The sequence below is a fragment of the Eggerthella sp. BIOML-A4 genome, from assembly GCF_009875575.1.
Lineage (GTDB): Bacteria > Actinomycetota > Coriobacteriia > Coriobacteriales > Eggerthellaceae > Eggerthella > Eggerthella lenta.
Window position 1 is genome coordinate 100,914 of sequence record NZ_WWRX01000009.1, and the last position, 40,383, is coordinate 141,296.

At 67.3% G+C, this 40,383-nt stretch carries 34 protein-coding genes, 1 tRNA gene and 1 pseudogene (1 of these 36 cut by a window edge); 32 read left to right on the forward strand and 4 right to left on the reverse strand.

The genetic code is table 11. The features are described from left to right. From GT613_RS10705 to GT613_RS10720, 4 genes are all read left to right on the forward strand, one after another. A protein-coding gene (locus tag GT613_RS10705) for an SPFH domain-containing protein (protein ID WP_161172619.1) crosses the window boundary here: on the forward strand, positions 1 to 584 show its 3' portion. It extends 334 nt beyond the left edge of the window; 584 of the gene's 918 nt are visible here — the last part of the coding sequence; its start codon lies off the left edge, out of view; it ends in the stop codon at positions 582 to 584. A gap of 133 nt (positions 585 to 717) precedes the next feature. Continuing rightward, complete coding sequence (gene def, locus GT613_RS10710; protein ID WP_015760738.1) at positions 718 to 1,269, forward strand: peptide deformylase; 552 nt, start codon at positions 718 to 720, stop codon at positions 1,267 to 1,269. Between the two features lie 2 nt (positions 1,270 to 1,271). Further along, positions 1,272 to 2,228 (forward strand): methionyl-tRNA formyltransferase, encoded by a 957-nt coding sequence (gene fmt, locus GT613_RS10715; RefSeq protein ID WP_015760737.1) that lies wholly within the window; start codon positions 1,272 to 1,274, stop codon positions 2,226 to 2,228. After that, positions 2,221 to 3,642: a transcription antitermination factor NusB gene (locus GT613_RS10720; RefSeq protein WP_161172620.1), complete on the forward strand. Its 1,422-nt coding sequence runs from the start codon at positions 2,221 to 2,223 to the stop codon at positions 3,640 to 3,642. Before fmt ends, GT613_RS10720 begins: the two co-directional genes overlap by 8 nt. Before the next feature lie 85 nt (positions 3,643 to 3,727). Here GT613_RS10720 and GT613_RS10725 read toward each other — a convergent pair whose 3' ends face one another. Then, positions 3,728 to 5,503 (reverse strand): FAD-binding protein, encoded by a 1,776-nt coding sequence (locus tag GT613_RS10725; RefSeq protein ID WP_009307126.1) that lies wholly within the window; start codon positions 5,501 to 5,503, stop codon positions 3,728 to 3,730. Positions 5,504 to 5,745: 242 nt separating this feature from the next. Between GT613_RS10725 and GT613_RS10730 the strand changes: the two genes are divergently transcribed. The 17 genes and pseudogenes from GT613_RS10730 to GT613_RS10810 all read left to right on the forward strand — a co-directional run bounded on the left by GT613_RS10730 (position 5,746) and on the right by GT613_RS10810 (position 23,163). Continuing rightward, complete coding sequence (locus GT613_RS10730; RefSeq protein ID WP_009307124.1) at positions 5,746 to 7,140, forward strand: helix-turn-helix transcriptional regulator; 1,395 nt, start codon at positions 5,746 to 5,748, stop codon at positions 7,138 to 7,140. A 143-nt stretch (positions 7,141 to 7,283) separates the two neighbouring features. Further along, entirely contained in the window at positions 7,284 to 8,609 is a 1,326-nt protein-coding gene (locus GT613_RS10735; protein ID WP_009307123.1) for a coproporphyrinogen III oxidase family protein, read from the forward strand. A gap of 263 nt (positions 8,610 to 8,872) precedes the next feature. Beyond that, positions 8,873 to 9,454 (forward strand): helix-turn-helix domain-containing protein, encoded by a 582-nt coding sequence (locus GT613_RS10740; protein ID WP_009307122.1) that lies wholly within the window; start codon positions 8,873 to 8,875, stop codon positions 9,452 to 9,454. Positions 9,455 to 9,581: 127 nt separating this feature from the next. Then, positions 9,582 to 11,363, forward strand: a complete 1,782-nt coding sequence (locus GT613_RS10745; RefSeq protein WP_009307121.1) for an AMP-binding protein — start codon at positions 9,582 to 9,584, stop codon at positions 11,361 to 11,363. Then, positions 11,363 to 12,115: a hypothetical protein gene (locus GT613_RS10750; RefSeq protein ID WP_009307120.1), complete on the forward strand. Its 753-nt coding sequence runs from the start codon at positions 11,363 to 11,365 to the stop codon at positions 12,113 to 12,115. The genes GT613_RS10745 and GT613_RS10750 overlap by 1 nt, the downstream gene beginning before the upstream one ends. Positions 12,116 to 12,187: 72 nt before the next feature. Continuing rightward, positions 12,188 to 12,394: a 4Fe-4S binding protein gene (locus tag GT613_RS10755; protein WP_009307119.1), complete on the forward strand. Its 207-nt coding sequence runs from the start codon at positions 12,188 to 12,190 to the stop codon at positions 12,392 to 12,394. Positions 12,395 to 12,398: 4 nt separating this feature from the next. Continuing rightward, positions 12,399 to 13,481: a 3-methyl-2-oxobutanoate dehydrogenase subunit VorB gene (locus GT613_RS10760; RefSeq protein WP_009307118.1), complete on the forward strand. Its 1,083-nt coding sequence runs from the start codon at positions 12,399 to 12,401 to the stop codon at positions 13,479 to 13,481. A gap of 3 nt (positions 13,482 to 13,484) precedes the next feature. Then, positions 13,485 to 14,333, forward strand: coding sequence for a thiamine pyrophosphate-dependent enzyme (locus GT613_RS10765; protein ID WP_009307117.1), 849 nt, complete (start codon positions 13,485 to 13,487; stop codon positions 14,331 to 14,333). Next, entirely contained in the window at positions 14,330 to 14,866 is a 537-nt protein-coding gene (locus GT613_RS10770; RefSeq protein ID WP_009307116.1) for a 2-oxoacid:acceptor oxidoreductase family protein, read from the forward strand. The genes GT613_RS10765 and GT613_RS10770 overlap by 4 nt, the downstream gene beginning before the upstream one ends. 9 nt (positions 14,867 to 14,875) lie before the next feature. Further along, entirely contained in the window at positions 14,876 to 15,427 is a 552-nt protein-coding gene (locus GT613_RS10775) for a helix-turn-helix domain-containing protein (protein WP_009307115.1), read from the forward strand. A gap of 12 nt (positions 15,428 to 15,439) precedes the next feature. Next, entirely contained in the window at positions 15,440 to 17,113 is a 1,674-nt protein-coding gene (locus tag GT613_RS10780; RefSeq protein ID WP_009307114.1) for an AMP-binding protein, read from the forward strand. A gap of 223 nt (positions 17,114 to 17,336) precedes the next feature. Next, positions 17,337 to 17,624: pseudogene (locus tag GT613_RS10785) on the forward strand (peptide chain release factor-like protein); the annotation flags it as partial. A gap of 444 nt (positions 17,625 to 18,068) precedes the next feature. Further along, complete coding sequence (locus GT613_RS10790; protein WP_009307112.1) at positions 18,069 to 18,929, forward strand: aldo/keto reductase; 861 nt, start codon at positions 18,069 to 18,071, stop codon at positions 18,927 to 18,929. Positions 18,930 to 19,142: 213 nt separating this feature from the next. Then, positions 19,143 to 20,534 carry an APC family permease gene (locus tag GT613_RS10795; RefSeq protein WP_009307111.1) on the forward strand — a complete coding sequence of 464 codons (1,392 nt, stop codon included), beginning with the start codon at positions 19,143 to 19,145 and terminating at the stop codon, positions 20,532 to 20,534. Positions 20,535 to 20,720: 186 nt separating this feature from the next. After that, a complete protein-coding gene (gene amrA / locus GT613_RS10800) occupies positions 20,721 to 22,145 on the forward strand; it encodes an AmmeMemoRadiSam system protein A (RefSeq protein ID WP_009608697.1) in 1,425 nt (474 codons plus the stop codon). Further along, positions 22,138 to 22,980 carry an AmmeMemoRadiSam system radical SAM enzyme gene (gene amrS / locus GT613_RS10805; protein ID WP_009307108.1) on the forward strand — a complete coding sequence of 281 codons (843 nt, stop codon included), beginning with the start codon at positions 22,138 to 22,140 and terminating at the stop codon, positions 22,978 to 22,980. Before amrA ends, amrS begins: the two co-directional genes overlap by 8 nt. Before the next feature lie 86 nt (positions 22,981 to 23,066). Then, positions 23,067 to 23,163 (forward strand) — tRNA-Sec (locus tag GT613_RS10810). A gap of 62 nt (positions 23,164 to 23,225) precedes the next feature. On the opposite strand, the gene selB is transcribed toward GT613_RS10810, so the two are convergent. Together selB and selA are read right to left on the reverse strand one after the other, a co-directional pair. Then, the gene (gene selB / locus GT613_RS10815; protein WP_161172621.1) at positions 23,226 to 25,157 is read right to left on the reverse strand and encodes a selenocysteine-specific translation elongation factor; all 1,932 of its coding nucleotides are present in this window, start codon (positions 25,155 to 25,157) and stop codon (positions 23,226 to 23,228) included. Continuing rightward, positions 25,154 to 26,632, reverse strand: a complete 1,479-nt coding sequence (gene selA / locus GT613_RS10820; protein ID WP_009307105.1) for an L-seryl-tRNA(Sec) selenium transferase — start codon at positions 26,630 to 26,632, stop codon at positions 25,154 to 25,156. The genes selB and selA overlap by 4 nt, the downstream gene beginning before the upstream one ends. Before the next feature lie 264 nt (positions 26,633 to 26,896). Here selA and GT613_RS10825 point away from each other — a divergent pair, with 264 nt between their 5' ends. The 8 genes from GT613_RS10825 to GT613_RS10860 all read left to right on the forward strand — a co-directional run bounded on the left by GT613_RS10825 (position 26,897) and on the right by GT613_RS10860 (position 33,767). Further along, positions 26,897 to 27,724, forward strand: coding sequence for a formate/nitrite transporter family protein (locus tag GT613_RS10825; RefSeq protein WP_009307104.1), 828 nt, complete (start codon positions 26,897 to 26,899; stop codon positions 27,722 to 27,724). A gap of 264 nt (positions 27,725 to 27,988) precedes the next feature. Next, entirely contained in the window at positions 27,989 to 29,263 is a 1,275-nt protein-coding gene (locus GT613_RS10830; protein WP_009307103.1) for a double-cubane-cluster-containing anaerobic reductase, read from the forward strand. A gap of 4 nt (positions 29,264 to 29,267) precedes the next feature. Next, positions 29,268 to 29,564, forward strand: coding sequence for a DUF3343 domain-containing protein (locus GT613_RS10835; RefSeq protein ID WP_009307102.1), 297 nt, complete (start codon positions 29,268 to 29,270; stop codon positions 29,562 to 29,564). 196 nt (positions 29,565 to 29,760) lie between these two features. Beyond that, entirely contained in the window at positions 29,761 to 30,372 is a 612-nt protein-coding gene (gene yedF / locus GT613_RS10840) for a sulfurtransferase-like selenium metabolism protein YedF (RefSeq protein ID WP_009307101.1), read from the forward strand. 34 nt (positions 30,373 to 30,406) lie between these two features. Then, positions 30,407 to 31,546, forward strand: a complete 1,140-nt coding sequence (locus tag GT613_RS10845; RefSeq protein ID WP_009608617.1) for an aminotransferase class V-fold PLP-dependent enzyme — start codon at positions 30,407 to 30,409, stop codon at positions 31,544 to 31,546. 3 nt (positions 31,547 to 31,549) lie between these two features. Then, a complete protein-coding gene (locus tag GT613_RS10850; RefSeq protein ID WP_009307099.1) occupies positions 31,550 to 31,789 on the forward strand; it encodes a DUF3343 domain-containing protein in 240 nt (79 codons plus the stop codon). A 63-nt stretch (positions 31,790 to 31,852) separates the two neighbouring features. Next, positions 31,853 to 32,623, forward strand: coding sequence for an acyl-CoA dehydratase activase (locus tag GT613_RS10855; protein WP_009307098.1), 771 nt, complete (start codon positions 31,853 to 31,855; stop codon positions 32,621 to 32,623). Continuing rightward, complete coding sequence (locus GT613_RS10860) at positions 32,613 to 33,767, forward strand: double-cubane-cluster-containing anaerobic reductase (protein ID WP_009608673.1); 1,155 nt, start codon at positions 32,613 to 32,615, stop codon at positions 33,765 to 33,767. The genes GT613_RS10855 and GT613_RS10860 overlap by 11 nt, the downstream gene beginning before the upstream one ends. Before the next feature lie 240 nt (positions 33,768 to 34,007). On the opposite strand, the gene selD is transcribed toward GT613_RS10860, so the two are convergent. Further along, complete coding sequence (selD, locus tag GT613_RS10865; RefSeq protein ID WP_083803368.1) at positions 34,008 to 35,063, reverse strand: selenide, water dikinase SelD; 1,056 nt, start codon at positions 35,061 to 35,063, stop codon at positions 34,008 to 34,010. Between the two features lie 458 nt (positions 35,064 to 35,521). Between selD and GT613_RS10875 the strand changes: the two genes are divergently transcribed. From GT613_RS10875 to GT613_RS10885, 3 genes are read left to right on the forward strand one after another with little or no spacing between them, the layout of a single operon-like run. After that, positions 35,522 to 38,659, forward strand: coding sequence for a molybdopterin-dependent oxidoreductase (locus GT613_RS10875; protein WP_147271339.1), 3,138 nt, complete (start codon positions 35,522 to 35,524; stop codon positions 38,657 to 38,659). A gap of 12 nt (positions 38,660 to 38,671) precedes the next feature. After that, positions 38,672 to 39,595: a 4Fe-4S dicluster domain-containing protein gene (locus GT613_RS10880; protein ID WP_009307093.1), complete on the forward strand. Its 924-nt coding sequence runs from the start codon at positions 38,672 to 38,674 to the stop codon at positions 39,593 to 39,595. Next, complete coding sequence (locus GT613_RS10885) at positions 39,592 to 40,359, forward strand: cytochrome b/b6 domain-containing protein (protein ID WP_161172622.1); 768 nt, start codon at positions 39,592 to 39,594, stop codon at positions 40,357 to 40,359. The genes GT613_RS10880 and GT613_RS10885 overlap by 4 nt, the downstream gene beginning before the upstream one ends. Positions 40,360 to 40,383 lie beyond the last annotated feature (24 nt).

Sequence of the window (40,383 nt, forward strand, 5' to 3'; positions counted from 1 at the left end):
TCGCCATCGAGAACCTCTCGGCCACCACGCTGCGCAACATCATCGGCGACTTGGACCTGGACACCACGCTGACCTCGCGCGACACCATCAACGCGAAGATGCGCGCCATCCTCGACGAGGCCACGGACGCCTGGGGCATCAAGGTGAACCGCGTCGAGGTGAAGAACATCACGCCGCCCGCCGCCATCCAGCAGGCCATGGAGAAGCAGATGAAGGCCGAGCGCGAGAAGCGCGAGGCGGTGCTTCTGGCCGAGGGCGAGAAGCAGGCCGCCATCACCATCGCCGAGGGCAACAAGCAGGCGCAGATCCTGTCCGCCGAGGCCGCGAAGCAGCAGGTGATCCTCGCCGCCGAGGCCGAGGGCGAGGCCGAGGCCATCAAGAACGTGCAGCAGGCGACGGCCGACGGCATCCGCATGGTGCGCGAGGCCGGCGCCGACAACGCCGTGCTCACGCTGCAGGCCTTCGAGGCGCTCAAGGCGGTGGCCGACGGGCAGGCCACGAAGCTCATCATCCCCTCCGAGATCCAGGGCATGGCGGGACTGGCCGCCTCCCTCAAGGAGATCGTGGCGGACGACAAGCAATAGCCCTTCCCACCTCGCGTTTTGTGGAGCTTTCGGAAGTTCGCTGGACAAGGCGCGCCCGAAACCGGACAATACGAATCCGACGATAACCCGCGCCGCCCCGAATCGGGCGGCGCGTCCCATAATTCAGAAGGACGTGTTGACCGTGATTTCCATCGTGCAGTCCCCCAACCCTATCCTGAACCAGGTGTGCGATCCGTGCGACCTAGGCGATAAGAGCTTGAAGAAGCTGGCCAAGCAGATGGCGAAGGCCATGTACAAGAACGACGGTTGCGGCCTTGCTGCGCCGCAGCTCGGCGTGGCGAAGCGGCTCGTGGTGATCGACTGCGACCAGGAAGAAGGCGAGCAGAATCCCATCGTGCTGGTGAACCCCGTGCTGGTGGACACGCAGGGCGATCCGGTGGTGGCGGGCGAGGGGTGCCTGTCGTGCCCCGGCATCACGGTTCCCATCGCGCGCCCGCCGTTTGCGCGCGTGCGTTATTTCGACCTCGACGGCGAGGAGTGGGAGATCGAAGGCGACGATCTCCTCGGCCGCTGCCTGCAGCACGAGCTGGACCACCTCGACGGCATCACCATGTTCGAGCGCTGCGACCCGATGGCCCGCATCGAGGCGCTGCGCGACTACGAGATAGCGCTGGCCGCGGGCGCCCGCCCGGGGGAGACCTCGCTCGAAGCGCGGGTGCGCTAACCATGCGCGTCGTGTTCATGGGCACGCCCGCGTTCGCGGCGACCATCCTCGACGATTTGGCGGAGCAGCATGACGTGGCAGCGGTGTACACGCGTCCCGACGCGGTGCGCGGGCGCGGCAAGCGCTTAGAGCCCTCGCCGGTGAAGGCCGCGGCCGAGCGCCGCGGCTTGCGCGTGCTGACTCCGCGCACCCTGCGCGACGAGGCGGCGCAGCGCGAGCTGGCCTCGTTCGCCCCCGACGTGATCTGCGTCGCGGCCTACGGCGCCATCCTGCCGAAGGAGGTGCTCGACATCCCTCGCTTCGGCTGCCTCAACGTGCACGCGTCGCTGCTGCCGCGCTGGCGCGGCGCCGCGCCCATCGAGCGAGCCATCCTGGCGGGCGACGAGGAGGCGGGCGTGTGCATCATGCGCATGGAGGAGGGCCTGGACACAGGCGCCTACTGCGTGTGCCGCACCGCCATCGTCGACGGCAAAAGCGCCTCCGAGCTTACCGATGAGCTGGCCGACCTGGGCTCGCACGCCCTGCTCACCGCCCTCGTGCATGTCGAGCGCGACGCTGCCGAGTGGACGGAGCAGGACGAGGAGCAGGTCACCTACGCCTCGAAGATCGAGAAGCGCGAGCTGGACCTGTCGCCGAACGACGACGTTGCGCTCGCGGCGCGCAAAGTGCAGGCGTCGAGTGCGCCGCACCCGTCGCGCGCCGTCGTCGCCGGGCGCGGCGTCACCGTGCTCGAAGCGCACGCGCCCGAGGACGCGGCGGGTTGCGAGCTGGCGGCGGGCATCCGTCCGGGGGAGGTGCGCTTCGCGGGCAAGCGCCTGTTCCTCGGCATGGCGGACGGCGCGCTCGAGGTGGGCGCGCTCAAGCCCGACGGCAAGCAGACCATGGACGCGCGTTCGTTCGCCGCGGGCGTCCAGGGAATCAAGGACGGCGGCCTGACCTGGGAGGAACCCCATGCCTGAAGCACGTGAGACGCGAAAGCCCCAAGGCTACGCCGGACCTAAAAACCCTCCGAAGAAGCCGCGCTCGAAGGCGAGCCCCGCACGTTTGGCCGCGCTCGACGTGGTGCGCGCCGTGCGCGAGCGCGACGCGTTCGCGCAGGACGTCATCGGCACGCGCATCGACCGCTCCGACCTCTCGTCGGAGGATCGCGCGTTCGCTACGAAGCTGGCTCTCGGCGTGGTCAGCGCCACGGGCACGCTCGACGAGATCATCGATCGCGCGCTCAACGCGCCCAGCGACGTGAAACCCGACGTGCGCGATGCCTTGCGAGTGAGCACCTACGAGATCATCTTCCTCGGCAAGACGCCGCACGCGGCCGTCGACCAGGGCGTGGAGCTCGTGCGCTCCTTCGCGATGAGCGCGTCGGGTCTGGCGAACGCGGTGCTGCGCAAGATCGTGCTCATGCGTCAGGCGTTTCCCTTCGGCGATCCCATGCGCGACCCCGAGGCGCTCGCGCGCCTGCATGCGTTCCCCTTGTGGTTGGCGCGCAAGCTCATCGTCGACTTGGGGCCGCAGGAGGCTCTCGACTTCATGCGCGCCTCGAACGAGCAGGCGCCGCTGTTCATCGCCGTCAACGCGGCGAAAACCTCCGACGAGGCCCTGGTCAAAGCGTTCGACAAGCTGGACGAGGGGCTGGACCCGGTATCGGTGGACGGCGTGAGCGTTGCCGGCTGCTACCGTGTGCTCGACACACGCGCGCTGCTGCTTCCCGAGGTGAAGCGGATGTTCTCGCAGGGCAAGATCCTCGTGACGGACGCCGCTTCGCAGCTGGTGGCCGCCTCGGTGCTGCCTGAGCGGAAGCCCGCGTCGCTTCTGGAGGTGGGCGCCGGTCGCGCCACGAAGACGATCCTGCTGCAAAGCGATGCGACGCGCGCCTACGGCTCACAGCTGGTCCTGTCTACGCTTGACAACCATGCGTTCAAGACGCGGCTTCTGCTGGAGCGCGCCGAGCGCTACGGCGCGGAGGTGGCCGAGGCGTTCACGGGCGACGCGCTGGAGCTGGACGCCGTGGTGGGGGACCGCGCCTTCGACGAGGTGTTCATCGACGCCCCGTGCTCGGGGCTGGGCACGCTGCGCCGCCATCCCGAGATCCGCTGGCGCATCAAGCCGGCCGACATCGTTGAGTTCGCGCGCGTGCAGCTGGGCATGCTGCAGGCTGCCGCGCCGCACGTGGCCCCGGGCGGCGCGCTGGCCTACGCCACGTGCACGGTAACCCGCGAGGAGAACAACGGCGTGGTGAAGGCCTTCCTCGAAAGCGAGGCCGGCGCGGGCTTCAAGCTGGCACCCGTCAACGGCCGCTCCTGCGTGGCCACGCGCCTGTCTCCCGGCTCCTCGGACGCCCACTTCGCCGTCCGTTTCGAGCGCATCGCGTAAAGCCTCCTCGCGCGAGGTGCCGCCCGACCCTCTCAGAGGAGGTTCGGGCGGCGTATGGAGGGGAGGGTATGCGGTTTTGCGGCGCCTAGGCTCCGGCGACGGCGTTCTTGCCGGCCACGTAGCCGTAGTATAGCGCCATCGAATGGCTGACGCCCTTGAAAGCGATGGGGTACTGCACGGCGAAGCGGTTCCCCTGGACGTTGCCTGCCACGTAGAATCCAGGTATGACCCGCTTCTCTTCGTCGAACACGTGGCATTCCTCGTCGGAAACCAGACCGCCGATGCACACGAGCATGTCGCCCTGGCGACACGGCGTGGCGTAGAACGGTGCGGTCTCCACCGGGAACAGGCGCGAGGCGATCTTGCCGAAGTCCTCGTCCTTGCCGGCCTTGGCAAGCTCGTTGTAGCGCTCGATGGACGCTTTGGCGTTCTCGATGTCGAGCCCCTTTTCTTTGCACAGGGTAAGCAGCTCGTCGAGGGTATCGGCCTTCAAGAGCACGCCGGCTTCCACCGCTAGATCGATGTTCGTCTGCGATATGTAGTCGGAAGGCGATGCGGTGGCTTCGACGCGTCCGGTCGGGCTTTCCATCTGGTAGGTCGCTTTGCCGTGCTTGATCGGGAAGGAGGCCCACTGCTCGGCCCAGTTCCCGTCGAAGAACTGGAAGAGCATGCGACCGGGCTGGTTCTCGATCTGGTTCTGCATCTGCTGGCCCGGGATGTCTTCGTTCGTGAAGCGCTTGCCGTCCTTGTTCAGGTATAGAAACGGCGCGGTGCCGACCGGGGACATGTCCATGCCCGTGCCGCCGTAGGTGCCGCCCATCCAGTGGATCATCGGGGCATGGTGCTGCTGCACGGCGGCGCCCACCCAGTTGCCCAGCTTGAGGCCGTCGCCCTGGTTGACGGGCTTGCCTTCGACGTCCATGTCGGGCCACCACACTTGGATCTCGTTCTCTACCGTGGCCGGGCAGAAGAACTTGAGGAACTCGGGATTGGACGAGTACTCGCCCGTCGCGAGGATGACGCCCTTGCTCGCGGTCGCCTTGACGTACTTGCCGGTCTCGGCGTTGCGGGCGTACACCGTGCTCACGCGATCGCCGTCCTTCTCCAGCTTCTCGGCGAAATGGCCGAAGCGCGCGTCCATCAGCCCCGTCCCGACGACCATGTCCCAGTTGGCCTCGAAGATGAACTTCTGGTCGGGATAACAGGACACCGAGCTGGGATAGCAGGGGAACGCCTCCTTGGTGAAGTCGTAGCCGTCCGGCAGGGGCACGAAGTACGGGGTGATGTACTGCTCGACGCCATCGGGAATCTCCGCGATCGAGCTTTCGGCGTAGTAGATGTCGGGCACGGCTTCGAGGTACCAGTCGAAGGCCTCGCCGCTGTGCTTCGCCCACTTCGTGTAGATGGAGCGCTTCGGGAAATACGACCCCTCTTCAACCTCGTGGTCGCATGCCTCGTCGATGTCGACGATATTCTCGCGACCCCAGCGCTTCATGGTCTCGCCGCCCATGATGGCGAAGTCGCCGGAGCGGACATTAGGCTTCTCGGACTTCTCGAACGCGATGATGGACGCGCCCTCTTCGACGGCGGAGCGGGCGGCCGCCACGCCGGCGATGCCCAGCCCGACGATGATGATATCGGCCGAAACCTCTTCTTCCACGTCCTCGGCAGCGATCTCGGGCGGGTTGACGGGCCAAGGGTAGTCTCCATTGACCGTCGCGTCGTCGGCGGCGGCCGATGCACCGGCGCTCTTGCTCTCGGTCGTCTGGGGCGCGCAGGCCGTGAGCGCCCCCGCTCCAACGGCTCCGGCACCTGCCAGCAGCGCTCCCCTTAGAAAGGTCCTTCTTGATAGATCCTCCATCGTTCCTCCTTCGATGATCGAACTTCGCTTGCAGTCGTTGGTTCTTGGGATTTCGACCATGAACGAACCATAAGGCGTTCGGCTGTCCGTGTCTGTCGCTCGATCGCGTTAGCGACGTCGTTTTTGTCACTCACAATGGGTGATTCTCGCGTTTGACAGGGTATTGTCTTATAAAATGAAGGTTCGCAGACAGCGAGTGCCGTGACGATCGTCCGGCGCAAAGAGAGAAGGATGTGCGCTCGATGGCTTCAGGTGAAGTGCGGCTTTTCTTAGAACATGCAGGCGCGGTCGGGCTGGCCGTTTGCCTGGCAACCTTGCTTGACGGGGCCGCGCCTCAATCGGGGATATTCGGGATCGGGGCGGGTTCCGAGGAGTTTCTGCTATCCTCGCTGATCTCGTTTGCGTTTGTATGCCTGCTTGCGGCGGTTCGTTTCGCCCTGTCCGCCGACGACCCGAAGCGCTTGATGGCTTTTGGCGGTCTGCTTGCCTCGCTTGGTTTTGTCGCGTTCGAATTCGTGCGGGTGCCGGGGATCGAAATTCCGATGGGCGTCGGCTGCGGTGCCCTGTTTGGTTTCGGGCTGGGAACCTCGTGTGTGTACTGGGGCGCGTCGTTCGGGTCGTTGGGGCAACAGAAGGCCGTCGCCGTGCTAGCGCTCGTCTGCCTCTTCGCCGGGCTGTTTCGGGTTGCGCTCCTGCTTCTTCCCCAGCCGTGGCAGGGCGGCCTGTTCGGCGTGCTGCTCATGCTCTCTTTTCTTCAGATGAAGAGCCAGGACAAGGACCTGCCTGCGCCGACGTCCGCCGACGAAGAGAGCGCGCTCGTTCGCACGCGCGGCATGCTCGAGCGCAACTGGGTCGTCTTTGCGGCGCTCGTGCCGTGCATTCTTCTGGTTGCGTTCAGCTGGTCTGGCAACATGCGGGGCGCGGACATGGTCAACAATCCGCAAATCGAGACTTCATGGGGGCTTGTCGCGGGGATGATGCTGAGTGCGGTGCTGTTCCTGTTCCTTTCGCGGTGGAAGCAGGGGCGCTTGGTCGACGATGCTTTCGTGGTGGTGCCGGTGCTGGCCACGGCGGGAGTAATGGTCAGCTGGTTTCTTGGCGCCTGGGAGCAAGGCTTCGGGCAAGTGGCATCCAACATCCCTTTGGGATTCCTGCAGGCTTCGGTAGTGACTTTGCTGATAGCGGGATTCAGCAAGGAAGTGAGAAACGGGCTTGCCTCGGCGTTTGTTTCGGGACTGTGCTGCGCCGCCTTGGCGATCTTGTTCTTAGGCTTCTTCGTGGTCTGGCCGTTGTTAGGCGATCGGATTGCCAGCGGCGTCAGCCTGTCGTTCGAAGCGGTCTACCTGGCCGCCGTCGCCGTCCGGCTGGCCGTTCGTTCCCATGTCTCGGCGACGGCGCCGCTTCCGAGCGCGGAGAAGAACGCCGACGAGCGTTGCCTTGCCCTCGCGAGCCGCTACGGTCTTTCGAAGCGCGAGCTGGAAACGCTCGTCTACCTGGCTCAAGGCAGGAGCGCCCCTTACATCGCCGACGAGCAGTTCCTGTCGGTGAACACGGTGCGAACCCACATCAAGCGCATCTACGCCAAGATGGATGTCCATTCGAAAGAGGAGCTGCTCGACTTGTTCCATAAAAGCTGAAAATGCCGTTGCGGCGAGGATACGGGCCCGGGACATGCGCCCGGGCCCGTTTTTCTTTATGGACGAGGACGAATGGCGGGTGCAAATCTCCGGAAAAGCCTTACTATGGGAACCGAAATCTTTGAAGCGAATAGGAGACTCACATGCTTTCCGAGCGCATACTGTCGCGCCTGATCCACACCATGACCAAGCAGCATCTGGCGCTCAACCCCACGAGCGAGACCACGATGCCCCCGGCGACGCCGGGGCAGAAGTACATGCTGTACATGCACGTCCCCTTCTGCGAGCGCCTGTGCCCGTATTGCAGCTTCAACCGCTACCCGTTTCGCGAGGAGGTCGCCCGGCCCTACTTCGCGAACATGCGCAAAGAGATGCTGATGCTGAAGGACCTCGGCTACGACTTCGAGAGCATCTACGTGGGCGGCGGCACGCCCACCGTCATGATCGACGAGCTGTGCGAGACGCTCGATCTGGCGCGCGACGAGTTCAACATCAGGGAGGTGGCCTCCGAGACCAACCCGAACCACCTGACGCAGCCGTGGCTGGACAAGCTGCAGGGCCGCGTGCAGCGTCTGAGCGTGGGCGTGCAGAGCTTCGACGACGATCTGCTCAAGCAGATGGACCGCTACGAGAAGTACGGCAGCGGCGACGTCATCCTGGAGCGCATCGCCGAGGCGGAGCCGTACTTCGACTCGCTGAACGTTGACATGATCTTCAATTTCCCCTCGCAGACTGAGGACGTTCTCATGGCCGACCTCGAGAAGATCGCGCTGTCCGGTTGCCGCCAGACCACGTTCTCGCCGCTGTACGTGTCGTCGGCCACTACGCGCAAAATGGCCGCTACGTTAGGCGCGATGGACTACGACCGCGAGTACCGTTACTACCAGATCCTCGACGGCGTGCTGGCCGGCGGCGACGACCCGCTGTTCGACCGCACCACGCTGTGGACGTTCACGCGCCCCGACAAGGAAGGCAAGCCGGCCGACGCGCCTCAGATCGACGAGTACCAGGTGAACTACGACGAGTACCCGGCCATCGGCAGCGGCTCCATCACGCATCTGAACGGCTGTTTGTACGTGAACAACTTCAGCATCAAAGACTACAACGCGGCCATCGAGAGCGGGCGCATGTCCATCATGGGCAAGACCGAGATGAGCAAGCGCGACCTCATGCGCTACCGCTTCCTGCTCGATCTGTACAAGCTGCGCCTGGACAAGCGCGCCTTCGAGCGCGACTTCGGCTGCAGCATCGAGACGGGCCTTCCCATGGAGCTGGCGTTCATGCGCTTGAGCAGGGCGTTCGAAACCGACAACGCCGACGAGCTGACGCTGACGCCCATCGGGCGCTACCTGACCGTGGTCATGTACCGCCAGTTCCTCAGCGGCATGAACAACCTGCGCGACCAGGCGCGCGCCGCGCTGACCGGCCCGGAGCGCGAGCTCCTGTTCGGCGAGGGCGTCCCCGCCTAAGAGATTGTCATCCTGAGCGCAAGCCGAAGGCCGGAGTCGAAGGATCCCGCACGGCGTCAGTCGGGGCGCTTCCGGCTATCGCCGCGCGGGGTCCTTCGACTACGCAGCGTCGCTGCTCCGTTCAGGATGACAACTGGGTCGTCGTCACCCGCGGGCCGCTTTTTTGTTTCCAAATGGTTTCGTCTTCCCCTGAATCGAAGCGGTTTGCTATACAATAGATAGACTTTTATTCCGACGACATACCAGAAGGAGGTCAAGCGAGCATGGAGCCGAACATCGAAGAGGTGGCTGGGCGAATTCGGGCCCTGCGCGAAGACCTCGACATCACCATGCAGGAGATGGCCGACGCGACGGGACGCTCGACAGCCGAGTACGCCGCGCAGGAATCGGGGCAGCACGACCTGTCGTTCACGTTCCTCTACAAGTGCGCGCAGCGCCTGGGCGTCGACGTCATCGAGCTTCTGACCGGCGAGGATCCGCATCTGTCGGGCTATTCGCTGACGCGCGCCGCGGAAGGCCTGTCCATCAAGCGCCGCGCGGGCTTCGAGTACCTGCACAAGGCCCCCCATTTCAAGAACAAGCTGGCCGAGCCCTTCCTGGTGACGGCGCCGTACCTCGAGGAAGAGCAGGACGCGCCCATCCACCTGTCCTACCACAAGGGCCAGGAACTCGACTACATCATCTCGGGTCGCATGCGCTTCGCCTACGAGGACCATATCGAGGAGCTCGAGGCGGGCGATCTGCTCATGTACGATTCCGGCCGCGGCCACGGCATGATCGCCACGGGCGGCGAGCCGTGCACCTTCCTCGCGGTGGTCATGAAGCCGAACGGGGAGATTATCTAGGCGCAGCGCCCCGGGCAGGCGGCGAGAAGCCGAACGAAGCCCCGGCGCATGCGCCCCGCATCCGATGATCCCATCCGTCTCGCGGCGGATCCTTCCGCTGCATCGATCTTCCGAGAAAGACACCATCATGAGAAACATCAACCTCCGCTACGTGAACGAAGCCTACGACGAGGGCGGCGTGCTCGTCTCGTTCGACGTGAACTGCCCGGCAGACTTCAACTTCGGCTACGACGTGGTCGACGACATCGCCGCGAACGACCCCGACCGCCGCGCCATGGTGTGGTGCAACCCCGAGGGCGAGAACCACGTGTTCACGTTCGCCGACATGAAGCGCTGGTCGGACAAGACGGCGAACTTCCTGGCCGAGCAGGGCATCGGCCGCGGCGACATGGTCATGGTCATCCTGCGGCGCCACTACCAGTTCTGGTTCGTGGCCACCGCGCTGGCGAAGCTGGGCGCCGTCATGGTGCCCGCCACCTTCATGCTCAAGGAGCACGACCTGGAATACCGTCTGAACGGCGCGTCCGTCAAGGCCGTCATCGCCACGTCGCTCGGCGACATCGCGGAAGTGTGCGACCGCGTGGCCGACGCGTGCCCCACGCTCGAGCGCCGCATCCTCGTGAACGGCGCGGGCGGCGGCCTCACGCCCGAGGACGCCGACGGCAACCTCGTGTTCCCCGACGACGGCCTGCCGCTGGGCGAGGCGCTGTCGGGGCCGGAGGGCGTGTGCGCGGCGGGCGTCGAGCGCGCGGGCTGGCTCGACTTCAACACGTGCGTGCGCGCCGCGTCCGAGGACTTCGAGCGCCGCGAGACGGCGGCGGCCGACCCCATGCTCATGTACTTCTCGTCCGGCACGTCGGGCAACCCCAAGATGGTGCTGCACGACTCCGAGTACGCCATCGCGCACCTCGTCACCGCGAAGCACTGGCACAACGTGGATCCCGACGGCCTGCACTTCACCATCGCCGACACGGGCTGGGGCAAGGCCGTGTGGGGCAAGTACTACGGCCAGTGGCTCATGGAGGCGTGCGTGTTCACGTACGACTTCGACCGCTTCCACCCCTCCGAGATCCTGTCGCTCATCGGCGAGCACCGCATCACCACGCTGTGCTGCCCGCCCACGATGTACCGCATGATGATGACCGAGAACGTCGACGCCTACGACCTGAGCTCGCTTCGGTACTCCACGACGGCGGGGGAGGCCTTGAACCCCGATCTGTTCGATTTCTGGAAGGAGCACACGGGACTCGTCATCTACGAGGGCTTCGGGCAGACCGAGACGCCGCTGACCATCGCGAACCTGACGAACTCCGCCCCGCGCCCCGGCTCCATGGGCAAGCCGGTGCCGCTGTACAACGTGGAGATCCAGCGCGACGACGGCACCCGCTGCGCGGTGGGCGAGACGGGCGAGGTGTGCATCGACATCCACGAGAAGGCCGCCGGCATCATGCTGGAATACTACCGCGATCCCGAGAAGACCGCGGCCGCCATGCACGATGGCTGGTACCACACCGGCGATACCGCGTGGTGCGACGAGGACGGCTACTTCTGGTACGTCGGGCGCAACGACGACGTGATCAAGTCGAGCGGCTACCGCATCGGCCCCTTCGAGATCGAGAGCGTGCTTCTGGAGCACGAGGCGGTGCGCGAGTGCGCCGTCACCGGCGTGCCCGATCCCACGCGCGGCAAGGCCGTGAAGGCCACCGTCGTTTTGGCCGAGGGCTTCGAGGGCTCATCCGAGCTGACGCGCGAGCTGCAGACCTGGGTGAAGCGCAAGACCGCGCCGTACAAGTACCCCCGCATCGTGGAGTACGTGGACGCGCTGCCCAAGACCGTGAACGGCAAGATCCGCCGCGCGGCCATCCGCGAGTCGGACGAGGCGGCGAAGGCCCCGGAAGGCCTCGTGTGATGGCGGTAGAAGACGCAGCCCCGCCGCTTCCCCTCGATGCGCCTGTAGCCGTGGTGTGCGGGCACTACGGCGTGGGCAAGACGAACCTGACGCTCAACATCGCGCTCGACGCGGCTGCGGCGGGGCGCGCGGTCACGGTGATCGACCTCGACGTGGTGAACCCCTTCTTCCGCTCCAGCGACTACCGCGCGCTGCTCGACGAGCGCGGCATCCGCCTGGTCGCGCCCGTGTTCGCAGGCACGAACGTGGACGGGCCCAGCCTGTCGGGCACCATCGAACCGGCTATCGACACCGCGCAGCGCGCCTGGCGCGACGGCGACGAGCGCCCTCTCGTGCTCGTCGACGCGGGCGGCGACGACGCGGGCGCCACGGCGCTCGGGCGCTTCGCGCGCACGGTCGAGCAGGCTCCCTACGAGATGCTGTACGTGGTGAACCGCAGCCGCAACCTCACGCAGGAGCCCGCCGAGGCGGTGGAGGTGCTGCGCGAGATCGAGGCGAAGTCGCACCTGCGCGCCACGTGCGTCGTGAACAACACGCACCTGCAGCGCGACACCGACGCCCAGGTCGTGGAGCAGGGCGTGCCGTTCGCGCAAGCGGTCGCGCAGGCGGCCGGGCTGCCCCTGGCATGCACCACGGTGCCCGCCGCGGCGGCGCGCCAGGTCGCCGACCGGGAAACTACCCACCGCGCGCCGAATGAGGATCGGCAAACGTACTATCCTGTGCAAGTATATGTAAGAACTCCCTGGGAATAGACAAGAGAGCTGCGCGCCGGACGGTTCCAGTCCGGCCGTTTATGCATTCGGACGAGACGAGGAAGGCGAATCATGGCGAGAATCAGCGTAGACGACTCCTTCTGCAAGGGGTGCGGCCTGTGCGTCGACGCATGTCCCGAGCAGATCATGGCGCTCGACCACGACAAGATCACCGCGAAGGGCTACCACCCCGCGTACTGCACCGACCTGGACGCGTGCACGGGCTGCATGTCCTGCGCGGTCATGTGCCCTGACGTAGCGATCACGGTAGAGAGGTAGACCCATGGCAGAGAAAGTGCTCATGAAGGGTAACGAGGCTTTGGCGGAGAGCGCCCTGCGCGCCGGCTGCCGCTTCTTCTTCGGCTACCCCATCACGCCGCAGACCGAGCTCGCGGCCTACATGTCCAAGCGCATGGAGAAGGTCGGCGGCACGTTCTTGCAGGCCGAAAGCGAGATCGCGGCCATCAACATGGTGTACGGGGCGGCTGCGGCCGGCGCGCGCGTCATGACGTCGTCCTCGTCGCCGGGCATCTCGCTCAAGGGCGAGGGCATCTCCTACATGGCCGGCGCCGATCTGCCCGGCGTCATCATCAACGTGCAGCGCGGCGGCCCGGGCCTCGGCGGCATCCAGCCGTCGCAGGCCGACTACTGGCAGGCCACGCGCGCGCTCGGCCACGGCGACTTCCGCGTGGTGGTGTACGCGCCGTCCACTGTCCAGGAGATGGCCGACTACGTGTACTCGGCCTTCGACGTGGCCGACAAGTACCGCACGCCCGTCATGATCCTGGCCGACGGCATGCTGGGCCAGATGATGGAGCCCGTGGTCATGCCCGAGCCCATCGACTCGCTGCCCGAGAAGCCCTGGGCCACCAACGGTCACAAGCACCGGCGTCCCCACAACGTGGTGAACTCGCTGTACCTCACCGCCGAGGCCCTGGAGGACCTCAACGTGGAGCGCTACGAGCGCTACGCCGCCATCGAGCGCGACGAGCAGCGCGCCGAGTCGTTCATGACCGACGACGCCGACATCGTGGTGGTCGCGTTCGGCGCGAGCGCCCGCGTGGCGCGCAGCGCGGTGGTCGCGGCTCGCGAGAAGGGCGTCAAAGCCGGCCTCATCCGCCCCATCACCCTGTGGCCGTTCCCCGTGGACGCCATCGAGGCCACCATCCCTCAGGCGAAGGCCTACCTGTCGGTGGAGATGAACATGGGCCAGATGGTGGACGACGTGCGCCTGACCGTGGCCGGCCGCCGTCCGGTGGATTTCTACGGCCGCACCGGCGGCGTCATCCCGACGCCGGTGGAGGTGCTGGCCAAGCTCGAGGCTATGAACGAAGCAATCGCCGCATCCGCGAAAGGAGGGGAGTAGGCCATGGCCGACAAGGAAATGAAAGTCGTGTTCGAACGACCCCATGCGCTCCTGCCCGTCGTCACCAACTACTGCCCTGGGTGCGCCCACGGCATCGTCAACCGCCTCGTGGCCGAGTGCCTCGACGAGCTGGACGTGGAAGGCTCCACCGTGGGCATCGCCCCCGTCGGCTGCACCGTCACGTCCTACGACTTCTACGGCTGCGACATGATCGAGGCCGCGCACGGCCGCGCCCCGGCGGTGGCCACCGCGGTGAAGCGCGCGCTGCCCGACGGCGTGGTGTTCGCCTACCAGGGCGACGGCGACCTGGCGTCCATCGGCATGGCCGAGACGGTCCACGCGGCCACGCGCGGCGAGAACATCACCGTCATCTTCGTGAACAACGCCATCTACGGCATGACGGGCGGCCAGATGGCCCCCACGAGCCTGCCGAACCAGGTGACCCAGACGTCCCCCTACGGCCGCAACACCGAGACGGCCGGCTTCCCCATCCGCGTGTGCGAGCTTCTGAGCTCGTTGGACGGCGTGGCGTACCTCGAGCGCGTCACCGTCGACTGCCCGAAGAACGTGCGCAAGGCGAAGAAGGCCATCAGACGAGCGTTCCAGACGCAGATCGACGGCCGCGGCTACTCGCTCGTCGAGATCGTGGGCACGTGCCCGACGAACTGGGGCATGACGCCGCAGGACGCGTTCGCCTGGATGAACGAGAACATGCTGCCGTACTATCCGTTGGGCGTGTACAAGGACGTGGTGGCCGAGGGCTACGCGGACGCGGCCGAGGCGGCCTCGGCGCGCAACGCCGCATGCCCCATCGCGCACCCCGACTCGCAGGTGGAAGGAGGCGCGCGATGAGCCGCTCCGTCAACATGGTGCTGGCCGGCTTCGGCGGCCAAGGCGTGCTGTTCGCCGGCAAGCTGATCGCCTACGCCGGCTTGCTGGAAGACCGCGAGGTGTCGTGGCTGCCCTCCTACGGCCCCGAGATGCGCGGCGGCACCGCCAACTGCAGCGTGTGCCTCTCCGACGACCCCATCGGCAGCCCGCTCGTGCTCGCCCCCGACGTGCTCGTTGCCATGAACCAGCCGTCCCTCGACAAGTTCGAGGCAAGCGTGGCCGAAGGCGGCATCGTGGTGGCCGACTCCACGCTCGTCCAGCGCATCCCCGAGATCGAGGGCGTGCGCATGTGCGCCATCCCCGCGACGGCCATGGCCGAGGAGGCCGGCTTCAAGAAGCTGGCGAACATCATCCTTGCCGGCAAGCTGTTCGCCGAGACGCGCTTCTGCGAGGAGGAGACCCTCTGGAAGGCCATCGAGAAGTGCGTGCCCGCCAAGAAGACGGCGATGCTCGACATGAACAAACGGGCCCTGCAACTGGGAATCGACGCGTAAGGAGCGACCATGGTAGCTGAACTGGCCGAGATCGGCCTGCGCATCAAGGGCCTTCGCGAGGCGTGCGACGTCTCGCGCGAGGACATGGCGGCCGAGCTGGAGGTGCCGCTGGAAACGTACGCGCGCTGGGAGGAGACCGGCGACGACGTGCCCATCTCGGCCATCTACCACATGGCCCATCACTTCGGCGTGGAGTTCACCGAGATCCTCACGGGGACCGCGGCCAAGCTGGACACGTACCAGGTGGTGCGCTGGGGCGAAGGGCGCGAGGTCGACCGCTATCCGGGGTACCACTTCGAGGACCTCGCCTGGCGCTACACCGGCAAGATCATGCAGCCGCTGCTCGTGGTGCTCGACCCCTCCGACGAGCCGGCGAAGCTCGTCACGCACACCGGCCAGGAGTTCAACCTCGTCATCGAGGGCACCGTCGTGGTCACCTGGGCCGATAAGGAGTTCGAGCTCAACGCCGGCGACAGCATCTACTTCAACCCGGAGCACCCGCATGGCCAGCGCTGCGGCGGAGATGTCCCTGCAAAATTCGTGACGATCATCGCAGAGTAGGAAGCACAGCCCGTGAACCATATCCTGAAAAAATACTGCCCCCGCATCGAGTTCGATTCGTACGAGGACTTCTACGAGAACTTCAAGATCGACGTGCCCGAGGCGTTCAACTTCGGCTTCGACGTCGTGGACGAGTGGGCGCGCGTCGAGCCCGAGAAGCGCGCGCTCGTGTGGTGCGACGACCGCGACGAGGAGCGCACCTTCACGTTCGCCGACCTGTCGAGGCTGTCGAACCAGGCGGCCAACGCGTTCGCCAAGCTGGGCATCGGCAAGGGCGACGTGGTCATGATGATCCTGCGCCGCCGTTGGGAGTACTGGGTGTGCGCCGTCGCCCTGTGCAAGCTGGGCGCCACCATCATCCCGGCGTCGCTGCAGCTGACGAAGAAGGACATCGTCTACCGAGCCGACAGCGCGCGCGTGAAGGCGGTCGTCTGCGTGAACGACGAGTACGTGTGCGGCCAGATGGAGGAGGCGCTGCCCGAATCGCCGTCCATCGAGAACCGCATCATCGTGGCGGGCGAGCGCGACGGCTGGACGCCCTTCGACGAGCTGATCGAGGGCGAGTCCGGCGAGTTCGAGCGCCCGACGGGCGAAGGGGGCGTCACGAGCAAGGACATCATGCTCGTCTACTTCACGTCCGGCACCACGGGGCTCGCGAAGGCCGTGTGCCACAACTTCGCGCATCCGCTAGGCCACATCATCACCGCGAAGTACTGGCAGCAGGTGGAGGAGGACACGCTGCACATGAGCGTGACCGACAGCGGCTGGGCGAAGTTCGGCTGGGGCAAGATCTACGGCCAGTGGATCGCCGGCGCCACCATCTTCGCCTACGACATGGACAAGTTCGTGCCCACGAAGCTGCTGCAGAAGATCCAGGACTACAAGCTGACCACGTTCTGCGCGCCGCCCACCATGTACCGTTTCATGCTGCAGGAGGACGTGAGCGCCTACGACCTGTCGAGCGTGCACAACTTCGCCACGGCGGGCGAGCCGCTGAACGCCGAGGTCACGCTGGCTTGGGAGCGTCTGACGGGCAAGAGGATCCGCGAGGGCTTCGGCCAGACCGAAGGCCCGGTGCTGCTGGCGACGTTTCCCTGGGTCGACCCGCGCCCGGGCTCCATGGGCAAGCCCTCGCCGCTTTTGAACATCAAGCTGCTGGACGACGACGGCAACGAAGTGCCCGACGGCGAGGAGGGCGCCATCTGCGTGACGGGGCTCAAGGAGGCTTATCCGCCGGGCCTGTTCGTGGGGTACTACCGCGACGAGGACCGCACGCGCGAGGCCGTGGGCGGGGAGTACTACAACCTGCACGACATGGCGTGGCGCGACTCCGACGGCTACTGCTTCTTCGTGGGCCGCAACGACGACGTCATCAAGTGCTCGGGCTACCGCATCGGGCCCTTCGAGGTGGAGAGCGCCCTCGTGGAGCATCCTGCCGTGGTGGAATGCGCCGTCACGGCCGCGCCCGACCCCATCCGCGGCAAGGTGGTGAAGGCCACCATCGTGCTGGCGCGCGGCTACGAGCCCTCCGACGAGCTGGTGCGCGAGCTGCAGAACCACGTGAAGCACACGACGGCGCCCTACAAGTACCCGCGCATCGTGGAGTTCGTCGACGAGTTGCCCAAGACCATCGGCGGCAAGATCAAGCGCAAGCTGATCAGGAACAACGACGGCATCGAGGATTAAGGGGCCGGCCTGCCGGCCGCGTCGGCGGCCGACAGGCCCGGCTTTGCATCGTCGCCCGAAAAACACGCTTGCAGGAGCGATTCCGTGTTTTTCGGGCGACGACGTGCGTTCGCGGGCGTCGTGCTATGATGCGGCCATGGATCACGACGAGCCGACATACCGCGACTACGCCCGTTGGGCGCGCATGTCGCTCGAAGACATCGCTCGCGACTGCGACGTGCAGGCGTTCCGCGCGAGCGGGCCGGGCGGGCAGTGCGTGAACACCACCGACTCGGCGGTGCGCATGACGCACGTGCCCAGCGGCATGACAGCGACGTCCCGCGAATCGCGCAGCCAGTTCCGCAACCGCCAGCTGTGCCTGCAGAAGCTGCGCGACCGGTTCGCGCGCGAGGCCGTGCCGCCGAAGGCGCGCCGCGCCACGAAGGCGACCCGCGCTTCCAAGGAGCGCCGTCTCGCCCAGAAGCGCCGCCGCTCCCAAACGAAGGCGCAGCGCGGCCGCGTCGACGAGTGACGCGGAGCGTCCGAGACGGGACGGCGCGACGCCGTGACCGGGCATTACGGGAAGCGCTGCGGAAGCCGAGGGGCGAGGGCGGCCTTCGGAACCTCCAGGGACGCATCATATGGCGAGAAAGTGTGCGATTCGAGGCCGACCGGAGGGCAGGAAGCAGGCGGGCGGGCCGCACGGTGGGCGAGCGACCTGCTTCCCGCGAGCCGTCCTGCGCGAGCCGCCCTGCGAGCCGCGTCGAGAAAGGCGAGCCCTTCGGGGGCGCGCTTGCGCGTCGACGGCGGATGCGCTTTTCCGCTGTCGAACCGGGCATGTGCGTAACGGTTTCGCTCCTTTCCTTCTACGAACGCGCTACGGTTCGGCGACTGCGCGTTGCGCGGGCGTATCGTGGGACGCGTAACGACGGTTGCGCGGCCTGCGGGCGGCGTATAAGTGATAAGGAGCACGCGCATGGCGGATTTGCAAAGTCCGAAGGACCGGATCACCCTGCGAAACGGCTACGGCATCCCGTGTTTGGGGTTCGGCACGTGGAAGATGCCCGACGGCGAAGTGGGGATCGACGCCGTCCATCAGGCGCTTCACGACGGGTATCGCCACATCGACACGGCTGCGGCCTACGACAACGAGGGCACGGTGGGCAAGGCGCTCGCCTCGGGCGGCGTGTCGCGCGAGGACGTGTTCGTCACCACGAAGGTGTGGAACACCGATCGCGGCTACGACGCCACGCTCAAGGCTTTCGAGGAGTCACGCGCCAAGCTGCACCTCGACTACGTCGATCTGTACCTCATCCACTGGCCCGCTGCGAAGGGGGCCGAAGCCGACTGGCAGCGTACGAACCAGGAGACGTGGCGTGCGCTCGAGACGCTCTACCTCGACGGGCTCGTGCGCGCCATCGGCGTGAGCAACTTCAAGCCCCATCATCTCGAGCCGCTCATGGATGCGGCCGACATCCTGCCGATGGTCGACCAGATCGAGCTGCATCCCGGCTGCAACCAGGAGGTTACGCGCGACTTCTGCAACCGCCACGACATCGTGGTGGAGGCGTGGTCGCCGCTGGGCTCGGGCCGCGTGCTGGAGAACCAGCTGCTCATCGACATCGCGGCCAGCTACGGCTGCACGGTGGCGCAGCTGTGCCTGCGCTGGTGCCTCCAGCGCCGGGCCATCCCGCTGCCGAAGTCCACGGACCCGTCGCGCATCGCCGAGAACGCACGCATCTTCTGGTTCAACATCACCGACGAGGACCTGCAGCGCATCGACGAGCTGGATCCCCTCGGCCAAAGCGGCCTCGATCCCGACGCCATCGACTTCTAAAGCCCGTTCGGAAAGCCCGCGAAAGCGGGCTTTCCGCTTGTGCGCCCGCCCGCGCCTCCCGCAGCGAAACGCCCGGCCGACAACGGGTCAACGCGTTGGCAAGGGCGGCGCTGCCCCGCCGTGCTCCTTCCGGGCTCTGCCGTATCGTGGACAGGGTACGCCTCGGCGCCTGCGCGCTGGGCATCCGAGCGGTCTGACGAAAGGAGCGGTTGCATGGCGGACGAAGCTCACGACGGCGCGAAGCGCGCCCCATCCGAGGCGAGCGGAGGCGGGCAGCCGGGCAAGCAGCAGCTCAAGCGCGTGCTCACCGTGCCCGACATGATCGTGTACGGGCTCATCTTCATGGTTCCCATCGCGCCGATGGGGATCTACGGCGGCGTGTTCTCGGATTCGGGCGGCATGCCCGCGCTCGTGTACCTCGTGGGGACGCTGGCCATGGTGTTCACGGCGCTGTCCTACAGCATGCTCATACGCGAGTGGCCGGTGGCGGGCTCGGTGTACGCCTACACCTCGCGCGGCCTGGGCAAGGGCATCGGCTTCGTGACGGGCTGGACGCTGCTGCTCGACTACCTGCTGATCCCCGTGCTCATGTACGTGGTGGCCTCCACGGCGTTGTCCGGCCTCGTGCCCGAGATCCCGCCTTGGGCGTTCGCCGTGGTGTTCGTGGTGGCGAACACGTTCGTGAACGTGCGCGGCATCGGCCTCACCGACATCGTGAACCGCGTGGCGCTCGTGCTGGAGATCCTCGTTCTTTTGGTCTTCGTCGTGCTGGGCGTCCGGTGGCTGCTCGCCGACCCCGCATCGCGCGGTTTCTCGCTGGACCCGTTCTTCAACCCCTCCACGTTCGATCCGAACCTCGTCATGAGCGCCGTGTCGCTGGGCGTGCTGTCGTTTCTGGGCTTCGACGGCATCGCCACGCTGTCGGAGGAGGCGAAGGACGGCCGGCGCGGCCCGGGGCGCGCCATGATGGCGTCGCTGGCCATCGTGGGCGCGCTGTTCGTGCTGCAGACCTACATCGCGGGCTGCATCAGCCCCGACGGAGCCGCGTTCGCGGGCGACTCGGGCAACGCCTTCTACCTGGTGGCGCAGGTGGTGGGCGGCAGGTGGCTGTACGTCGTGTGCGCTGTCGCCACGGCGCTGGCCTGGGGCATCTTCACAGCGCTGGCCGCGCAGACGGCGGTGTCGCGCATTCTCTTCGCCATGGGGCGCGCGGGCGGGCTGCCCAGCCCGCTGGCGAGGATCCATCCGAAGTACCACACGCCCTACGTCGCGTCGCTGTTCGTGGGGACCCTCACGCTCGTGCTGGTGCTGACGTTCGGGCGGCTGGGCACCGACACCATCTCGCTGTTCGTGAACTTCGGCGCGCTCACCGCCTTCCTCATGCTGCACGTCACCGTCATCGGGTACTTCTTCGTCAAGAAGCGCGACGGCCGCTGGGCGGCGCATCTGCTGTCGCCTTTGTGCGGCATCGCGGTGATCGGCTACACGTGGTGGAGCCTCGACGTGCCGGCGAAGGTGCTCGGCCTCATCTGGATGGCGGCGGGCATCGTGTACTACCTCGTGCTGCACTACGGGCTGAAACGCGACGTCAAGCTGGACGGGTAGCGCGCTCGCCCTTCTGCGGACGCCGTGCGCCGACGGCGGCGCGCATCCGTCAACGCTTGCGTGCCGAATAGGCACAAGCGGGGGAGGCGGGCGCCAAGGGCGCTTCGCGCGGTGTACAATCGAGCCACCGAAGGGCGCGCGCGTGCTCGAGGCGCGCCCGGTCAACGCTTCCAGGAAGGAGCTCTCATGGGAATCGTCGCCGCGTACGCCGTGCCGCATCCGCCCCTCGCCATGCCCGAGGTAGGCCGGGGCCAGGAGCGCGCCATCCAGGACACCCTCGACGCGTATCGCGAGGTGGCGCGCCGCATCGCCGCGCACGCGCCCGAGACCATCGTCGTGGTGTCGCCCCACGCCCCGCTGTTCCGCGATTGCTTCCATCTGTCCACCGGCGACTTCGACCGCGGCGACATGGGGCGCTTCGGCGCATGGGACTCTTCCATGACCGTGCAATACGACGGCGAGATGACGGCCGCCATAGCCGCGTGCGCGCGCAAGCACACGGTGCCGCTGTGCGGCAGCGGCATGGGCGGGAAGGATCTCGACCATGCCACCATCGTGCCGCTGCATTTCGTGAACGAGGCATATTCGACGTACCAGGTGGTGCGCATCGGGCTGTCGGGCCTCTCGCCCCAGACGCACCTCGCGCTGGGGCGCTGCATCGCCGAGGCGGCCGCCGATCTGGATCGCAGCTGCGTCCTCATCGCCAGCGGCGACTTGTCCCATAAGCTTGCGAGCGACGGCCCGTACGGCTACGCTCCGCAGGGCCCCGTGTTCGACCGTATGGTCACCGCGCTGTTCGATGCGGGCGATTTGAGCGGTCTGCTGGAGATAGACGAGACGTTCGGCGAGGAGGCGGCGGAATGCGGCCTGCGCTCGTTCTGGATCATGGCGGGCGCGTTGGAAGGCCTTCCCATCTCGCACGAGCTGCTCAGCTACGAAGGCCCCTTCGGCGTGGGTTACGCGGTGGCCGCGTTCGAGGTGCAGGGCTCGGCCGGCGACGGCGCCGTGCGGACCGCGGTTGACCGCGATGAGGATCGCAGCGGTGCGCGCGACGCAGCCGCGAACGATGCGCCGGTCGACCCGTACGTTGCGCTTGCCCGCGCCAGCGTCGAAGGGTTCGTGCGCACGGGCAACCCCATAGCGGTGCCCGACGGCCTGCCGCCCGAGCTGTCGGACAAGCGCGCCGGCGTGTTCGTGTCGCTGCACGAACACGGCGAGCTGCGCGGCTGTATCGGCACCATCTCGCCGGTGACGGGCAGCACGGCCGCCGAGATCGTGCGCAACGGCGTGGCGGCGGCTTCGGAGGATCCGCGCTTCCCGCCCGTGCGCCCCGACGAGTTGGACGCGCTGTCGTATTCGGTGGATGTGCTGTTCACGCCCATGCCCGTCGAGTCGATCGACCAGCTGGACCCGGCCCGCTACGGTGTGATCGTGACGAAAGGCTGGAAGCGGGGGCTGCTGCTGCCGAACCTCGACGGCGTGGACTCGGCGCAGCAGCAGGTGGACATCGCGAAGCGAAAGGCCGGCATCGACCTGTTCGACGACGACGTGGAGCTGGAGCGCTTCGAGGTGGTGCGCCACGAACGCGGGGGAGAGCCGCGCCGTGGCTGACGGGCGCGCCGTGTGCGGCGTGTGCCCGCACGCCTGCGCGCTTTCCGAAGGACGGCGCGGGCTGTGCAGGGCGCGCGTTGCCTACGGTGGACGGGTCGTCGACGAGAATTACGGGCGCGTGACCTCGATCGCGCTCGATCCGGTGGAGAAGAAGCCGCTCGCGCGGTTCCGCCCGGGCTCGACCGTGCTGTCGCTGGGAAGCTACGGGTGCAACCTGCGCTGTCCGTTCTGCCAGAACGCGGATATCGCCTGCGCGGGCGCGGAGGATGCGGCATGGCGCTACGTGGCGCCCGAAGAGGCGGTCGGCCTGGCGCTGCGGGCCCGCGATCGCGGATGCGTAGGCGTCGCGTACACGTACAACGAACCGCTCGTGGGTTACGAGTACGTGCGGGACGTCGGACGGCTCGCGAGCGAGGCGGGGCTTGCGAACGTGCTGGTGAGCAACGGGATGGTGAACGAAGAGCCGCTTACCGAGCTCCTCGGCATCGTGGACGCGGCAAACATCGACCTCAAGGGGTTCACGCAGGGATTCTACGATACGGCGGGCGGCGACCTGTCCGCGGTCAAGCGCACCATCGAAACGCTGGCGGCCGATCCGACGTGCCACCTCGAGGTGACGACGCTCGTCATCCCCGGGCTCAACGACGATCCCGACGAAATCGATGCGGCAGCGGCTTGGCTGGCATCGCTCGATCCCGCCATCCCGTACCATCTCACGCGCTTCTTCCCGTGCCATCGGATGCTCGACCGGCCTCCAACCCCCGTGTCCGCGCTCCATGCGCTGGCGGATGTGGCGCGTCGCCACCTGAGCGACGTACTTTTGGGGAATTGCTGAACGATACGCAACATTTCGGAACGCGCGTCCTCGTCGCGGACAAATGCGCTATCATATCTACGGTGCCGAAACGGCACCTTCTTATTGGAGATGGATGGGTCCTGGTGGGCTCCACGGCCTTCAAAGCCGCTGTGAGGCGTGCAGAACGTCTCGGGTGTGTTCGATTCGCACACATCTCCGCCAGAAACGCAAGCGCCCCGATCGGGGCGCTTTTCGTATTCCCGGATAGAACCTCCCTCGGGGCGTCATCTTCCTCCCGGCACCCTCGTGTCGCCTTCGCGGCGAGTGACGGCTTGGGAGTCGAAGTACTCGAGCAGGGGGATGGCGTACTTCCTGCTGGTGCCCATCGCGTCCTTGAGCTCGGCTGCGGTGGCGGGGCCGTCAACCAGACGGGCGCGCACGGCTTGCTCGAAGGCGGCCAGCGCCGATACGTCGAAGTAGAAGTCGGCTCCGATGCGCCGTACGAGGCCCTGCTTCTCCAGACTTCCCAGCGCGCGGTGGACGAGCGAGGAGTCTAGGCCGCTCGATGCGATGAGCTCGCCTGTGGACGGCGGCGCCCCGGCTGCGGCGGCCAGCGTCTCGCGCAGCTGCTCGGCGGCCTGCTCCTCCAGCTTGCGCGCGCCTGCTCCGGCTTTGGGATGGCTCACCTCGCCCCCGTCCGTCACCGCGGCGCCGCGCGCGACCGCGTCGTCCAGCAGCGCGTCGAAGCAGCCCGCGTCCGCGCGCGGCAGGCAGCGCCGGCGCAGCGCGTCCTTCGCGATGCCGGTGGCGGCCGGGTTCTCGGCATGGAACTTCAGCAGGGCGTTCTCGATGGCGGCGCGCTGCTTCTGCAGCACGGAGGGGGCGGCGTAGCGCAGCGCGCGCTCGCCGCCGAGGCGCACCGCAGCGCCGTGCGCGGCAAGGGCCTCGAGCTCGCGGGCGGCCGCGTCCTCCTCGAGCCCGGAAAGCGTCGCCAGCTCGGTGGCCGTTACGGGCGCGGCGGTCAGCGCGAACGCGGCGTGCGCCACGGCGGCCTCGTCGCCTTCGCGCAGCGCGTCCAGCAGCTCGAGCGCGCCCGGTGCCAGCGTGGTGGTGCGGCGGGGGCGGGCGCGCAGCACCTCGCCGCCGCCGACGACGTGCACGGGCGAGTACGAGCGCACGACGAAGCGGTCGCGCCATGCTACGGGCAGCGGCTCGTCGAGGCGGATCTGCGCGTAGGCGCGCTCGCCGACGCCGAGCGACGGCCGTCCGTCCATGAGCAGCACGCGGCCGGTGACCTCGCGCGTGCCGTGCGCCACGTGCACGCGCGCGCCGCTGACGAGCGGCTTGCCCTTGCCTGGCACGCCGAGGAACGCAAGGTGGGCGTCGAAGCGGTCGGTGGCGCTCGCCGCACCGGGCGCGGCCAGGAAATCGCCCGGTCGAACCTCGTCGGTGGACACGGCGTTCAGGTTGAGGGCGACGCGGTGCCCGGCGTCGGCGCGATCGACGGGCTCGCCGTGCACCTGCACGCTGCGCACGCGCGTGCGCAGGCCGGAGGGCAGCACCTCCACCTCGTCGCCCATCCGGGCCGACCCGCTCCACAGGGTGCCCGTGACCACGGTCCCGGCGCCTTTGATGCTGAACACGCGGTCGACGGGCAGGCGCAGGCGCGAGCCCGCCTTCGCGCGCCGCGTGGTGCGCGCCGCGCGTGTCAGAGCCTCTTGCAGCTCGGGAAGCCCGGCGCCCGTGCGGCTGGACACGGGGACGATATCGGCATCCGCGAAAGGCGTGCCGGCCAGGCGGCCCCGCACCTCATCGGCCATGAACAGCGCCCATTCCTCGTCCACGAGGTCGGTTTTCGTGAGCGCCGCCACACAGGTGCGTATGCCCAGAAGCTCCAGCACGGCCAGGTGCTCCTCGGTCTGCGGCATGATGCCGGCGTCGGCGGCGATGCAAAGAAGCGCCAGGTCGATGCCCGTCGATCCCGCGATCATCTGGCGCACGAAGCGCTCGTGGCCCGGCACGTCCACCACGCCGAGCACGGTGCCGTCGGGAAGCGCCAGGCGCGCGAAGCCCAGCTCGATGGTGATGCCGCGCTGCTTCTCCTCTGCCAGACGGTCGGGGTCGGTTCCGGTCAAGGCCAGCACGAGCGACGACTTGCCGTGGTCGATATGGCCGGCCGTGCCCAGCACGAGGTCGGTCTGCGTGCGCCCGCTCATGCGCGGCTCCCCTCGGCTCCGGCGTCGAGCGCGTCGAAGTAGGCGCGCACGGCCTCGGCGACCTCGGCTAGCTCGTCCTCGGCCACGGTGCGCGCGTCCAGCAGCACGGCGTCGTGCTTGATGCGCCCGATCACGGGCACGTCGCGCCGCGCAATGAGGAACGTCTCGCACCCCTGCGCGTCCCCGCGCGAAAACTCGATGCGCACCGCATGCGAGTCGATGTCGCACAACGGCAGCGCGCCGCCGCCGGCCCGCGCGGTATCCGGTACCACGTCGATGCGCGCCGCCCCTGCGGGAAGCGCTTCCTCCAAGGTGCGCGCCAGCCGCTCGGCGCGCCCGCGCACGGCTTCGGCCGGCTCGGACAGCATGCGCAGCGCAGGGATGCGCTCGAGCGCGATCGCGGGGTCGAGGTAGAGGCGCAGCGTGGCCTCCAGCGCGGCCAGCGTCATCTTGTCGAGGCGCATCGCGCGGGCGTAAGGGTTCTTCTTCAGCCGGTCGATGAACCGTTTCGCTCCCACGATGATGCCCGCCTGCGGGCCGCCCAGCAGCTTGTCGCCCGAGAACGACACGAGGTCGCAGCCCGCCTGCAGCGACTCGGCCACGGTGGGCTCGGCGTACGCGCCGAACGCATCGAGGTTCAGGAAGGCGCCCGATCCCTGGTCCTCGTACACCAGAAGCTCGCCCGCGCCCGGCTCGCCGGATGCCGTGCGCCGTGCGTTCTCGGCATCGGCCAGCGGGCGCAGGTCGCGCGCCGACACGCTCTCGGCGAAGCCCACCACGCGGTAGTTCGAAGGATGCACCTTCAACAGCATCGAGGTGTCGGCGCCGATGGCGCGCTCGTAGTCGACGGCATGCGTCTTGTTCGTGGTGCCCACCTCCACCATGCGCGCCTGCGACAGCTCCATGATGTCGGGCACGCGGAACGATCCGCCGATCTCCACCAGCTCGCCGCGCGACACCACGGCTTCGTGCCCGCGCGCGAACTCGTGGAGCACCATCATGACCGCCGCCGCGTTGTTGTTCACGGCCAGCGCCGCCTCGGCGCCGGTGAGCGTGCAGATGAGGCGCTCCACATGGTCGTGGCGGCTGCCGCGCGCCATGGCATCGGTGTCGTACTCCAGCGTGGAGTAGCCGCGCGCCACGTCGCTCACGGCGCTCACGGCCTCGTCGGCAAGCGGGCTGCGCCCGAGGTTCGTGTGCACGACGATGCCCGTGGCGTTGATCACGCGGCGCAGCGACGGGCGCGCCCGGGCGAACGCCCGGGCGCGCGTCGATTCGGCGAGCGCCGGAACGTCGACCCGTTCGCATGCTCCTGCAAGCACGGCTCGACGCGTCTCGTCGACGGCCTCGCGCACGCAATCGGCCAGCACGCTGCGGGGGAGGAGCGACAGAAGCGCGCTCACCTCGGGCAGCTGGAGCATCTCCTCCACCTGCGGGAGCGCGCGGAGCAGATCGGTGCGTGACGGATTCGCCATGGAAACGCCTTTCTCGAACACGGGTGCGGGGATGCGCGGCCGACGCGGCCGCTCGCCAAAGTATACCAGTGTTGCGCGCGCCGATGCACCGACGGCCGGGTATCGATTCGGCGATGCGACGAGCAGGACGACGAGATGGGGAAATTGTCGAGGAAAACGCTTTTGTTTCTCCCTGCGCCCGCGAGTTGCGGTACCATACCGTGCGGCTTCGCAGGGGACGCGCGAAGAAGCCGCGACCAGGCAAGGAAGGAACCAGATGCGATCATGATGCAGGACGAGATCCAAACGCTCAGGCCGGATGCGCTGTCGCCGGCTGAAATCGCGGAGAAGGCCGAGAAGGTCGGCGAGGCCAAGGCGGCCATGCCGAAGGCGAAGTGCTTCGCGTCCGCGATGCTGGCCGGGGCGTTCATCGCGTTCGGGGCGCTGTACTTCTGCGTGTTCCTGGGCGACCCCTCCATGCCGTTCGCGGTGCAGCGCGCGGTGGGCGGACTCTGCTTCTGCCTCGGGCTGGTGCTCGTGCTGTGCTGCGGCGCGGAGCTGTTCACCGGCAACGTGCTTCTGGTGTGCGCGAAAGCGTCGGGCCGTATCGGCTGGAGGTCCCTGTTCGGCAACTGGCTGCTCGTGTGGCTCGGCAACCTCGCCGGCGCGCTCGTCGCGCTCGCGCTCGTCCACTTTGCGAACGTCGCCGCCATGAACGGAGGCGCGGTGGGCGAGGCCTTCGTCAGCGTGGCCGCGGGCAAGGTGGCGCCCGATTGGACGACGCTGTTCTTCAAGGGCGTCATGTGCAACATCCTCGTGTGCCTGGCCGTGTGGATCGGGTTCTCGGCGCGCACCGTCGCCGACAAGGTGCTCGGCATCCTGCTGCCCATCTCTGCGTTCGTTGCGTGCGGGTTCGAGCACTGCGTGGCGAACATGTTCTTCCTCCCCATGGGGCTGTTGCTCAACTCGATGGGGGTGGGTGCGCCCGACGCGGTGACGCTGGCCGGCATCGCGACGAACCTGTCGGCCGCCACGCTGGGCAACGTCGCCGGCGGCGTCGCCGTCGGCATGGCGTACTGGTTCGTGTACCGGAAGAAGGACGTCGATCGGTAGGGGCTTTTCCGCCGGCCTTTCGCCGATAAGCTGCCCTGCGATTGCGGCGGGCGGCTGCGATACGGTATCATTACCTCGTCGCCTCGCATTGGCACGATTCTGCGCGGGTGCCATTTCTGCATGCAAGGCGACGCTTCATCATCGCGCACCTCATCGCGTCCCGCATGCGCATGCGCGCATCCGGCGACGCTGCACCGTCATTTCTGCAACGACAACCGAATAACATCGCAACTTTGCTATCGACTGGTATCGAAGGGGGCCTTCATGGCTGACTATCAGGCAATGTGGAAAGACTTGGGCATGGATCTGGAGACGCACGACCAGCTGTGCGCCGTGCTGCCGATGGCGTTCGGCGACACGTACCTCACGCAGGAGAACCGCCCTGAGAACATGGCGTTCTACGACTTCGTGGTGTCGGAGATCCACGGCGTGCGCCCCGCGGAGCTCATCGAGCTGCAAAAGCAGGGCGGCAAGGTGTTCGGCACGTTCTGCGTGTTCGTGCCCGACGAGGTGGTCGTCGCCTGCGGCGGCGCCGTCACGGGGCTGTGCGGCGGCTCGCAGTTCTGGGTGCCCGAAGGCGAGAAGGTGCTGCCCAGCGGCATCTGCCCGCTGATCAAGGCGTCGCTCGGCGCGCACTTCGGCAAGACGTGTCCGTACTTCAGCGTGGCCGACATGTATGTGGGCGAGACCACGTGCGACGGCAAGAAGAAGGCCTACGAGATCCTGGGGGCCGACAAGAAGACCTACGTCATGGACGTGCCGCAGATGAAGCGCGAGAAGGACATCGCGGCGTGGAAAGACGAGATCGCGCTGTTCGCCAAGGAGGTGGAGGCCGAGACGGGCAACGAACTGACGGCCGAGAACCTTGCCCGTGCCATTCGCACCATCAACGAGAAGCGTCGCGCGCTGGCCCGCGTGTTCGAGGCGCGCAAGGCAGACCCGGTGCCCATCAGCGGCAAGGACGCCCTGCTCATGATGCAGATCGCGTTCTTCGACGACCCGGTGCGCTGCGCCGAGACGGCGAACAAGCTGGCCGACGAGCTGGAAGCGCGCATCGAGCGCGGCGAGGGCGTGGTGCCCGCCGGCACGAAGCGCATCCTGATCACGGGCACGCCGCTGGCCATCCCGAACTGGAAGCTGCACCATATCGTCGAGACGAGCGGCGCCGTGGTGGTGTGCGAGGAGATGTGCACGGGCACGCGCTACTTCGAGAACGAGGTGGACGAGGGCGAGGGCACGCTCGACGGCATGTTCCAGGCGTTGGCGCAGCGCTATATGAAGAACAACTGCGCGTGCTTCACGCCGAACCCGGGTCGCGTCGCGGACGTGGTGCGCATGGCGAAGGAGTACAAGGTCGACGGCGTGATCGACGCGAACCTCAAGTTCTGCACGCTCTACGACGTGGAAAAGGCGCCGCTGGCGGACGCGCTTGCCGAGGAGGGCATCCCGTGCCTGGGCCTCGAGACCGACTACGCCGACAACGACGCCGAGCAGCTGCGCACGCGCATCGGCGCGTTCATCGAGATGCTGGACGCGTAAGGCCATGCAACAAGACGCTGCCGATACCGTGAACAAGGACGCACGTCCCGAGGATTGCTATATCCTGTTCTCGAGCCATACCGACGGCTGGCGTCTGTACGAGCTGGCGCGCGACGCGGGGGCCAAGGCGAGGATCTCGCCCACGCCCCGCGCCGCGCGCGCTTCCTGCGGGGTGTCGTTGCTCGCGTCGTGCGACGACGTGGAGCTGCTGGAGCGCCTTGCGCAGGAGGAGGGCGTCCCGATCGAGGGCGTAGCCCGGCTGCCGCGCCAGCTGAACGCGCGGCGGGACACGTTTTGCTGAGCGGATGCCCTGCAGGGATTGTCATCCTGAGCGGAACGCCGCAGGCGCGGAGTCGAAGGATCCCGTGCGGCGCCAGCAGGGAGCGCCACGGTTATCGCCGCACGTGATCCAACGAACCCGCTCCGCTCGCTCGGGATGACGACCGGGGCGCTGCATTCGGGACGACAGGTGATAACGATGAGAAAGAAGGAAGACGATGGAGCAGATCGACGCACGGGGTCAGGCGTGCCCGCTTCCCGTGGTGCGCGCCAAGAAGGCGCTCTCGGCCATGGGGGAGGGCGTGCTCGAAGTGCTCGTTGACAACGAGACCGCGGTGCACAACCTGGAGGCGTTGGCGAAGACGCTCAAGGTGGGAGCCGTCGGCGAGGAGCGCGGCGAAGGCGTGTTCGCAGTGACCTTCGCGAAGGGCGCGGCGTCAGACGGCGAAGCGGGAAGCGCCGCGAGCTGCCCGGCGGTCGAGCAATCGCCTGCGGGCGGCCGGGTGGCGGTGATCCCGTCCGAGTTCATGGGCTCGGGGGACGACGAGCTGGGAGCCGTGCTGATGAAGGGCTTCGTGTTCGCCCTGACGCAGCTCGACGAGCTGCCCGAGACGGTGCTCATGTACAACGGCGGCGTGAAGCTCGCCTGCACGGGATCCTCGTCGCTCGACGACCTGCGCGCGCTCGCCGAGGCCGGCGTTGAGATCATGAGCTGCGGCACGTGCCTGAACCATTACGGCCTGGCCGAGCGGCTGGAAGTGGGCGAGGCCACGAACATGTACGTGATCGTGGAGAAGCAGGCGAACGCGCGCGGCATCATCCGTCCGTAGGGTCGGGCGCGCGAGACTTAAGGACCGTGGAGCTATGATCTACTTCGACAACGCGGCGACAACCGCCGTCAAGCCGCCCGAGGTGGCCGAGGCGGTGGCGCGCGCCGTCAACAGCTTCGGCGGCGCAGGGCGCGGCGTGCACGAGGCGTCGCTCGATGCGGGCTACGCCGTGTTCCGGGCACGCCAGCAGCTCGCGCGTCTGCTGGGCGCCGGCGACCCGTCGCGCGTGGCCTTCGCGAGCAACGCCACCGAGGCGCTGAACACCGCCATCGTCGGGCTCGCGCGGCCGGGAGACAAGCTGGTGACCACGGCCGCCTCGCACAACTCGGTGCTGCGCCCGCTGTACCGCCTGGCTGACGAGCGCGGCTGCGAGGTGGTCGTGGTTCCCCACGATGCGCGCGGCGCGCTGGACTACGACGCGCTGGAGGCGGCGCTTCCGGGGGCGCGGCTGGCGGCGGTCACCCACGCCTCCAACCTCACGGGCGACGTGTACGACATCGCCCGCATCGCGCGCCTGTGCCGCGAGCACGGCGCGCTGCTGGTGGCGGACGCGGCCCAGACGGCGGGCGTCGTGCCCATCGACATGGGGCGCGATGGGCTGGACGTCGTGGCGTTCACCGGGCACAAGAGCCTGTACGGCCCCCAGGGCACGGGCGGCCTCGCCGTGGCGGAAGGCGTGGAGATCGAGCCGCTGAAGGTGGGCGGCTCAGGGACGCAAAGCTACGACCGGCGCCATCCCGCGCGCATGCCCGAGCGCCTGGAGGCAGGCACGCTGAACGCCCACGGCATCGCCGGCTTGAGCGCGGGGCTCGCCTATATCGAGGAGCGCGGCGTGGAGGAGCTGGGCGCGCAGGTGCGCGCGCTGGCCGAGCGCTTCGAGCGCGGCGTGCGCGGCATCGACGGCGTGCGCGTGCTGGGCGGAGGCGGGGACGCGGGGCGCTGCGGCATCGTGGCGCTCGACGTGGGCGATGCGGACTCTGCGGCAGTTGGCGACGCGCTCAACGCCGAGTTCGGCATCTGCACGCGCGCCGGCGCCCATTGCGCGCCGCTCATGCACGAGGCGCTGGGCACGCAGCGCCAGGGCGCCGTGCGGTTCAGCTTCAGCAGCTTCAACACCGAGGACGAGGTGGACGCCGGCATCGCCGCCGTGGCCGCCATCGCCGAGGAGGCCTGAGCCGTGCGGAAGAAGACGCCGAAAGCCGTGGTGACGTTCGCGTCCACGAGCGATGCGATGGCCGTTGAGGCCGCCGCCCGCGAGACGGGCCTCCCGGGCAGGATGATACCCATCCCGTCGGAGGTTTCCGCCGGCTGCGGCCTGGCCTGGTGCGTCCCCGCCGAGGAGCGCGGCGCGCTGCTGGACGCCCTCGAGAGCGGCGGCCTGGCGTACGAGGCCGTGCACGAGGTGGAATTGTACTAAGGAAAGAACGCACGGCCTGCCACGTTCTCCCCCGCGCCGAGAAAAGATGAAAGGACCTCGCCCATGCCCTCGATCGGCATCGACATAGGAAGCACGGCCGCGAAGGCGGCGGTGCTCGAAGACGGCCGGCTCGCCGAGACGCTCGTGTGCCCCACGGGGTTCAGCAGCGTCGATGCGGCCGAGCGCCTGGCCCAGCAGCTGCTCGCGCGCGGCTTCGACCCGCGCGGGCTTCCCTGCGTCGCGACGGGCTACGGGCGCGTCGCGGTCCCCTATGCGGACCGCGTGGTCACCGAGATCACCTGCCACGGCAAGGGCGCCGCTTTCCTGTTCGGCGGCGGGGGCACCGTGGTCGACGTGGGCGGCCAGGACACGAAGGTCATCGTGCTGCGCGGCGGCAAGGTGGTCAAGTTCGCGATGAACGACAAGTGCTCGGCCGGCACGGGGAAGTTCCTCGAAGTCATGGCGAACCGCCTCGGCGTCAGCCAGGAGGAGCTCGCGCGCCTCGCCCGGATGGGCGCGCCCACGTCCATCTCGTCCATGTGCACGGTGTTCGCGGAGTCCGAGGTCATCAGCCTCATCGGCAAGGGAACGCCGCGCGAGGACATCGCGTACGCCGTGATCGAATCGGTGGTGGAGCGGGTGTCGGTGCTCGTGGCGCAGGGCAAGGGCGCACCCTACTTCCTGACGGGCGGCCTGTGCGACAACGGGTACTTCGTCGAGCGCCTCGGCGCGCGCCTGGGCGAGCTTGTGGCCACCGAGCCCCGCGCGCGCTTCGCCGGCGCCGTGGGAGCCGCGCTGCTGGCCGAGGAAGGGGAGGGGCGCCATGCCGGATAACGCGTTGCCGCGCTCGTTCGAGGATTTCAACGAAGCTCGCAAGCTGGGCTTTCTGGCGGCCAAGGAGTATAAGGAGCGGGGCGGCAAGCTGGCGGGGTGTTTGTGCTCGTACACGCCGCTCGAGGTGATCGATGCGGCCGGCATGGCAGCCATCGGCCTGTGCGGCATGAGCGACGAGGCCATTCCCGACGCCGAGACCGTGCTGCCGAAGAACCTGTGCCCGCTCATCAAGGGCACCTACGGCTTCGCCTTGACCGAGAAATGCCCCTATACCTACTTCTCCGACATCATCGTGGGCGAGACTACCTGCGATGGCAAGAAGAAGATGTACGAGCTGCTCGCCGACCTCAAGGACGTGCACGTGCTGCATCTGCCCCAGAGCCAGGCGCGCTCCTACGCCGCCGATATCTGGCACGAAGAGGTGAAGCTGTTCGCGAGCGAGCTCGAACGCCGCTTCGGCGTGCGCATCGACGACGGGAAGCTGCGCGATGCGGCGCGACTGCGCAACCGCTACCGGCGCGCGCTCGTGCGACTCTACGAGCTGCAGAGGAGCGAGCCGCCCGCCATGCGCGGCGTGGAGCTCATGAGCACGCTGTTGGCCAGCACGTTCAGCTTCGATGTGGAGACGTTCGTCGGGAAGCTGGAGGCTCTGGCGGACGAGCGCGAGCGCGCCTACGCTGCGGGCGAGCGCCCTGTCGCCGCCACGGCGAAGCGCATCCTGCTCACCGGGTGCCCTTCGGGCGGCGTCATCAACAAGGTGGGCAAGGTGATCGAGGAGCACGGAGGCGTGATCGTGTGCCTGGACGATTGCTCGGGCGAGAGAGCGAACCGCCTGCTCGTGGACGAGGACGCCGACGATATCCTGCGCGCCATCTCCGATCGCTACCTTGCGGTCAACTGCTCGGTCATGACGCCGAACGACGCCCGCATCGACAATACGGCGGCAATGGCCCGCGCCTACCGCGCCGACGGCGTGGTGGAGGTGGTGCTGCAAGCCTGCCACACGTTCAACGTGGAATCGTCCCGTGTGCAGCGGCGCATGGAGGAAGAGGGCATCCCGTACCTCAAGCTGGAAACCGACTACTCTGCAGGGGACGGCGGCCAGGTGGGAACCCGGTTGGCCGCGTTCATCGAGATGCTGTAGCGACTGCCGCTTGGTGGGCGCGAATGGGGACCCATGGCAATTTTTAGAGCGTATTCCGCTGCGGTTCCTCGCTTGAAACGGAGAAAGGCCAGGTGGCGTTTTCAACGTCGCCCGCAGGGGCATCAGGGCTCCTCGATTTTTGCCAGGGCTGCCGATTTGCGCCCAACGCTTTCGAGATCGGACGAAGGCAGCATGCAGATCGCCCGGCGGCCGCATCGCCCCTTCCGGGGCGATACGGCCCTACTTCATGCTGATCTCGCCCGCCGCGCCGTCGCGAACATGGCCGATCAGCGCGGGCGGGCGACCGGCGGCCGCCTCGAACGCGCGCGCGAACGCGTCGGCCTCGTCGGGCGCCACGGCCACCAGCAGGCCGCCGGACGTCTGCGGGTCGCACAGCACGCCCATGCGGTTCTCGAACTCCTCGTCTTCGAGGCCGCCCTGCCTCACGAAGGCGCGCGCCCAGTCGATAATGCCGAACGTCTTGGCAGGGCGGCAGAAGTCGCAGGAATACCGGTAGACGCCCTTGAACAGCGGCAGGTCGTCCCAGACGAGCTCGGCCGACGCGTCCGAGGCCTCCAGCATCTCGTGGAGGTGGCCGGCCAGCCCGAAGCCCGTCACGTCGGTGGCGGCGTGCGCGTGCACGGCCGCCATCGCCTCGGCGCCCGCACGGTTGAGCTCCATCATGGACTCGATGACGGGGCGCATGCCCTCGTCGTCCTCGAACCCGGCCCGGAACGCCGAGTTCATGATCCCCGAGCCGAGGACCTTCGTGTAGAACAGCGCGTCGCCCGGCTGCGCGCCTCCGTTGCGCACGATGCGGTCAGGGTGCACGGTGCCGAACACCGACAGGCCGTACTTCGGCTCGTCGTCCTCGATGGAGTGGCCGCCCACCACGAACGCGCCCGCCTCGCGCACCTTGTCGGCCCCGCCGCGCAGCACCTCGCCCACCACGTCGGTGCCCAGACTGCACGGGAACGCGAGGATGTTGAGCGCCGTCAGAGGCTTCGCCCCCATGGCGAACACGTCGGACAGCGCGTTCGCCGCGGCGATGGCGCCGAACTCGTAGGGGTCGTCCGCCACCGGCGTGAAGAAGTCGAGCGTCAGCACCGCGGCCGTGTCGTCGTTCAGGCGGTAGACGGCGGCGTCGTCGGACGTGTCGAAGCCCAGCAGCAGATCGGCGTCGGGCGGCGGCGCGATGTCCTTCAGTATCTCTTCGAGGTCTCCCGGACCCCACTTCGCCGCTCAACCGCCCTTCTCGGTGAGGCGGGTGAGCCGTATGCGCTCGGTCTCGCTCATGGGATTCCTTTCGCGTAAGCCGGATCGGTCGTCATCAGCAGTATAGCAGTCCCGTCCGCGTCCTGAGCAACCTGCCGCCTGCGCGTTATCCGCGCCGCTCGTCGATACCGCACCGCCGCCGTAAACGTACCGCCTACCGGAACCGTATCCCCGCCCATCGGCGGAAACAGGCCGTTCGCCCTGCGGCGTTCGGCGCGGAATGACGTTTACCGAATATTCCACGAAGGAATCTTGAGAGTTTGCGCATAAAAACACCCATATCATCAGAAACTAATTACGCCGCGTCGCAAGGCGCTTGCTAAGATCGCGGCGGTCGGGCGGTGGAGGGCTGCCGGCTCGGCCAAGGCATGCGCGTACCGGTACCACGAGCAGGACGACGTCTCCCATGCCCTCGGCGACGTCCCCCGCTGGTTTCGGCGCATGATTCTCAACGGACGAGAAGGAAGGAGAACGAGGACATGAACCTGTCACGCAGGGGCTTCTTCAAAGCCGCCGGCGCAGCGTTCGCCACCACCATGGCGTTCGAGCTGTCCTCACAGTCGGAGGCGCTGGCCGTCGAGCCCGCAGCCGACTGGAAGCTCGTGAACACGGAGGAGTACACGAACATCTGCTGCTACTGCTCCGGCGGTTGCGGCGTGATCTGCTCCACCCGCGAAGGCGAGCTGGTGAACATCGAAGGCGATCCCGACCACCCGGTCAACCAGGGCGGCCTGTGCCCGAAGGGCGCCACGATGTTCCAGCTGCGCAACGTGGTGGATCCCTCCACGCGCGAGGTGATCAAGAACCCGAACCGCAGGACCCGTCCGATGGTTCGACGCCCCGGCGCCTCCGAGTGGGAGGATATCACCTGGGACGACGCCGTCGCCGAGATCGCGCGTTGGGTCAAGGACACGCGCGACGCCACGTTCGAGACGGTGTCCAACGGCATCACGGTCAACCGTTGCCACGGCATCGCCAGCTTGGGCGGCAGCCAGCAGAACTCCGAGGAAGAGTACCTCATCAACAAGATGATGCGGTCGCTAGGGGTGATAGCCATCGACAACCAGGCTCGTGTTTGACACAGCCCCACGGTTGCCGGTCTGGCAGCAACATTCGGTCGCGGTTCGATGACGAACCACTATTGCGACATGCAGAACGCCGACGTCATCTTGACGATCGGCTCCAACAACGTCGAGAACCACCCCGTTTCGTCGAAGTGGGTGCAGAGGGCGCTCGACAACGGCGCGACGTGGATCGTCGTCGACCCGCGCTACACGCGCTCGGCCGAGATGGCGGACATCTACTGTCCTATCCGCTCGGGCACCGACATCGCCTTCTACGGCGGTCTGTTCAACTACATTCTCGAGCACGACCTGTGGCAGCACGAGTACGTGCTGAACTACACGAACGCGTCCTACCTGTTGGACGAGGAGTACTCCTTCGATGTGGAGACGGGCATCTTCTCGGGCTTCGACAAGGACAGCGCCACCTACGACGCGAAGACCTGGCACTACCAGGTAGAGTCCACGAAGGAGTGGGACACCTCGGAGGGCGGCGCCTACGCCTGGGCCAAGGCCGAGGGCGTGCCCGAGTTCACGCCTCCCACCGTCGAAGTGCCGAAGCGCGACATGACCCTGCAGGACCCGATGTGCGTGTTCCAGCAGATGAAGAAGCACTATTCACGCTACGACCTGGACACCGTGTCCGCCACGTGCGGCATGGACAAGGAGCTTTTGGAGAAGGTGTACGCCACCTACGCGGCCACCGGCGCTCCCGACAAGTCCGGCACCATCCTGTACGCGCTCGGTCAGACGCAGCACACCTACGGCGCGCAGAACTGCCGCTCCATGGGCATCCTGCAGCTTCTGCTGGGCAACGTCGGCGTGGCCGGCGGCGGCGTGAACGCGCTGCGCGGCGAGCCGAACGTGCAGGGCGCCACCGACATGGGCATGCTCGTGGCGAACCAGCCCGGCTACCTGAACTGGCCCACCGAGTACGGCACGCCGTCTCTGCGCAAATGGTGCGAGAAGGAGACGTACGCGGACGGTTACTACACCAACAAGCCGAAGTTCATCGTCTCCGCGCTGAAGGAATGGTTCGGCGACGCGGCCACCGTGGAGAACGACTACGGCTACGACTGGTGGCCGAAGGTGCCGAAGAGCCCCGACTACTCCATCATCGGCTCGTTCGAGCTGATGAGCCAGGGTATCATCAAGGGCTACTTCAACTGGGGCATGAACCCCTGCCACTCGGCGCCGAACGCGAGCAACGTGCGCCGCGCCATGGCGAACCTCGACTGGCTCGTGGTGGCCGACTGGGTGGAGACGGAGTCCGCCACCTTCTGGAAGGCCCCCGACATGAACGCCGCCGACATCGACACCACGGTGTACTTCCTGCCCGCGGCGCTGATCTACGAGAAGCCGGGCACCATCCTGAACTCCGGCCGCTGGCTGCAGTGGCGCTACCAGGCCGTCGAGCCGTGGGAAGACGCCAAGCCCGACTACGAGATCTGCGACGTGCTGTGGAAGGCCATCGTCGACCTGTACAAGAAGGAAGACGGCGTGGCTCCCGAGCCCGTCGTCAACACGAAGTGGGACTACTACGTTGACGGCAAGATCGACCCGCGCCCCGTGGCCTGGGCCCTCAACGGCTACAACTACGCCGAGGGCGGCTTCGAGAACGGCGCGCCCGATTTGCTGAGCACGTTCGCGAACCTCAAGGCCGATGGCTCCACGGCCTGCGGCATGTGGATCTACACCGGCTTCTGGGCCAACAACGACGCTCCGCTCGACCCGGCCGAGCAGGCCATCGGCAGCCGCGTCGCCGACGACCCGACGGGGCTGGGGCTGCATCCCAAGTGGTCGTTCGCCTGGCCGCTCAACCGTCGCATCATCTACAACCGCGCCTCGGCGGACCTGGAAGGCAAGCCTTGGAACCCGAACCGGGTGCTGGTCGAATGGACGGGCGAGAAGTGGGTGCAGAACGACGTCGGCGACTTCGTGGCCGTGTCGAACGGCACGCCCGTGCCGCCCAACAACAAGGCGTTCATGATGCTGTGGGAGCAGAACGCGCGCCTGGAGAGCTACGGCATGGGCGACGGTCCTTTGCCCGAGCACTACGAGCCCTTCGAGAGCCCGGCGGACAACAAGCTGAACGGACGGCAGAACTCGCCGTGCGTGCGCTTCGCCGAGTTCGAGTCGGTCAAGCGCGGCGACCGCAGCCAGTACCCCATCGCGGTGACCACCTATTCGGTCACCGAGCATTGGCAGACCGGCGGCCAGACCCGCACGTGCCCGGCCCTCAACGAGGCCATGCCCGAGCAGTTCGTCGAGATGTCGGTGGAACTGGCGGCCGAAAAGGGCATCGAGAACGGCGAGCGCGTCCGCGTGTTCAACAACCGCGGGTCGGTCGAGGTCATGGCGCTGGTCACGCCTCGCTTTAAGCCGTTCAAGGTGAACGGCGAGACCGTGCACCAGGTGGGCATGACGCACCACTTCGGCTGGGCGGGCGACTTCGCCACCGGAGACATCGTCAACGACCTGCCGCCGAACGTGGGCGACCCGAACTGCTGGGTGCCCGAGTACAAGGCGTTCCTCGTCGACATCGAGAAGGCATAGGAGGGGTGAGCTATGAGTGAGAAAGCCATATTGTTCGACTCCTCCCGCTGCACCGCGTGCCGCGGCTGCCAGGTGGCCTGCAAGTGCTGGAACGGCCTGCCGTCCACCCTCGAGAAGAACGGGAACCCTTCCACGGGCTCGTACCAAAGCCCGATGGATTTGAACGGCGACACGCGCCTGCTGATCAGCTTCCATGAGGAGGCCGGCGGCGACAAGGGCGTGAAGTGGGCCTTCGGGCGCCGCTCGTGCCAGCACTGCACCGACGCCCCCTGCGCCACCATCTGCCCTGGCGGGGCGCTGAAGAAGGACGAGGCCACCGGTTTCGTCAGCGTGGACGAGTCCAAGTGCATCGGCTGCAGGTACTGCTCCACGGCCTGCCCGTTCGACGTGCCGCAATACCACGGCGACACGAGCAAGATCAACAAGTGCACCGGATGCCTCGACCGCGTCGAGCAGGGCCTGGCTCCGGCGTGCGTGACCACCTGCCAACCGCAGGCGCTCATGTTCGGCGATCGCGAGGAGATGCTTTCCATCGCCCGGGAACGCGTGGACTACCTGCACGGCAAGGGCTATGCGGACGCCGCCTTGTACGGTGAGGACGAGGTGGGCGGCCTTCACGTGATCCAGGTGCTGAAGCACGGCGTGGAAGCGCACGGCCAGGTCGTCGACCCGCAGGTCAACCCGATGGTCGGCCTGACCCAGATCATGAAGCCGGTCACGGGCGCCGTCACGGGCCTCACGGTTGCCGGCTTGGCGGCCATGTTCGTGCTGGGCATCGGCTACAAGCGCGACAAGCTGGCGTACAACCCCGAGACGGACGACACGATCTCCGTCGACACCGGAGAGGTCGTCAAGCACGGTGACGGCCAGGACGAGGAGACGGTGATGGAGCATATCACCGAGAACCTTCCGGGCAAGAAGGGAGGCAACCGATGAGCAAGGGACCCGTCAAGGTTTCCGCTGAGGAAGCCGCCAAGAACCAGGCGTTCTTGGCAAGCATGGCAGCCAGTGGCAAGGAACGCTACATCAAGCGCCACTCGCTGCAGGCGCGCTTGACGCACGGCATCACCATCGCGGCGTGCATCCTGCTGTGCATCTCCGGCCTGTTCGTGTTCGTTCCGGCCCTCGCGGCCGCTGTCGGCGCGGACACGGTGTTCGCCATTCGCATGTCGCATCGCATCATCGGCGTCGTGTTCGTCGCGGTGCCGCTGATCAGCGCCCTGCTGGCTCCGAAGGGCGTGGCGCACATCTTCAAGAACCTGTTCGATCGTTGGGATTCCGACGACAAGAAGTGGATGATGCTGTTCTTCCCGTACCTGTTCATGGCCAAGTGGATCCACATGCCCGACCAGCGCGAGGTCAAGAGCGGCCAGCGTTTCGCCGACGGCATGCTGTGGTTCGCCGGAGTGCTCTTGGGCATCACGGGCATCATCCTTCTGCTGGGCACGACGCTGTTCGATTTCGGTGCGGGCGTGCACGGCGTGACCCTGTTCCTGCACGACATAGGCTTTCTGCTGATCGCGGTGTTCGGCCTGGCGCACATCTTCCTGGGCGCCGGCATCTTCCAGCCGTACCGCGGCACGGCGAAGCTCATGTTCGGCGACGGCACGGTGTCCGAGTCCGACGCCCTGTACCACTGGGGTCACTGGGCCCGCAAGGAGATCGCCACGGGCGAGAACGTGGTGGAGAAGACGAAGTAAAAGCGCGGCGACCCGTTCGTGGGG

Coding starts and splice junctions, on each gene's coding strand:
- fmt (WP_015760737.1), top strand. CDS start 1,272: ATGCGCGTCGTGTTCATGGGCACGCCCGCGTTCGCGGCGACCATCCTC.
- GT613_RS10720 (WP_161172620.1), top strand. CDS start 2,221: ATGCCTGAAGCACGTGAGACGCGAAAGCCCCAAGGCTACGCCGGACCT.
- GT613_RS10725 (WP_009307126.1), bottom strand. CDS start 5,503: ATGGAGGATCTATCAAGAAGGACCTTTCTAAGGGGAGCGCTGCTGGCA.
- GT613_RS10730 (WP_009307124.1), top strand. CDS start 5,746: ATGGCTTCAGGTGAAGTGCGGCTTTTCTTAGAACATGCAGGCGCGGTC.
- GT613_RS10735 (WP_009307123.1), top strand. CDS start 7,284: ATGCTTTCCGAGCGCATACTGTCGCGCCTGATCCACACCATGACCAAG.
- GT613_RS10740 (WP_009307122.1), top strand. CDS start 8,873: ATGGAGCCGAACATCGAAGAGGTGGCTGGGCGAATTCGGGCCCTGCGC.
- GT613_RS10745 (WP_009307121.1), top strand. CDS start 9,582: ATGAGAAACATCAACCTCCGCTACGTGAACGAAGCCTACGACGAGGGC.
- GT613_RS10750 (WP_009307120.1), top strand. CDS start 11,363: ATGGCGGTAGAAGACGCAGCCCCGCCGCTTCCCCTCGATGCGCCTGTA.
- GT613_RS10755 (WP_009307119.1), top strand. CDS start 12,188: ATGGCGAGAATCAGCGTAGACGACTCCTTCTGCAAGGGGTGCGGCCTG.
- GT613_RS10760 (WP_009307118.1), top strand. CDS start 12,399: ATGGCAGAGAAAGTGCTCATGAAGGGTAACGAGGCTTTGGCGGAGAGC.
- GT613_RS10765 (WP_009307117.1), top strand. CDS start 13,485: ATGGCCGACAAGGAAATGAAAGTCGTGTTCGAACGACCCCATGCGCTC.
- GT613_RS10770 (WP_009307116.1), top strand. CDS start 14,330: ATGAGCCGCTCCGTCAACATGGTGCTGGCCGGCTTCGGCGGCCAAGGC.
- GT613_RS10775 (WP_009307115.1), top strand. CDS start 14,876: ATGGTAGCTGAACTGGCCGAGATCGGCCTGCGCATCAAGGGCCTTCGC.
- GT613_RS10790 (WP_009307112.1), top strand. CDS start 18,069: ATGGCGGATTTGCAAAGTCCGAAGGACCGGATCACCCTGCGAAACGGC.
- GT613_RS10795 (WP_009307111.1), top strand. CDS start 19,143: ATGGCGGACGAAGCTCACGACGGCGCGAAGCGCGCCCCATCCGAGGCG.
- amrA (WP_009608697.1), top strand. CDS start 20,721: ATGGGAATCGTCGCCGCGTACGCCGTGCCGCATCCGCCCCTCGCCATG.
- selB (WP_161172621.1), bottom strand. CDS start 25,157: ATGAGCGGGCGCACGCAGACCGACCTCGTGCTGGGCACGGCCGGCCAT.
- selA (WP_009307105.1), bottom strand. CDS start 26,632: ATGGCGAATCCGTCACGCACCGATCTGCTCCGCGCGCTCCCGCAGGTG.
- GT613_RS10825 (WP_009307104.1), top strand. CDS start 26,897: ATGATGCAGGACGAGATCCAAACGCTCAGGCCGGATGCGCTGTCGCCG.
- GT613_RS10830 (WP_009307103.1), top strand. CDS start 27,989: ATGGCTGACTATCAGGCAATGTGGAAAGACTTGGGCATGGATCTGGAG.
- GT613_RS10835 (WP_009307102.1), top strand. CDS start 29,268: ATGCAACAAGACGCTGCCGATACCGTGAACAAGGACGCACGTCCCGAG.
- yedF (WP_009307101.1), top strand. CDS start 29,761: ATGGAGCAGATCGACGCACGGGGTCAGGCGTGCCCGCTTCCCGTGGTG.
- GT613_RS10845 (WP_009608617.1), top strand. CDS start 30,407: ATGATCTACTTCGACAACGCGGCGACAACCGCCGTCAAGCCGCCCGAG.
- GT613_RS10855 (WP_009307098.1), top strand. CDS start 31,853: ATGCCCTCGATCGGCATCGACATAGGAAGCACGGCCGCGAAGGCGGCG.
- GT613_RS10860 (WP_009608673.1), top strand. CDS start 32,613: ATGCCGGATAACGCGTTGCCGCGCTCGTTCGAGGATTTCAACGAAGCT.
- GT613_RS10880 (WP_009307093.1), top strand. CDS start 38,672: ATGAGTGAGAAAGCCATATTGTTCGACTCCTCCCGCTGCACCGCGTGC.
- GT613_RS10885 (WP_161172622.1), top strand. CDS start 39,592: ATGAGCAAGGGACCCGTCAAGGTTTCCGCTGAGGAAGCCGCCAAGAAC.